The sequence below is a fragment of the Pontibacillus litoralis JSM 072002 genome, from assembly GCF_000775615.1.
GTDB classification, from domain to species: Bacteria; Bacillota; Bacilli; order Bacillales; family BH030062; genus Pontibacillus; species Pontibacillus litoralis.
This window is the reverse complement of the sequence record NZ_AVPG01000011.1, coordinates 1-57,062: the sequence shown is the minus strand read 5'-3', so window position 1 is coordinate 57,062 and position 57,062 is coordinate 1. Positions and strand designations below refer to the sequence as shown.

Genomic DNA, 57,062 nt, shown 5'->3' with positions numbered 1-57,062 from the left:
TTCTCTCTTGATCTGGACAAACGACATACACATCACCGAACAATTTAAGAACTTCCACCAATACACTAACTCCCTTTGCATGTATACCATCATCATTTGTAACTAGAAATCTCAACAAATCACGTCCTTTTCTATTGAATATTGTTCACGCAAAAAACGCATGTTTTCTTTTAAGATGTTCAATTCAGTTGAGTCATCATATCCCTCAATCACAATCGGATACGTTTCATTTGCTAACTCGTTAAGTATTGGCGTAATAGCTAGCTCACCCTTACCTAAAGGGACATGATACACTTTTGAAGTGGAATCACTAATGTGAACTTTATTGATACGCTCTAATTCCTTGAATTGTTGTAAGATGTTACGACTAAACGGAACATGCGCTATATCAAATGTGGTTTTTAATGAACTAGGCAGATGTTGCAAAAATGCATTCATTTGTTCAGCTGTCGTAAGAAGTTCTTTATCTTTCTCTTCCATTAATTCGAGCGACAACGTTATGTTAAGTTCATCTCCTAACTGCAATAAACGGATAATACTTTGCTGTAATTGATCTAAGTGCCACTTTATCCACTCGGACTTTAACGTTAGTCTACCCGGGTGAAACGTAACGTTATTTGCACCAATTTTTTTAGCAAGGTACATGGATTTCTTTATTTCTGTTACCGATTGTATGCGAGTTCCTTCATTGAGGGAACATAAATTCAAATCCCAACTTGCCGCATGCAACGTTACATCCAATCCCGTTTCCTCCTTGGCAGCTATTATCTTCTCCGTGCAAGTATGATGTAGCCAGACGTGCTCTGCCCAAACTTCTACACCAGCAACGCCCAGCCCACTTGCCAGCCGAATTACTTCGTCAACCGGATATGACCACATAAGTGTCGAAGAAATATATAGGTTCATCTCATTCACTCCCTCTCAGCGCTAGCCCTTTTTCTTCCCATTCTTTCTTAACTGAGGAAGGTATCGAGACACTACCAATAGCATATGGATTTCTAGAGTTAGGACCATGAAAGTCACTACCCCCTGATACCTCTAACTTTAACCGCATTGCTTCGCGCCAAAAAGATATCACTTGATCTTCACTATGCTTAGAATGCCACACTTCAATTCCATCCAACCCATAGCGCACCAATGTTTCAAAGTCAACTTCAGTATTATATATACCTGGATGAGCGATATAAGCTGTACCCCCAATGTCATGAATCAGTTCGATAGCTTGCTTGGCACTAAAAGGTTCACGATCAACATAAGCTTTAGCTCCTTTAACTAACAAACTAGCATACGCTTCGTTCGCAGTTCGGAAATATCCTTTGACCTTTAATTCTTCAGCGATATGAGTACGGACAATTATATCCCCTGTAACATGTGTTAGACACCCTTCTATATCAATGTCATACCCAAGTTTACATAAGTTGTTAATCATTCGCTCTGCCCATTCTCTTCGCTCCTGCTTCCTCCATGAAATGTGCCTTACTAATTGCTCACTATCAGGGTCAAAGCCGTAGCCTAACATGTGCAGTTCTCCATCAGGCCCATCCGTATTCAGTTCTATACCAGCAATAAGTTGAATACCTAGTTCTTGAGCTAGATTTTTCCCTTGCACGTACCCAGTAATCTCATCATGGTCTGTTATCGCCATTGTTCTAACAGAAGATTGATTTGCTTGTCTAATTAACTGCTCCGGTGTCCATTCACCATCCGAAAAAATAGAATGCATATGTAAATCCATCTCCATCCCCCCACAATTGTTTCAAGTTAAGTAAAAGTATAATGTGAAAAGATTGATTCTATTTAAAGCAATGATGTAAAAACGTTTAAGATATTGTGAAGTTATTAATTAACCAAAAGCCCATTTCTTGACCAAACACTAAACACTACGCCGTTTTAAGTATTTTTAATATGAACGAAATGTAAACAACTTTACCGTTTTTTAATAAACTTGTGAAACTTTATAGAAAATAAAAAAAGGTGTTACAGAAGTATTCCTCTACTTCTGTAACACCTTTACATTTTATCGTTACGTCAATTTAGCTTGTTTTTGTTCCAACCATGGCTTTAATTTCATGAATAACGGAATGAATAACAAGCTGACGATTACGCCTTTAATAACATTAAACGGAATAATCCCCGCAGTAATATAGCCTAGCTTCGTTCCCTCTACTTCAAATCCCATTAACCAAGCGTATGCCGGCAAAATAACAAAATAGTTTAACACTGACATACCAATTGCCATAATAATGGTACCAGTCACTAGCCCAGATACAATGCTCTTTACTGTTTTAAAACGATGATAGAACATCGAAACTGGCAGTATAAACATGATACCCGCTAGTAGGTTTGCTAATGAACCAATTGGATCCCCACTTCCCAACATAAAGTGTAGGCCGTTTTTGAACACTTCTACAATGACACCTGCAATTGGTGAGAATAGAAGTGCCGCAAATAGTGCTGGTATGTCACTTAAGTCTACCTTTAGAAATGGTGGTAACATTGGCAATGGGAAATCTAAAAGCATGAGCAATAAAGCAATGGTCCCCATTAACGAAAGTGTAATGAGTTTTACTAATTTGGATGAGCTCCCTTTACTTGGTTGCATCATCGATCTCCTCCTTCATCTCTTCTTACCGATTCACATCCCAGATGAAGGTGAACGTATTTCCCACATATAAACGACCATCATAAAAACCCCTCAAGTAATAAGCATACTTCAGGGGGGAATTAGTCATCAGGAAATAAGGGTACCTATACACCCATTTTTTCGCTCAACATCTTCTCCCATCCAGACTTTAACTGTCGGTCCTAGATTCACACTAGGTCAACCGTTTAACCTATTGGCTAAACGGGTCACGGACTTAGAACACCAAGTGGGTTCATCACCGTCGGTCGGGAATTGCACCCTGCCCCGAAGATGGAATCGTTATTTAGTTGAATACAATTCTCATTATAATAAAAAAAATCACATTTGAACAGAAAAAAGTTTTTCATACATATTATCGTTTAATCTTCTAATGGGTTCAAACTTTCTTCTCCAGTCATTTCCTTAATCATATGTACCAGCAATGCTATTTCTTCTTCTATGTCTTGCATGCTAGCTGTCTCTACAGGCGAGTGCATGTAACGAAGCGGCAAGGAAACTAAACTTACAGGAACACCTTGTCCAGTCAAACGCATTTTATCTGCATCTGTACCAGTCATTCTCGGTGTCAATTCATATTGCACATTCAAATTTAAAGACTTGGCAGCATTTTCAAGTGGTTTATTCATTTTCCGATTGATCGGTGCCCCTTTCGCTAATACTGGCCCTTTCTCTAAACGGACATCACCATGCTTGTTGCTGTCCACTTTCGGATAGTCCGTAGCAAATGTAACGTCCACGGCAATGGCCATCGTTGGTTCTATTCCAGCTGCCGCAAAATACGCCCCTCCCATATTAGTTTCTTCGTTTACTGTACTGGCTGCATATACACCAACGTTTAGGTTATGTTGTGATAATTGGCGCAATACCTCCGCTACAATAAAGGATCCCGTACGATTATCTAATCCTCTTCCAGATAGGTATCGATCCATTAGTATTTCAGGCTCTCGTTTATATACTGCTAGATCACCGATTTGTACATACCGTTCCATTTCTTCTTTGGATTTCGCACCACAGTCAATGAACAAATTCTCTAAGCTAAAGTCTCCCTTTAATCCACCATGGTGTTGGGCATTGACGCCAATCACTCCCGTAACCGTGCCACCATAACCTAGAACAGTAACTTTCATGCCAACAGCTGCCTTGGGATTAATTCCACCCATTTTATCAAAATGAAGAAAGCCTCGTTCGTCCACCCGATTAATGACTAACCCAATTTCATCACAATGACCAGCCAACATAATTTTAAATTCAGCCTCTGGATTTAATACACCGATGACATTGCCAGCATTGTCTGTTCGTATTTCATCAGCATAAGGCCTCACATATTCCAACCACTTTTTTTGAATACCCATTTCTAAACTAGACGGTGAAGGTGTTGTTAATAATTCCATTAAGAAATCCATCTGCTGTTGTTCCACGTTGCATTCCCCTTTCTCTTTTTACTTATCTTATCGTAATCAATGGTAAAACACTAACATGTCTAGAAACAAACACCCTAGCACCGAAAGATAATGCTAGGGCTAGCTGTTATTATTCTATAAAATCTTCTAGGCATTGCTTCGGAAGCCATCCCATCTCACCTGATGAAATTAACTTCCCCCACACCCAGCCATTTAACACTTCAAGCACTTGAAACTTATCACCAATATCTACTTCTAATTCATTAGCGCTATAACTTCTCATCATAACACCTTCATAGTCTTTATATTTATAAATAAGTTGTTCTGGCACCCATCCTTCAAGACCTGAAACTTCATGAAGACAATATACCCAACGCTCATACACTTCTGGACCACTTACTCTTGCTTTAAAAGTGATTTGATCGCCTACAGACAGCTTGAGCGGGTTTTTGTTCGTTTTGTGATGTTCTTTTACTACCTCATATATCATCGATTTGAACCCCTTCATTCGTTGTACACGTTAAACATAGCGTGTAAATTCTATTGTAACGAAAACGAAAACAAAACGGGGACATCTAAACATATTTTTAGAAAACGATTACATAAACTACACATTTTTGTCACATTTTAATATTGTAACCATGCCATTTTATTGATATAAAGAAAGCCGCTTCCTTTTTATCCTTTCATTATGATGCTAGTTTTCCCTCTCTTGCAGGAGTATTCACTTTACGAGGAATTTCATTTAAGCATAAGTTTAATATAAAAGCTGTGAAACTCCCTGCTACAATGCCGTTGTCTGTTAAAATCTTTATTTGTTCTGGGAATTGAGCAAACAACTCTGGAGCGACCGTTACACCTAGCCCCATAGCTACGGAGCAAGCAACAATCAATAAGTTTTCTTGTCGTTTCAAATCTACCGCACTAATCATTTTAATACCATAAGCAACGACCATCCCGAACATCGGAACCATGGCACCACCTAACACAGGCTCAGGAATTATCGTCGTAATCGCACCGATTTTCGGAACTAGCCCAATAGCAATTAAGATTCCACCAGCAATGAAAATAACGTTCCGTTTCTTTACGCCAGATAATTGAATTAACCCGACATTTTGAGAATAAGTCGTATAAGGAAAGGCGTTCATTATTCCTCCCAATATAATCGCCAATCCTTCTGCGCGATACCCTTTCGTAACCTCTTTCTCTGTCAGTTTACGATTGCATATATCACCTAGGGCAAAATATACACCAGCAGATTCCACCAAGCTCACGATAGCAACTAAAATCATCGTAATAATGGGAGCCAATTCAAACGTTGGTGTCCCAAAATAAAATGGCTTTGGTACATGGAACCACGATGAAGTAAGGAAAGGAGTAAAATCAACCATGCCCATAAACGCAGCCACTACTGTACCTGCCACTAACCCAATTAATATAGAAACCGCTCGAATGAATCCTGTAAAAGCACGTTGTAAGAAAAGAATGAAGATAAGTACACCAAATGCAAGGGCTAGATTCGACATTGCACCATAATCATCACTACCTGCACCACCAGCTATATTATCCATCGCCACAGGTATTAATGTGATGCCGATAATCATCACGACAGATCCTGTTACGACTGGAGGAAAATATTTAATTAACTTCCCGAATACAGGAGCAAATAATAAAACAAATAGCCCAGTTGCAATAATTGCTCCGTAAATCGCTGAAACACCATAGCTAGTCCCAATAGAAATCATTGGTGCTACCGCTGTAAATGTACACCCTAGTACAACTGGAAGCCCGATACCAAAGAAACGATTACTAACAGCTTGTAATATCGTCGCAATCCCACACATGAGTAAGTCAATCGACACTAAATAGGTTAGTTCTGTTTCGTTCATTCCTAAAGCCGCTCCGACAATAAGAGGGACAATTACCGCACCTGCATACATCGCTAACACATGCTGAAAGCCAATCGCACCTAGTTTTAATTGCTGCCTCATACGCAGTATTCCTCCTCTTTAAAGGTGACTTTGCCTTCTTCTAGCTTTTCAATTTGCGCCAAGGACTCGACTCGAATTCCTGCTTCACGTAGTTTCTTTCCTCCTGATTGAAACATTTTCTCAATTACAATACCGATGCCCGCTACCTTAACGTTCGCTTGTTTGCATATTGACAGCAATCCATGTGCTGCTTCTCCATTTGCCAAGAAGTCATCAATGATGAACACTTTATCTTCAGGTTGTAAATATTTCGATGCCACACTAATATCATTGCTTTCTTGTTTCGTAAAGGAATATACACGTGCGCGTATCATGTCACTCTTTAACGTTAAAGACTTCTGTTTTCGTGCAAAGACAACAGGAACTCCCATTGCTAAACCGGCCATTACAGAAGGAGCAATGCCCGATGATTCTAATGTTAAAATTTTTGTGACACCCTCTTTATGAAAACGACTTGCGAACTCCTCCCCAATCGCCTTCATCAATACAGGATCAATTTGATGATTTAAAAAAGAATCGACTTTTAACACCTCATGGTTCAGTGCTTTTCCTTCTTTGCGTATTTTGTCTTTCAATAATTCCATCTTCAGTTCTCTCCTTTTTCTTTTTACATACAAAAAAGCTCTATGAACAGCACGAGTACCGCACTGTTCATAGAGCTACTAATAAATATGAACAAAAGCAATACTCATAGTCAGATCATTTACGGTAATCTGGTAGAAACTCGTAGGCCATATCCCCACTATTATATGAGCAACAATATTTTATGAAATTATCCTCATTATAACAACCTCAAACAAAATTTCAATAGAAAAAGAACAAAAAACGAATATTTAATTTGTTATTTCGTTATATCGTTCGTTTTTAAAATGGAATGGTTTGATTATGCTTAATGTGGACAATACTAGTACAAAAAATGAGGAGATTCTTATGAGTTTGCATACGTTTTTTCAATGGTATTTTCGAACACCTATTTTTCTGCGTTTACTGCTTACTGTTGCTACTTTTATGGTTTTCTTTGGTATTGTCATTCACTGGATAGAACCTGAAGCATTTCCAACTGTATTTGAAGGGATATGGTGGGCCGTCATTACAGGCTCAACAGTCGGGTACGGAGATCTTGTTCCTGAAACAGTCACTGGGAAAATAGTAGGCATTTTATTAATCATTGCAGGAGGAGGGTTAGTTACCTTTTATATGGCAACGGTTTCCGCCTCAACGGTAAAATACGAAAAAGATTTAGCCAAAGGGAAAATAGAATATAAAGGCGAGCAGCATATTATATTTATTGGTTGGAATGAACGCACGAAGCAATTAGTAGAGATGGTACAACAATTTGCACCGAAAGAACACGTTGTATTAATAGATCATACGCTAAGGGCTATCCCTTACAAGCAATGGCCTATTCATTTCATCCAAGGTAACGGTTCTGAGGACGATACGTTAATGAAAGCAAATATAGCAAAAGCAAGAGCGGCCATTATTACTTCCGACCCGTCTATGGAAGAACGACAAGCAGATCAAAGTAGCATTTTAGATACTGTAGCGATCCGAGGGTTAAACCCTAACATATTCATCATTACCGAAATATTAACGAAAGAACAAATTGCCAATGCGAAACGAGCTGGGGCCGACACCGTCATTCGTTCCAATGATTTTATGAGTACGCTTTTCTTTCATGCTCTATACCGCAAAGGACAAACAGATCCCTTTTATACATTAGTAGGTCAATTATCCAGTCAGCAATACAAACAAGTTGAAGTTCCCCATCATTTAGTTGGTGAAACGTTTCTCACGTGCTCGCTAGAATTTCTAAAACAAGAGGACTTATTGTTAGGACTAATAAAAGAAGGTGAGTTACACATAAACCCACCCACTCAAACTATTTTGACGAATGCAGACGATTTAATTGTATTATCCCCTTTAAGAAAATAATACTTCCTCTAATTGGAACACGAGTTGCTGACCAATTTCAATGATACGCTCCGGGACTTCTGCATCGGGATTTTCTGGCTCTTGAAATTGGTTAAAGGCCGCTTGAATATTTCCGCTATGCACCTGATCATCTAGTCCACTCTGGTATTGATGAGCTAATAAATAAGGCTGACCGAGCTTCACCCTTACTTCTTTATCATCTAGTTGGCCATTCACCGCAATAAATGGGACACGTAAAAACTGATATCCTTCATCGTCCTCCATTTTATAATCAAAGGAACCATGTTCATAATCCCAATTCCCTCCTATCACATAGCCTATTGGTTTTAACATCTGTTCTAAGTCATACAAGGAAAAGGTGTGTGACTCAACCTTTGATGGAATAGTAATCATAAAGTTCACTACCTCTCTTTTTTCTTTAGCATGTGCGAATATTGCTTATATTACTAAAGAAACCTGACACAATTTCATGTCAGGTTTCTCCACCAGAGGCAGAAGGGTTCATGCCAACGTTATTTGTTTAATCGTTTTTCAAGTTCTGCTTTTTGCGCTTCAAATCCTGGTTTACCTAATAGAGCGAACATATTTTTCTTATAAGCTTCAACACCCGGCTGATCAAATGGATTTACCCCTAGTAAGTACCCACTAATAGCACACGCCTTTTCAAAGAAGTACACCATGTAACCAAATGTGAATGCATCTAATTGTGGCACATGAACAATTAAATTCGGTACTTGACCATCTGTATGCGCAAGCAACGTACCTTCAAATGCTTTCTCATTCACGTAATCAATTGTTTTACCTGCAAGATAGTTTAAACCATCTAAGTTTTGTTCATCTGCTTCAATAGTGACATCACTCTTTGGCTGCTCAACGTGGATAACTGTTTCAAACAAGTCACGGCGACCATCTTGTACATATTGTCCCATTGAATGAAGATCTGTAGAAAAGTTAGCAGACGCAGGGAAAATCCCTTTTTGGTCCTTTCCTTCACTCTCACCGAATAGCTGCTTCCACCATTCAGCAAAATATTGTAAAGCTGGTTCATAATTTACTAGCATTTCAATCGTCTTCCCTTTGTTATAAAGCACGTTACGTACAGCGGCGTACTGATAAGCAGGGTTTTCGTCTAGCTCAGAAGCTGCAAGTTCTTGTTCAGCCGTTTGAGCACCATTCATCATTTCTTGTATATCTATTCCACTGACCGCAATTGGTAATAGCCCAACAGCTGTAAGGACAGAAAAACGCCCACCTACATCATCAGGGATAATAAAACTTTCATATCCTTCTTCTTGCGCTAACGTCTTGAGTGCACCTTTTTGACGATCCGTTGTAGCATAAATACGCTCTCTCGCTTCTTCTTTGCCGTATTTTCTCTCTAAGAAGTCACGGAAAATACGGAAAGCGATAGCTGGTTCTGTTGTTGTACCACTTTTAGAAATGACATTAACAGATACATCTTTTCCTTCTAGCACATCAAATAGATCATTAATGTAAGGGGCACTAATACTATTGCCTACGAAGATTACTTGTGGCGTTTTACGCTGCTCTTTCGTCAATTCATTATAAAATGTATGATTGAGCATTTCTAACGCAGCCCGAGCACCTAAATAAGATCCACCAATCCCGACAACGACTAATACATCTGAATCGGTCTTTATCTTGTCTGCTGATTGTTGAATACGACTAAATTCGTCTTTATCGTATTCGCTAGGCAAATCAAGCCACCCTAGAAAATCATTTCCTGCTCCTGTTTTCTCATGTAAAGAATGATGAGCAAGTTTCACATAATCTTTCATGTTGTCAATTTCTTGTTGATTAAAAAAGGACATTGCTTTCTCATAATCAAAACGAATGTGTGTCATATATGTATCCCTCCAAGTTTACTTGCTAAATTAACTTTATCGAAACGAATATAGCAAATCAAGAACTCCTCACCATGTAAACGAATACAAATAAAAAAAGTTGCACATTCGACAAAGGTAGTGCTCATTTTCATCTTCTTTACTATTCCTCCTTACTAATATCATATGCTTTCGAAATTGTTTAAAAAGGAAAGCTCCATAAGCATTCTTATCAGCAAGTGACGCTCTAGATTTAATAAGAGGTATATTTTATTGGGAATATAGAAAACTATAGCTGTACCATTCATTTGAAGGAGGAATAACAAAATGAGCGTAATACAACGAATCTCATTACTTTTAGTTATTATTGGGGCTATAAACTGGGGACTTATTGGACTGTTTCAATTTGATTTAGTTGCTTCTCTATTTGGTGGTGGAGAACAAAGTGGAGCATTCGCACGCATCATATACACACTTGTAGGTATTAGCGGATTAATTAACTTAGGACTATTGTTCAAGCCAAATGAAGAAATGGCAGATCGAACTCAACCAGAAAGCTAAAAAAATACCGGTCTTATGGACCGGTATTTTTCATTACTTACGGAATGTGTTTTCGCGTTCTTTAGACTGATTAATCCACTCATCAAGCTTGTCTTTTAGTGTGTTAAAACCTGCTGGTGTTTCTTCTTGTTGGAACTGTTGTTGTTGCTTAGGTTTGCGTTGCTGCTTAGGCTTTTGCTCTTGTTTTGGAGCCTCTTGAGTCGCACGAATGGATAAAGAGTACTTCCCTTTTTCTTCGTCGATGTTTAGAATTTTAACGTTCACTTCATCTCCAAGGTTTAAATGCTCATTGATGTCTTTTACGAAACCATGAGTAACCTCAGAAATGTGAACTAACCCCTGAACTTCTTCATCTAATGCAACAAAAGCACCATAAGGCTGAATTCCTGTAATTTTTCCTTGTAACACTTGACCTTCTTCAAACTTTGCCATATTGAAACAACTCCTGATTCATTATTCTCGTTTTCATTTCACGCAATAAATAATTTTATCATATCTTTATCAATCAGGCAAAAATAATTTCCTGAATTTTTTAGGTTTATTTATTCATCAGGTGGGAAATACATGTAACGAAACACTTTATCGTATTCCCCCTGTTTAGCAAAGCGGATTAAATCGCTTTGCTTTTTTAGTTTGCCAACAATCCCCTGACATGATTCCGCTTTTTTTGCGTATAGTAAGGTTTAAGGATTTTCCTCCACTAAATTTTTTAATTCTATCACATTTAATTGTGAACTGCTTTAAAATAATGTTTAGTTTTTGTAAAAGGTGTTCATTTATACTGTATACTCTATACGTATAATGTTATTGATCATTTCACAAGAAACAAAAGATAAATACAACATTAGATACGGAGGCAGAGTAGCAATGAACAAAGAATATTTATGGCTAACTCATAATGGTATTAACGTTTCGTACCAGTATCATTCCACCTCCTCCACACCGAAACCAGCCATTGTATTCGTACATGGATTATTTTCATCGAAATTCTGTTATCGATTTATGATTTCTGAGCTTTTGGATCAATTTACCATCTTTACATTTGACTATCCACCATTTGGAGACACCGATAAAGTGCCATCTTACGAATTCACTTACCGTAATTTCGCCACTATTATAGCTGAATTATTAGACAAGCATAACATTCCAAAAGCAACCATTGCAGGGCATTCAATGGGAGGTCAAGTTGCCCTTTTGTTTAGTCACCTTTATCCTAATCGGGTAGAAAAGCTTATCTTATTCGCCCCTTCAACTTATCAAGGAAAAGCAAGTAGTATCATGCAATTTCTCACAAAGTTGCCCTTTTTCCCACTTTACGTGAAGCGTTATTTATACAAAAAAGGCGCTTATGAATCTTTACTCCAATGCGTTTATGATCCCGCTACCATCAACAAAGAAATGCTCCAAGAATATATGAGACCTTTTCTGAAAAAGAATATGTTCCAATGTTTAAGTAAACTCATTCGCGAACGTGAAGGAGATTTACCCTCACAGCATTTACAGGCAATTGATTCTGAGTGTCTCGTTTTTTGGGGCAAGGAAGATCGAGTTTTACCTATTTCTCTCGGCTACAAACTTGTAGAAGACTTGCCGAAAGCATCCCTTGAAACATTTGAGAATATTGGTCATTTTCTCCCTGAGGAAATACCACTCATTCTAACTGAAAAAATTAAACAGTTTTGCGCTACTTCTAAACAACAAGCGACTTCTTAGTTGCTTGTTGTTTCTTTACAAATCAAAGCCTTCTTCTTTTCAATTGTTTTTATTTTTTTGTATGATAAGTATATTGAAGCATTTTATGAAGGAGGTCATTGGATTGACTAAGTTTGATGAGGTTATTAATCGCAGAAATACAAAATCAGTAAAATGGGACTTAACGGAAAAACTTTTTAAAGAGAAAGATGTTCTTCCTATGTGGGTAGCAGACATGGATTTTGCAACCCCTCAAGCTGTACAGGATGCCATATCAAAAAGAGCTTCACACGGCATTTATGGCTACACGTTTACAGATGAGAGTGTACACGAAGCGATTCAATCATGGTTAGCTAGACGACATCAATGGGAAATCGATTCTAAATGGATTACCTTTAGCCCCGGTGTTGTACCGTCATTACATACCATCATCGAAGCAGTAACACAACCAGAAGATCGCATTTTAATCCAAACACCAGTATATCCCCCATTCTTTGATGTAATTAAAAAGCATCAACGAACGATTGTAGAAAATCCTTTACAGTACAATAATTATCGTTATGAAATTGATTTTGATGACTTTGAACAACAGTTAAAAAACGGGATTAAAGCATTCATTTTATGCAATCCGCACAATCCTGTTGGACGCGTTTGGACGAAGGATGAGTTACAACGCATGGCCGAACTTTGCTTACAAAACAACACGATGATTATTTCTGATGAAATTCATGCAGACTTAATTTATCAAGGGCATACCCATATACCAATCGCATCTCTAGGTGATCAAATCTCGGAACAAACCATTACATGTTTAGCACCATCCAAAACCTTTAACTTAGCAGGTTTACAAGCGTCATACATCGTTACTCCTAGCGAGCATCGTAAAAAGCAAATCGATGATCAATTCACTAAGCAAGGTATGAAGATGCTTAACACGTTTGCCATAACTGCCATGGAAGCAGCGTACAGCGATGGTGAAGCATGGTTAGATGATTTATTAACAGTTCTTCAAAGCCATAAAGCATATGTGAAAGACATGCTTGAAACGCATACGAGCATCCGTGTCGTAGAACCTGAAGGAACGTATTTACTATGGTTAGACTGCCGAAATCTTGAATTATCCCAGGAGCAATTAAAGCATTTCATGCAACAGGAAGCAAAAGTTGGTTTAAACGATGGTGCATCCTTCGGTTCATTAGGTACTGGGTTTATGCGGATGAATATCGCATGTCCACGTCCTCTATTAGAAGAAGGGATTAACAGGTTAATCCAAGCAACACAAAAGTAAATCGTTGATGGTTGTTCTAAGTCCAACAGTTGCACTTTAGGACAACCTCAACATTTATTATTCTTTCATCTTCTGCTCGCCATCTTCTGTTGGGTCAGAAGGCGCGTCTTGTTTTTGAGCCTCATCTACTTGTATTTTTCCACACGCGATTCTCTCCCCAGCATTTCCAGCAGGTTGACTTACTCCATCATCTTGTCCTTGATGTATAATTAATGAAGTACCATTATCACGTAGCAGAGATGTTTTCCCATCCTTCAACGTTGCACCTGATATTGTAACATCTGCTTCTACTGCTCCACTGCTATCTGCTTCAATATTCGGTAAGTCACCTAAATGAGAGCCATCAGGATTCAGTAGTCCATGATTTTTACCATCTGGGTTCAAGTGACTGCCAGCCGACTTAAAATCGGGACCCTCACATTTCGGAAATTCGTGGACATGAATGCCGTGCAATCCTGGTTCTAAACCTGTTAATGATAGCTTAACATCCACTGCATCAGCACCTTCTGTCAATGTAGCAGTGCCTAAAGAATCCCCTTCTGAATTATACATGTCAATCTTAAGTACCGAACGATTCATATCACAACCACTTAAGAACAAACCTACACATACAGTCATTACGCCAAACCATTTACTCATATATTTCTCCTTTCTACATCGTTCTACCATTAGTTTCACCAAAAGGCGTATTACCTAATCGCACGCAGAAAAAAAACAATTGAAAAGCATATATAGCATTCGTCCACCATATATTTGAATAATTAAGAAGGCATGTCTATGTAGAGGAGGAATTCAGATGGGGTCTAGATGGATTAAAGCGGCCGTTCTGTATTTTCTGTTGGGGGTTGGGTTTGGAATTTATATGCATGCAACCGTACAACTACAGTGGGGAGCTACACACGCTCACATTAATGTAGTTGGTTGGTTAACAACAGCTATCATTGGCGTGATCTACTCGATTTATCCAAAGGCGGGTAATCATCCGTTAGGAGTTGCTCATTTTTGGCTCTATCAAATTAGTTTGCCAGTTTTATTATTCGGTATGTTCGCCATTTATGCAAAAGTCCCTATGATGCTTATCCAAATTTGTGTGTGGTTCGGCGGTAGTATGTTAGCGATTTCTATCATTCTTTTCATCATCAATGTGTATAAAAATGTCCACAGTGGCAGCCAAGAATAATCAAAAAAACAGGGACACTTCAAAACGGTGTCCCTCTTTACCTTTAGAGAGCTATTACTTCTTATTTGTTGACGTTTGCGAATATGTTTCATGATGAACGTTCATCTGCTCACCAAATTGTTCATGGGCTTGTTGCTCTTGTTTTCTAGATGCATTTATAATAATTCGCATTACAATGACTGCTCCAATAGCAAAAATAATTAACGTAATGACAGCCGGAATATATGCTGTCTTATCCTCTGGAAAATACAAAAACTCCATCATACATCATCACGCCCCTTCTTATCCATTAAGACTCTTTTATGACTATTATAGCAAACACAAGATACTGTTCCTACCCAAACAAATTTGATACGATACAAGTACATACATACAGGAGGTTATTCTATGGCGACATTTCTTCTAGGAGATTACGTAACTGCTCATTATAAAACAGGAAAGTACATAGGTGAAATTGCTGAAGATCGGGGTCACGTATATGTAGTCAAAGTGTTAGCTGTCCTTAAACACCCTCAGCAAGGAGATCTTCACAATCCAGGCCAAACGGAAAATGTCTTCTTCCATCAACGAAAAGCGCTCAGTTTTTCCGAGAAGGCAAACGTATCTAAATCTGTTGTAAAACCATTTAACGGAGATATACCTGACTACCAGCAATCGTTAAAACAAGCAGTTGACCAATTAAAAAACAAACTCCAAAAAGATAATGCATTTAACCAAAAAGCAACTAGACAGCTCGAACAACTAGAACAGCAATATTTCGGTTAGATTATTTTCTTCAAAAATGCCTTACGCTAGATATGTAGCATAAGGCATTTTTCTAATCATGAACTTCCGGGTACCTTCAAGTTCTTCTTCTTTTTCTGTGGTTTCCCATAAACTAAATTCGTCAGTTGTGGAGCTCGTTCAAATAACATCATGCCTATAAATGCGGCAATGACGATGTACATTCCACTAAATACTTTAATTAATCCACTTGCCATGGCGGCAATAACAACAGAAAATTCTCCTCTAGCGCATATAGACAAGCCTGCTCGAAAGGATACTCGCTTCGATAATCCAAACATCCTGCCTCCAATCATACCAACAAGTAGCTTGGCAAGCAGTGACCAACCTAGCAAAGCAATTAATAACCCCGCATATGGAATACCTTGATCAAATTCTATTGATGTACCAAAATACACGAAGAACATTGGTAGCATTAAGTCTTTTATAGGATGAACCGTTTGCTCAACGCGTTCAATCTTACCAATCTCAGCTAGCATCATACCAGCTAAAAAGGCACCTAACACTTCTGATAAACCGAGAAGTAACGCTAATCCACCGTAAGATAACGCAATACCTACTAACAAAGCTATCTTGAAATCTTCGTCTTCGATTTTGTTTAACAATTTCTCAAAATGTTTAAAGACCGTCTTTCCTAATATAATTGCACCTAAGGCTAATACAATAATTTTACTAAGCAACAAGAGAAGATCTGTCGTTTGAAAACTTTCCCCACTACTCATCCCCATAATGATTGCTACAACAATAGGTGCTACCAAATCTTCAAAAATCAATAAAGCTAATATAAATTCTGTCTCCGAGTTAGCCATGCGCCCTGTATCGTCTAGCAATTTAGCCGTTATGGACGAACTAGTTGCATATGTAACCCCACCGATTAAAAATGATGTAAATAAGTCCATGCCGAAAGCTAAGCACAATAGCATAGAAACACCAAGACTTAAAGCTACATCCATTAACCCTGCAGGCCATATCTTCTTCGCTATGCCACCGAGCCGGTTAACATTAAATTCTAATCCTAATAAGAAAAATAGCAATACAATACCTACTTCACTAGAAAAATGCAATATTTCATTTTCATGCAATGCATCTGCTAGTAAAATCCCTAATAGGATATATAGGATGACACTCGGAATTTTTATTTTTAGACTTAACAATCCTAACCAAAAAATTAATAGTAATACGAGTCCTGCACCGAGTAACGTTGGCAATTCAACATCCACGTATCATCATTCCTCTCCTTTACATAGAGAAGTTAATGTTGCGATTTGATCTTTTTTTCCAATCGCCATAATTACATCGCCTGCCTGAAGCTTTGTATGTGCTTCTGGAATAGCGGTAATGTCTTCTCCTTTTACAATACCAATAATGGTTGCTCCCGTCTTATTTCTCACTTCAGATTCTTCTATCGTTTTATTTACAAGAGAGGATGCTTCTTTTATTCCAACCCAATCAATCACAATTTGGTTGTTAAACATCTTCAATTTATCTGCATCAACTGGTTGGTATGTTGCACCTAATAGCTGAGCACCTAGTTCTCGCGTCTCATCAGCGGTAAGGTCCATGCCAAAGTCCGCTTCATCACTTCCAGCCTCTTCAAAAAAATACAATTCTCGCTTACCAGTATGATGAACAATCAACACGAGTTGACTATCCTCTCCTGTTGTAAAACTTATTTTTTGTCCAATACCAGGAAGTTTGGAAATGGAAATATTCATTATACTATTACTCCTCCTTATCATGTTCGGTATTACCTAATTGTACTGCAACATGCTATAACCTGTGCATACTTAACCGACAATATATCCCTTTATTTTTGAAACATACTGCTATTTTATCAAGTTATACAGTGAAAACCTAGCATGGATATTAATCAGAATTGAAATCGATAACATTTGTTTTTCACTTATCATTATGATAGTTTAACAATATATGAACAACAAGGAGGTCATCCATAATGACTGTACATATCGGTGCTAAAAAAGGAGATATAGCTGACAAAATATTGCTTCCTGGCGATCCCCTTCGAGCAAAATATATTGCTGAGAACTTTCTTGAGGATGTGGCCTGTTACAATGAAGTACGGGGCATGTATGGGTACACAGGGACTTATAAAGGACAGCGTATTTCTGTCCAAGGAACAGGTATGGGAATCCCATCTATATCCATTTATGTGAACGAATTAATTCAAGGATACGACGTTCAAAAATTAATACGGGTCGGTTCCTGTGGTGCACTTCAAGAAGACGTAAAGGTTCGGGATGTCATTTTAGCTTCTACTTCCTCTACGGATTCCCAAATGAATCGCATGACATTCGGTGGTATTGATTACGCACCAACTGCTGATTTTGATTTATTAAAAGCAGCTTATGAAGCAGGAGAACAAAAAGGCATCACACCTCGGGTTGGAAATGTATTTACGAGCGATAGCTTTTATCGCGATAATGCTAAAGAGCTTTTCGACCAATTAGCTCACTACAACGTGTTAGCAGTAGAAATGGAAACAACGGCATTATACACACTAGCAGCTAAATACGACCGTCAAGCTTTAGCTATCCTTACGGTGAGTGATCACGTTATCACAGGAGAAGAGACAACTGCTGAGGAGCGCCAAACGACATTTAACGAAATGATTGAAATAGCTCTAGAAGCAGCTATACAACAATAATCTAAAGAAGTCAGTTCTATGCCATAAACATAGAATTGACTTTTTTTAGATCTCTTTACTCTACAACCTTGAAGTAGCACAGAAATAACAGATAATCATATAGTGAAAAGCAGGAGGTGATCTACCCGTGTATTTACCTTTTTACTATGATGTATGCTATCGATCTTCACCGATTTTCCCCAACGTTCTCCACATGCGTAATCACTCATTCCCACAAATCAACACAAAACCATTGATCCAATCAGCAACAGCATTCCAATCGTTATTAAACGATGCCCGTTTAGTCACCCATACGTTCATGCAATCCCATACTTACGCTTGTCAATTAATGAATGCAGCACAACAATCCAAACAAGATGAAGTAAAACAATTGATAAAAAGTGCAGGCGTAAAGCATCCATTTGATATTCAATACAACCCTGATTATTTACATGTAACATTTAAAACGGAACAAAATAAATGTTGCAAACTAACTATGACACTACAATGGTAACGACCAAAACGTTTTTTTGAGACTATTTTGGTCGTTTTGTAGTATTTTTCCTAGTTATTTTCGTAATACATATGAGGCAAGTGTTCGAACCATTACTCCTGTAGGACCCTTTGGACCAAGATCATAAGACACCTCTGATTCTGATGTTCCTGCTATATCTAAGTGTACCCACGATGTGTCATCAGCAAACTCAGCTAAAAAGGCTCCAGCCATAATGGCATGTGCTTTTCTTCCTGGGGAGTTGTTTAAATCGGCAATAGAGCTAGAACGAACTTGCTCTTGATACAAGTCATTATATGGTAGTTGCCATATATGCTCCCCTGCTTGCTTAGAAGCGCTCTCTATCGCTTGATACAATGTTTCATCATTCGTCATTGCACCAGTTACTTGATCTCCTAAAGCAACGACAACGCCACCTGTTAACGTCGCAACATCGATAATGCTACTCACTTGATATTGCTTTTTGGCATATGTGATGGCATCTGCTAACACTAATCGACCTTCCGCATCTGTATTTAATACTTCTATTGTCTTTCCACTCATCGATGTAATCACATCATCTGGCTTAAAAGCGGATCCACTAACCATGTTATCTGTTGACGGGATTACAGCTACTACGTTTTGTTTCGGTTTTAAGCGCCCTATGACATCCATTGCACCTAGAACAGCCGCAGCTCCTCCCATATCCCCTTTCATGCCGACTATGCCATCTTTCGGCTTTAATGAATAGCCACCTGTATCAAACGTAATTCCCTTTCCTACCAATCCAGTAACATCATCCCACACTTCTCTTCCTTGATACTTTAATACAATCATTTTAGGTGGCTCTACAGACCCTTGATTAACAGCTAATAATGCTCCCATTCCTAGCTGCTCCATCTCTTGCTTATTTAAAAATTCTACTTCAAAACCGTACTCTACCGCCATCGTTTTCGCATATTCAGCTATATCCGTTGCGGTAAGTAAATTACCAGGGATTTGAACTAGCTGACGGGCTGTGTTCACCCCATACCCCATCGCTCTCCCTTTCTGTATAGCATGATTAATCGGTAAGGAAGCTTGATCACTAAGCAATGTAATACTCTCTAACATAATTGCCGGTTTGTTATTCCCTGATTGATATGTATCAAATTGGAAAGGTGCTACAACCATTGCTTCTGCCATCACTTCCGCTACTACTTCAGCGGAAATCTCATCCGTTACAAAACTATCAAGAACGATAGACGTCTCTGTTATTTTGTCTTTTTGTAACTGTTTAAACAATGCTCCTAGAGCAGATTTCAAACGTTGATTGGTTAGTTTTTCTTTCTTTCCTAATCCTAGAATATAAATACGTTTTGTTTTTATTTTGTTTAACGTAAACACTTTAGAGACAGCTTTATAGTGATTCGATACATCTCCATCTTGTATGTATTGATCTAACGCACCATCTAAAGCATCATTACATTGACTATAAAAAGGTTGCTGCTGTTTATTCTCTTCATAGATTGCTAATATGACAGCTTCCTTTTGAGTAAACATTTCACTTGTTGGTTTAATTTCAAACATTGTATGAAACACCTCCTAATTCTATTATACAGATATTCCATGTATAAATGGAGTGAAAAGGCTTTATCTACCAACTATTAGGAACATCTTATTCCACTTATGGTATAATAAACGCAAGTACATTAACGTAATCCCTTCATTATTAACACAATCTTCATAATAATTTTACGTTTCACAGACGTTAACATTAACCGAATGAATTACTATCATGTTAAAATAATAAGCGTACAAAAAATGACGCTACGATTTAGAAAGGATGACGAACGAGCATGGGACTCTTCACCAATTTTCCTCTTCTGGCGGCACTTACTGCTATTGTATTTGCCCAAGTAGTAAAAATCCCCATTCACCTTATAGCAACAAAACAATTAAACACACAACTGGTTTTTTCTACTGGTGGTATGCCAAGTAGTCATTCCGCTGCCGTAACCGCTCTTGCAACAAGCATTGGATTAGAAAACGGATTTCATTCTAATCTATTTGCCATGTCATGTGTATTTGCAATTATTGTTATGTTTGATGCAACCGGAGTTAGAAGGCAAGCCGGGGAGCAAGCTATCGTGTTAAATCAACTTGCTAAGGATTTTACTCATTTGGTCGAAGAGGCTAAAGTATGGAATAAGAAAGAACAATACGAAAAAAGGGAAGAGTTGAAGGAACTATTAGGGCACCAACCTATTGAAGTATTCTTTGGTGGCGTGACAGGTATATTGATTAGCGTCATCTTATTCACTACTCTTTATTAAAACAACAATAACACGGGATGTCACCATAGTATGAATGGGACATCCCGTGTTTTATTATTCTTTATTCAAAATCCGCTGTCTAAATACTTGTAGTGCGTTCTCTTCATTTAATTGTTGTAACGTTTCTTCTGTTAAAGTTCCGGCACCTTTTTTCACAACGTACACTTCTACATCTTTTTTTCCCCATTCCGTATACACATCGTCAACGGTTTCATAATATAGATCAATTTTATTACCGGTAATGGCTGAACCTTTATCTGCAACAACTCCATAACCATATTCCGGAATAAACAGTATTGTGCCGATTGGAAAAACATCCAAATCCGCTGCAATGGTCGAATATAAATCTCGTTTCACTTTCACACCAGAATACGTAATTCCATACAAAGGATGACCTGGCTTCTTTCCTGTTGACTCTATCCCTGCTGTGTATCCAGTTGCTGTTACTTGAACAGAACGGTACGATGACAAATCAATCGCCTCTTCTAAACTAGCGGGCCCCTGTACCGTCTGACTAGATATATATCTCATATCTGTAACCGCATGCTTTAATCCTTTATTCTTTAATGCTACTTCCCGTTCCCCCTGCTCATCAAAGGACAAAAATGTTTCTTCCTTCGCCTGATTCAACCAATCACGTAATTCAAATGCAGATACATTGGTAACAAACATAAACGAAGATATCATTGCGCCCATCCATAACATAGTCATCATCATTCTCTTTGTAACGAGCTTAACATTTTTCATTGGATAACACCTCACTGAATGTCATCCTGTCCAACCTCCTACATTTTTATACATAACCCCTTCTAATTTTCAGACAAATAAAAAAACCCTAGCCTTCTAAAGAGACTAAGATTTCTTCGTAACTTAGAACATTTGATAACCACGAGCGCGTAACGTTTTAATGACAATTCCAGAAGTAATGGCTCCGACTAATCCAGATGTTAATATAATATAATCAATAACATATAAATTTGTAAGATGACTTATAGCCGTATTTATTGATTCATTAAACGAAATAAAGTAATCTGCAATTGATATTTCATCAACGATAAAAACAACAATTAGCGGATACACGAAAGCTACTAACCATGTTTGTCTTAATAACATATTTACTAAAAAAGAAATACCAAAGAATAAGACAAAAAATAATACAACGGATACGACCACTTGGATAATATTCAATGAAGCTTCCTCCCTCTACTCATACACTAGCACGTCTTATACGAATCCCCATCATATTTTATAATGACTTTCCTTCTAATACAAGATTCTTGCCTTTACACCCGACAAAAAAAGCAAAGGTGTAAGTAAGCTGCCACCTTTGCTTTTTGTTTGATTATCCCTTATTTAAAGATGTTGAATTTACCTTTTTTCAGTAGTAAACCTAGACCACCTAATTTCAGCAAGTAACGGTTATCAATGATTTTCTTCATAATAACTGCTGACATTCCGAATAATTTCTTGCCGCCGAATACAACTCCGATTGCTTGTCCATGTCCAAGAGAAGCAACAGAACCTTTCAGATCTGGCTTAAATGCTTCTAATTTATCTCCACCTTGTACAAGTGTCTTCAAGTTATGAGCAGTTACTTCCGCCTCTTGCATTGCAATTTGTGCTGTAGGTGGGTATGGACGACCTGTTTCTTTGTTCATGACTAACGCACAATCTCCAATAATAAATACATCATCGTAACCAGGTGCACGTAAATCCTCCCCTACTGTAATACGTCCACGAGCAGATTCAAATCCTGCTTCTTCCACTAGAGAGTTACCGCGTACACCAGCTGCCCATACTACGTTTTGGGAAGGGATTTCCTCTTGTACGCCGTCTTTTTCAACAAGTACGCCATCTGCAGATACTTGCTTCAACATTGTACCTAGCTTAAATTCTACCCCTTTACTTTCAAGGTAGTTCATTGTATATTCAATTAACTCTTCATCAAAACCAGGCAAGCAAGTTGGGGCTGCTTCCACATTAATAATACGTACCTTCTCACGAGGAATATCGTATTCTTTACAAAGCTCTGGTACTTTGTTTACTAACTCACCTACATACTCAATACCAGTAAATCCAGCACCGCCTACTACGATGTTCAATAATTCTGGGCGCTCTTCCTTCTCATTATTATATCGCGCAAAATTATATTCAATGTGTTGACGAATAAGACGAGCACTATTAATGTTGCCAATAGTAAAGGCATGCTCTAACAATCCGGGAATACCAAATGTTGCCGCTTCAAATCCAAGAGATACAACCAGATAATCGTATGTAAGCTCTCCATTTTCCAGCTTAATCTTTTTCTCGTCTTGTTCAATTGCAACTACTGTATCTTGAACTAGGTTCACTCTATTAAGATTGACAACATCAGCAATCTTAATGCGTGTACGATCGTGGTGTAACGTACCAGCAGCGTTTTCATGAAGCCAAGTAGTTTGATAATGATAGTCATGCTTGTTCACTAGAGTAATTTCCGCATCATTTGTTCCAAGCATTTTCTGCAATTTCACAGTAGTAATCATACCACCATAACCAGCACCTAGAATGACGATTTTCTTTCTGTTCATACGTATCACTTCCATTTAATTATTTTTGAATGCGCTTTCTTGTGACAAAATTCACGTTTAAAAGCATAAAAAAAAGCACTACTACAACTACACTCTAAATTGTCATAAATTCGTAAAATAATTTCTAAGCATAATATTAGTCGTTTTTTATAAAATTTTCAACCCTTTCGTTACATTTTGTCTACTTTCAGATATTTCAAATAGTTTCACTAATATTAGATTTTTTGATATGATGAACCTTGTATATAAGCTTATTATGATAGAATACTCTTTAATATATATTGAAATGGAGGAATCAATTGTGTCTGACCAAGTATATGATATAACGATTATCGGTGCAGGTCCTGTTGGGCTGTTTACCGCATTTTATGGTGGTATGCGCCAAGCAAGTGTGAAAATAATCGAAAGTCTTCCTCATTTAGGTGGACAACTTTCTGCGCTTTACCCCGAGAAATATATTTATGATGTTGCCGGCTTCCCAAAAGTGCGTGCACAAGAGCTTGTGGACAATCTTGCCGAGCAAGCAAATCAATTCAACCCTGCCATTTCATTAGAAGAAACAGTGGAACAAGTTGAACGTTTAGAGGACAATACATTTAAGCTTACGACGAATCGTAGCGTTCATTATTCGAAAACCATTATAATAACTGCAGGAAATGGAGCCTTCGCACCACGCAAACTTAAAATAGAAGAGTGCGAACGCTTTGAAGGAAAGAACCTGTATTACCATGTAGATGATATGAAGAAATTTGCCGGCAAAAATGTTGTCATTTGTGGTGGTGGAGATTCTGCGGTGGATTGGTCATTAATGTTGGAGCCGATTGCGAATCAAGTAACGCTAGTACACCGTCGTGATAAATTCCGCGCTCATGAACACAGCGTTGAGCAGCTTCACAATTCAAGCGTGAACATCAAGACACCATACACTCCAGAACAAATTATTGGGGAAGATAGCATTGAACAACTTGTATTGAAAGAAGCGAAAGGGGACGCTACCGAAACAGTAGATGTGGACGCATTAATTGTCAACTACGGATTCGTTTCTTCTTTAGGTCCAATTAAAGAATGGGACTTAGAAATTGAGAAGAATAACATTGTCGTTAATACAAAAAATGAAACGAACATTCCAGGCATATACGCTGCAGGAGATATTTGTACCTATCCTGGTAAAGTAAAACTGATTGCTTCTGGATTTGGGGAAGGCCCAACCGCTGTAAACAATGCAAAAGCGTATATTGATCCAAAAGCGAAAGTACAACCAATGCACTCCACAAGTCTATTTGCCCAATAAATGACCTAACAAAACCGCCTAACGCTTTAGAGCATTAGGCGGTTTCCTATTAACAACTTTCATCAGGCGTACCCGCGTTTTTGGCTGTTTTAAAGGAAGATCCACAACCACAGTTAGCAATCGCATTCGGATTGTCGATGGTGAATCCTCCTCCCATCATGTTCTGTTTAAAGTCAATTGTTGTACCTTGGACGATTGGTATATCTTGAGCGTTCATAACGACCGGAATACCGTTCACTTCAAATGTTTTATCTAGTTCCTCATTTAATTCAGTATCAAATCCCATTACATAAGAGAGTCCTGTACATCCCCCACCTTTAACACCGAAACGTAGACGAGTTTGGTCTGATTCTTCTTCTTTCATCATTTCTTTAATTTGCAAGCTTGCATTTTCAGAAATATGAATCGACATATGCGTCCCTCCTTACGTCTTTCTTACTTGTAAGTATACTAACAATTTAGCTAGCTCGCAATTTTATTACCTGTTCGAGCAAATGGATTGCAGAAATGGATGTAATCATTTAGCTACTACTATAAAAAGAGGCCCTCCTATTCATGAGAACCTCTTCAACCAATGGATTAGAATTTTAATGTATCCAGCTTCGTTTCCGTACTTTCTTCATACCCTTTCATATATTTAATACGGCGCTGGAGAGACGTTTCATTAACTTGTTCATCCGCATGATAGGAGGAGCGAACTAATGGACCAGCTTGACAATGTTTGAACCCTTTTTCCATAGCAATTTGTCGCAACTCTTCAAATTCGTCTGGATGATAATAACGTTCTACTTTTAAATGTTTCTTTGTCGGTTGTAAATACTGACCAATTGTCATAATATCAACATCATGTGCTAACAAATCATCCATCGCTTGAACGATTTCTTCCCTCGTCTCACCTAGTCCAACCATTAGACTTGATTTCGTCGGTGTATTTGGGGATATTTCTTTTACACGCTTTAATAGTTGTAAAGAACGATCGTAAGTAGCTTTAGAACGAACTCTCGGTGTTAGACGACGAACCGTTTCTATATTATGGTTAAATATGTCTGGTCCTGCGTTCATTAACATGGATAAGCTTTCATAATCTCCCTTCATATCAGAAGGTAAGACTTCTACTGTACAGCCTGGTTGACGACGATGAATAGCTTTTACAGTTTCGGCAAAAATGTAAGCTCCCCCATCCTTCAAGTCATCCCGAGCAACTGCTGTAACTACCGCATGCTTTAAATCCATGAGTTCTACAGACTCGGCTACTTTTTCCGGTTCTTGCATATCCAGTTCATTTGGCAATCCCGTTTTTACGGCACAGAATCGGCAACCACGTGTACAAGTATCCCCTAAAATCATGAAGGTTGCTGTCTTTCTTTCACTCCAGCATTCATGAATGTTCGGACACTTTGCTTCCTCACACACCGTATGTAAATTACGCTCACGCATAATTTTCTTTAAGCGATTGTATGATTTGTTCGTTTTAATATCAATTTTTAGCCAATCTGGTTTTCTAACATGCTCTTCTTTCTTAGACATCGTGTCACTTCCCTTTCTTTAGTTGCATTTTTTAACGAGCATATGTCCATTCATCATTTAAATAACGCGTTTCCATTAACTGATACACTTCTTGCATTTGCTGATCTGTTAAGGTGTAAGGTTGTAATTGAATATTCAATCCTCGCTCAAACCCGCGCTTAAAAGCAGTCTTCACTTCTTCATAAGATAGTTTCCGCTCGGCTACCTCATTTATTGCTACTGCCTTGGTTCCAAACGCCTTGCGAGCTCTTTCTTTCACGCGTTCATTCGGATAAATAAACATATCAAATAAAGTAACTTCATCTACTTCAATTGGAATAGAGCCATGCTGCAAAATGACTCCCTTCTGTCTCGTTTGTGCACTTCCCGCCGCCTTTCTTCCTTCCACAATTAACTCATACCAGGAAGGCTGATCAAAACATACTGCTGATCCTGTTTGTTTCAGTTTCCCTTCAGGTATCGAAAATTCTGCTTTAATATGCAACATCCTGAAACCTTCTAATAAACCTTGCGAAATAACTCTGTATGCTTCTGTTACAGATGCCGGCATTGATTCGTAATTTTCAGACACAATTACACTATACGTAAGCTCCTGGTCGTGTAAAACAGCTCTCCCACCTGTTGGACGACGAACTACTTCAAAGCCATGTTGATGTACTGCATCTACGTCAATTTTCCCTTTACTCTTTTGGAAATAGCCTAATGATAATGCGGCAGGTTCCCAACCGTAAAAACGAATAACCGGAGGAATATCTCCTTGGCTATGCCAATTCAATAACACCTCATCTAACGCCATGTTAAAAGCAGGTGAAGCATGGCCAGAGTCGATAAAATACCATGTATGTTTCATCCTTTATACCTCTTTCTTGTCTTTGATATGTTCACCTTAAAGCGTTAATACATATTCTAACAAGAAATTACCCTTTATGTAAATATTACAAGATTACACGATGAAACGATCATTTGTTATACGATTTAGAATAACAAACAACGCAAGCGATATTACACCGCTTGCGTTGTTAGAACAGGGGATTCTCTTCTATGTGTTGATATACATTCTCTACTAATTGTTCAGGTGTTTCTGCTGTTACTCGATCCCCATTTACAAGCGCAAAAAGGGATTGGGTGCATAAGCCACAATGACTTAAACATCCATATTCTATTACATCAAGATCTAGATCCTTTTCTAGCTCTTCTTTAGCTCTTTGAGATCCGCTTGCTAAATTACTAATACAAAATTCAATAATTGGATTCATCTTGTTCACCTCATTTTACGATGAATCCCCTACTCAACGCTATATCATAACACATCCTATATTGAAAAGAAAGAAGTAATAACTCTCTATTCTTTCGGTAATACACCGCTGCTTTCTAACTTTTGATAAATGACTTTTAGCCTTGGATTACCTTCACCTATCACTTCCCCATTTAACACAACTAATGGATAAAAGTACTCTTCTTGTTCAATTTTCTCAATAAAATGTTGATGTTCTTTATCTGTTTGTCGTTGTTCAATATCTACATAGACATATTGGATTTCATGCGTTTCATACTTTCTATTAATAGCTGCTTGCAACCACTCATATGTGTCATAAGCTCCTGGTGCATTGACACAACTTGCACATTTCGTTTTTGCCCCATAAACCGTTAGTACTACTTTGTCCACTCCTATCCCCTCCGTTAAAAAATACCCTACCACTCTATTTTACAAAAGGTCATCCAAAAGTTAAAATGAAAATAGTTCTTATAAAATTCGCATAAAGAATAACCGTTGCCTTTTGCTCGTAATTTTGGTACTATTCGATAGATTTTTCAATTAGAACACTATATAATAAAGCTATAGAAAGGAGTAGATGGATGATGAACGAACAAGTACAAGAAGTATTAAATAAACTTCGTCCATTCTTACTACGCGATGGTGGGGACGTTGAGCTTGTGGATGTGGAAGATGGGATTGTCCGCCTTCGATTAATGGGAGCATGTGGAAGTTGTCCTAGTTCAACTATTACGCTTAAAGCTGGTATTGAACGTGCACTTGTAGAGGAAGTACCTGGTGTGAGAGAAGTAGAACAAGTATTTTAATCCAAATGAACTATACAAACTTGTAGAATCGTTTCTACAAGTTTTTTTATTGTTAATAAACGACTCCATCCCCTTTTTAGTAATGAGACAATGGAGTCGTTTGCCTATTATATTTATAATGTTATGCTGATGGTATTTCCTCTTCTCTTCCTCGTTCTGAACGAGCAATAATGAACGCAGCTGCCGCATCTCCTGTTACGTTTACAGATGTTCTACACATATCTAGAATACGATCAACACCTAACACGAGCGAAATAGCTTCAACAGGTAGCCCTACTGTAGTAAGAACCATGGAGAGCATGATAAGCCCTACACCTGGTGCACCCGCAGTACCAATACTAGCTAATGTCGCAGTTAATACGACGGTTAACATTTCTGTAAAACTAAGATTTACTCCATACATTTGTGCAATAAACATTGTAGCTACCCCTTGCATGATAGCGGTTCCATCCATGTTGATTGTTGCACCTAATGGTTGCACAAATCCACTTACACTTTTTGGTACATTAAGATTTTCTTGAGCTACTCTCATGGAAACAGGTAATGTTCCTGAACTACTAGATGTACTAAATGCAACAATCATGGCTGGAGAGAATTTCTTAATAAAGATAATTGGATTTATTTTTCCTAGAACAGCTAAAGCAGAACCATAAGTGACAAATAAATGGACAAGCAACGTTAATAAAACAACGAACATATATTTAACCATGCTTAGTAGCGCACCAGCTCCTTGACTAGCAACAGCATCTGCGATTAACGCAAACGCACCATATGGAGCAAATTTCATCACAACTTGAACTAAGTACATTAATAATTCATTGGCTTGTTCAAATAAAGCATAAATTCGGTCACCTTTATGGCCAATTTGAGAGAGACCGAACCCGATGAAAATAGAAAACGCTATAATTTGCAACATCTCCCCTTTAGCCATTGCATCAATTGGATTTGTCGGAATAATATTGATAAACGTCTCTACTATCGTAGGAGCTTCTTCTGCTTCGAAGCTTCCCACCTCCATTGGCTTCACTCCAGCTCCAGGTTGAAATACAGCACCTAATGCTAATGCTAATGTTAAAGCGATGGCTGTCGTTATGATAAAAAAGCTAATCGTTTTAAAACCAATTCTACCTAACTTCTTTGGATCACTTATTCCAGCTGTTCCTAAGACTAAAGAAACAACTACAATAGGCACCACCAACATTTTAATTAAACTTATAAATATTTGACCTAAAGGATATAATACATATTTTTGGGAGACATCATATATATCGCCTCCAATAGTGTTGAGAGACAATCCAACGATGGCACCAAGTACCATTGCAACTATTATCTTCTTGGTTAATGACATCAACAACTACCTCCAATCATATCGATTCCACAACTAAAAAAAGTACTCACAATTATGAATTATATATGAACTTTATCCCTTTACACAATACTTTTTTACAATAATTGCTTTAATAGCCAATGTTTCCAATAAAAAAAGGCGCCTGAAGTAATCTCAGAACACCTTGTTTTTCTTTTCATTTATTCACTTACTAAATAGTCTACTCCTTTATTATCTTGCTGGAGAAGAACACATTGATGCGATAGAAAGGTGCGTGTTACTTGATCCTGGATTTCTGTCGCACATGTTGTTGGAACCATGGAAAGCACCGTCGGACCAGCTCCACTTAAAAATGTACCATAGGCTCCTTGTTTTTTCATAAAGGATTGTAATTCATCAAAGCGTGGAATAAGTGATTTGCGATAAGGTTGATGGAAATAGTCCTTCTCCATCATCTTTCCGGCTAACTCCCAGTTGTGCTGAGCAAGGGCGGCAACTAGTACATTAGCAACAGAACTCGCTGACACAGCTTCTTGATAAAGCAATTGGTTTGGCAATACTCGTCTTGCCTCGCTTGTTTTTAGTTGTTGATTGGGAATAAGAGCGAGGAAAGAACAACCTTCTACCGACAATGATTGTACAAGTACTTCTTCCTCTTCTACATGAGCAATGACACAACCGCCAATAATAGATGGGACGACGTTATCAGGATGCCCTTCCATTTTAGTAGCAATGGATATTTTTTCATGAGTTGATAAATGCAACTCATATAAGTAATCGGCAATTTCAATTCCTGCTACAATCGCTGCTGCACTACTCCCTAGCCCTCTTGCCAAAGGTATATCGTTACTCACTTTAATAGTAGCTGGAGGTAATGGGCCTTTATTGTATTGCGCTCCAACTTGTTGCGCAGTTCGCACGATTAAATGATCATCTTGATCGACAACGCCTACTAGATTAGGTGTTAATGCTTCAAAATGAAGGGAATCAGCAGGATAAATTGTAATGTGTAAATACAGATTTAATGCAATACCAATGGAATCAAAGCCAGGACCTAAGTTAGATGTACTTCCAGGGATGCGAAATGATCTACTATTCATTAGGCGTGCACTCGTCCTTTTATAGCTGACATCACAATATCTTGATTATTCGGAAGTACTTCTGGCTTTAGGCTACTCGTATCTATTGCTGTTTGTGGGTCTTTTAATCCGTTCCCTGTTAACACACAGACTACCGATTCACCTTGCTTGATTTTCCCTTGACGTAGCGCCTCCCACAATCCTGCTATAGAAGCACATGAAGCAGGCTCTGCAAATATCCCTTCTTGCTTAGCTAGCCATTGATAAGCTGTCACTATTTGCTCGTCTGTCACTTCATCGATTATTCCATTCGACGCCTCTGCTGCCTGCACAGCTTGACGCCAACTAGCAGGATTTCCGATTCGAATAGCTGTAGCAATCGTTTCTGGCTGCTCAATAACTTGATTATGAACAATAGCAGCCGCTCCACTCGCTTCAAACCCCATCATTTTTGGCAACTCTGTTTGATGGTGCTCATCATACTCCACAAAGCCCTTCCAGTATGCTGTAATATTCCCTGCATTACCTACTGGGATACAGACGTAGTTGGGAGCCTTTCCTAATTGCTCACATATCTCAAAGGCTGCTGTTTTCTGTCCTTCAATGCGAAATGGATTAATCGAATTCACTAATGTAAAATCATCCGTTTCACTAAGCTGCTTCACAATATGAAGTGCATCATCGAAGTTTCCTTTAATGGCAAATATATCTGCTCCATACATAACTGCTTGCGCTAACTTACCTTGAGCAATTTTCCCCTCTGGAATAACGATGACACAACGCAATCCTGCTCTTGCAGCATAAGCAGCAGCTGAAGCAGATGTGTTACCAGTGGAAGCACATATAACTGCTTTGGCTCCCTCCTCTTTTGCTTTAGCCATCGCCATAACCATTCCTCGATCTTTAAAGGAACCAGTAGGATTGGCTCCTTCTATTTTGGCATACGCTTGAATTCCAAATTGTTCAGACAGCTTTTGTAAAGGGATTAATGGTGTATTCCCTTCTTGTAAAGAAAGCAAAGGTGTTTCACTTGTTATCGGTAAATAGGATGAATATTGTTGTAATAGTCCCTTCCATGTCATTAAGCTTCTCCCTCACCTTCCACACGATAATAGCTATGAATGCCATTAATCACTTGTAAGCTCTCTAGTTTGTGCAATACGTTATCAATTTGCTCTTTACTTGCTTCATGTGTAATCAAAACAATTTCTGCAGTTGCCCGACCTTGTTTAGGCATTTGCAATATTTTATCAAGACTTACCTTCTCTTCCGCAAATACGGACGTAATCGCTAAGAAAGTCCCTGTTTCGTCGTCTGCTTCTAAGCGAAAGAAAAATTTAGAATAGATTTCACTGCTATGTTTTAATTTCGTTTCAAATTGTGGTTGAACAGATGTCTTTCCTGTCACCCCTAAGCGAATGTTCTTCACAACATCCATTAAGTCTGAAACAACAGCAGTAGCAGTAGGTAATTGTCCCGCTCCTGGGCCGTAAAACATCGTTTCGCCTACCGCTTCTCCATATACATACACCGCATTATATTCATCTTTAATGGATGCCAATGGATGATGATGTGGAACTAGTGTTGGCTGCACACTCATCTCAATCTTTCCTTCATCACGGGAAGCGATGCCTAGCAACTTCATTGTATAGCCTAACTGTTCAGCATAAAATAAATCATCATACGACATGTCACGTATTCCTCGAACGTCTACATCTTGTAATTGCACAGACATCGAAAATGCTAGCGTTGATAATAAGCTCACTTTTCTAGCTGCATCTAACCCGTCGATATCAGATGAAGGATCTGCCTCTGCATATCCTAACTGTTGTGCTTCAAGCAGAACATCTTCAAAGGAGCGATTTTGTTCAATCATTTTCGTTAAAATATAATTCGTCGTACCGTTCACAATCCCCATAATTTTATGAATGCGATCGGAGGCTAAACCATCTGTTAAAGAACGAATAATCGGAATCCCCCCCGCAACACTTGCTTCATAACGAACATCACACTCATTTTCACTTGCAAATTGCAATAAAGAGGAACCATAAATCGCCATCATATCTTTATTCGCTGTGACGATATGCTTTTTATTCTGTATTGCTTTTTCTAACACTTCATACGTTTCTTCAATTCCACCCATTACTTCCACGATCACATCAATATCTGGATGCTCCACCAACTCCTCCACTTTATCTGTAAGTAATGACAGCGGAATATTTCCTTCTCTTTTTTTGTCCATATTATTCACTAATATTTTCTTTACTTCAATTGGATAACCAATTTGATGAACAATTTCATTTTGATGTTTTTGCAAAATTTTAACAACACCAGTACCTACTGTTCCTAGTCCGCACAAACCGATATTAAATGTTTTCTGCATTGTTACCCCTCCGTTTGTTCTCTCCAAAAATACAATCGTTTATATATAAAGGACATTATAACGGGGATTACTAGTAAATACAATAGGTTTTTTGAATATTTATTTTCTTTAAATAATTGAGTGTGATCTTACACAGACAAAAAAACCTGCACTCGACTGTTAGGAGTACAGGTTTTTTACAACTTTAAGATTACTTCACTTCTGTTTTCGGTTGTTGTCCACTTAACACAAGATTAATATTCTCTAAACATAGATGCATCATAGCTTGACGGGTTTCAACGCTCGCTGATCCGATATGAGGGAGGGCAACGACTTGTTTTAACGTCAATAAGGGATGGTCATTGGCAATCGGTTCTTTTGTAAATACGTCTAACCCAGCTCCGGCAATGTCTCCAGCTACTAGTGCTTCATATAAATCTTCTTCGACGACATTCGCTCCTCTTGAAGCATTAATAAACATAGCGGATGATTTCATTGTTTGAAACGCTTTAGCATTAAACATTCCTGCAGTTTCTTCGGTGAACGGAGCTAGGCAAACAACAAAGTCGGACTGTTGAAGAAGTTCCTCAAATGATACGTATGTAGCACCTAATGCAGACTCTGCTTCAGTATCTCGACTACGGTTGTGATATAACACGTTCATATGGAAACCTTGTGCACGGTGAGCAACTGCTCGGCCAATACGTCCCATACCAACAATACCGATTGTTTTATGGTGAATGTCTAGACCGGCTAACAATAAAGGAGCCCAATTCTCCCAATTGCCATTTCTAATATGATCCGATGCCTCGATAAATCTTCTAGCAGTAGCCATTAACAAGCCAAACGTTAAGTCTGCCGTTGTTTCCGTAAGCACATCTGGTGTATTCGTAACGATAATTCCTTTTTTCTGCGCTGCTTTCACATCAATATTGTCAAAACCAACAGCTAGATTAGCGATTACTTTCAGCTGCGCGCCTTGCTCTAATAATTGCTCGTCAATGCGATCACTTAGCATCGTAATCAGCGCATCTGCTTTAGCTGTTTCTTGTATTAAAATAGTTCGATCTACTGGTTTCTCTTCAGAATCCCACATTTGAATATCCCAATTAGCACGAAATGGTGCAATAATTTCTTCAGGTAAAGTCCGAGTGATAAAAATATACGGTTTCTTCATATTAGATATCCTCCTAGCGTAAAAACATACTCTCACAGCAATGATAGCATAGAGACTATCAATTAGCACATTTCTCACACAATCCAATCAATTGTCGGGATTTTCAATTCATTCACATCTATCTGCATTGATTCGAAGAACCGGCCCAACTTCTCTTCATACTGCACTTGCTTTTGTAACATTTCCTCCCATTGTTCCTCTTCCCCATTTTCCATCGTATCTTGCTCATGAAACCATTCGTTTAAACGATCAAATAAGTGAATAGGAAACAATAGGCGCGCATAAACTAACCTCCAGCTAAATACAGATAGAGGACGGATAGATGCGTAATCATGCATAAAAGCTGCAATTTCCTTATATCCATCTGAATAACTGTCATGTAAATAGTATCGAATCCATTCCGCAATATCTCGAGCCGGATGATCAAACATGACTTGCTGATGCGGTGCTACTTGTAGAAACGTAGCTTCATTTATTCGTTGAAACGTACACGTTCCCTGGTCAAACTCTCCATATCGGAAATCTTGCTCACTTTCCTGTAAGTATTGCAACGCATTTTCCGCAATTCCTTCTACATATGGATACGTTTCTACAAACAACCTTTGAAACGCAGTAGCTGGATGACTATCCCACTGCTTTTTGTAAACGTTCGTCCATGCATCTACTTTTTCTGCCCATAGCGTTCTCCATTGACCGTAGCAGGAGATATGTTGTGGTTGATATGGATAGTTGGTACCAATGTTATGAAACATAGCTAGGCTAGTTCCTGGAGATTGAGAAATAGGCGGCAGTGCCAAAGCACCAAGCGAAGATAATACATACTCAGCTTGATCAATCGTTACCTTTAGTCCGCCTTCCGTTGTAAATATTGGCATTGTGATATATGGCCAATCATTCCTGTGGAGAAACTCACATATAGTACGCTGTTCTATCAATTCTTCATCCGTAATATGATTAGCAAGAGACAATCCGACCGGTCCCTCACCGCTTTCATAACAGTGCATACCAAATTGCTCCCACTTACGCCCAAACGTAAACGGGTATTTCTCTTGCCACTTCTCTTTCATACTATTCACCTGCCATTTTTTTATCCTATTTGTAATATATTTATGTATCGTGGGGAAAAGAAGAACAAAAGGAGAAACACTACACACATTCATACGTTTGATTTCATAAAATAAGGTTATACAGTATAAGACAGACTAAAAAGAGGAATAGGTGATCATTATGGAACAAGCTCGCATGACAAAACAAGAGAAAGTTGCCCGCGAATGGCTCAAAGAGCGTGGGGTTAGCATAGAGGATATAGGTGAACTCGTCTATTATTTACAAGAAAAATACCATGATCAACTTGAAATGAAAGATTGTATATACAATGTAGAACGGGTCGTTGCAAAAAGAGAGGTTCAGAATGCTATTTTAACCGGTATCCAGCTTGATAAGTTAACGGAACAAGGCATGCTAGATGAACCGCTACAACAAATCATCGAAACAGATGAAGGGTTGTACGGTATCGATGAAATCATTGCTTTATCGATCGTCAACATTTATGGCTCCATTGGCTTTACGAACTATGGGTACATTGACAAACAAAAACCCGGCATATTAAAGCAATTAGACGATAAATCAAAAGGTTGCCATACGTTTTTAGATGATATTGTCGGAGCCATTGCAGCAGCGGCTTCTAGTAGGTTAGCTCATAGCATGGATAACGGAGACAGCTTATAAAAAACATGCCGCCAGGGTGGAGTGTACAACCTTGGCGGCATTAAAATCTTTATTACATATTGCTAATCCATTCTTGTAGCGTAGCAATTGTATAAGTGGGCTGTTCCTCCATTTGGGATAACTGCTCTTTTGAAGTTACACCTGTTTGAACGTGCAACGTGTCAAGACCTGCATTCATACCAGCTAGAATATCGGTATCATAATTGTCACCGACCATTATGACTTCCTCTTTTGCAAGTCCAATCACTTCTATGGCTTGTTCCATAATAATGGATTCTGGTTTCCCAATAAACGTTGGCTCTACTTGTGTAGAAGTGCTCACAAGCGCCGTCAAAGATCCATTTCCTGGTAACATCCCTCTTTCTGTCGGAATTGCAATGTCACTATTCGTTGATAAGAAAGTTGCACCTTCCCGAATAAGTAAACACGCTTTGGCAAACTTTTCGTAAGTGATATTCCGATCAAGACCGATAACAACGAAATCACACCGCTCCTCTACAATCTCATGACCTGATTGCTCTAATGCTTTGACTAACCCTTCTTCCCCTATGACATATACGCGAGCGTTCTCTTTTTGTTCCTTTATGTAGCTTGCTGTTGCCATGCTAGACGTGTATATTTGTTCAGCAGTTGCGGGAATATCGAATGAATTCAATTTATCCGCTACTTGCTGCTGCTCTCGGGTAGAATTATTCGTAACAAATAAATGAGGAACTTTTTTTTCGTTTAACACCTTCACAAAATCTGATGCGGCTTCTATTTGTTCTTCCCCTTTATACATCGTTCCATCTAAATCAATTAAATATCCTTTATATGATTTCATCGTTTATCTCCTTGTGCGAATAATTATTGTGCTGAATCATTTGTAAATGCAGAAACAGGACCTAATTCATTATGTAAATAACGGCGAATATACGTACTAAACTGCGCTAATATTTTTGCGTTCTTTTTCATGATTTCAAGCATGTTTCTATGATTAATGGTCGTGTACTCTCTCACTAAAGATTTTCGTAATGCAATGATTTCTTTATAAGCTACTTCTTCTTCTGATGGAATGACTTGCTCATCTATTAAAATGTCAATAATATCCTCATAACTACCAGGGTCTCGCATAATAAAGCCATCAATCATCATATTCCCTACATCAATTATACTTTCAATGCTCATTTGCACGATTCGTTCCAATGCTAAACGCTGCACAGACGTATCATACGTTTCTTCCTGCAACATATGTACTAATTGATCCATATACTGTAAGGTTGACTCTATTTTAGAACGTTCGACGAAATACATGCATCATCACTCCTATTCTTTAGTTTCATTAAGGCTTATCATATCATATTCTAATGATTTATTTGTGAAAGGGTATTTAAGTTTTTACGACTTTTCTGCTATAGTATATAAGGAAATTACAGAAGCGGGGGAAAAGAATCATGGAACGTGAATTAGCCTTAGAATTAGTACGTGTAACAGAAGCAGCGGCAGTACGCTCTGCTCAATGGATGGGAAGAGGGAAGAAAAACGAAGCAGATGATGCAGCTACAACAGCCATGAGAACGATGTTTGACTCTATTTCCATGGATGGAACAGTCGTCATTGGCGAAGGCGAACTCGATGAAGCACCCATGTTGTACATCGGCGAGAAGCTTGGAAATGGGAACGGCCCCGCAGTTGATATTGCTGTCGATCCATTAGAAGGAACGAATATCGTAGCGAAAGGCCACAACAACGCCATGACCGTTATTGCTGTCGCTAAGCGCGGGGCATTGTTACATGCACCAGACATGTATATGGAGAAAATAGCAGTAGGAAAGCACGCAAAAGGGAAAATCAATATAGATGACCCAATTGAAAAAACAATTGATATAGTAGCAGAAGCAAATAATAAACGAATTCAGGATTTAACCGTGATTGTACAAGAACGTCCTCGTCACGAACAATTAATTGATCGCATTCGCGCGAAAGGTGCACGCGTTAAACTATTTGGGGATGGAGATGTCGGCGCATCAATTGTCACATGCTTACCGCATACAGGGATTGACTTATTCGTCGGAACTGGTGGTGCACCGGAAGGCGTTATCTCTGCTGCTGCAGTGAAGTGCTTAGATGGGGATATGCAAGCACGGTTAGTACCTCAAGATGCCACGGAAATACAACGTTGTATGGATATGGGCCTTGAAAATCCTACTCAATTGCTTACAATGGACGATTTAGTAAAGAGTGAAGATGCATTCTTTGCAGCTACTGGTGTTACAGAAGGAGAACTACTGCAAGGCGTGAAATTTTTAGGTGGTGACCTTGTAGAAACAGATTCAATCGTCATGCGTGCGAAAACAAAAACGGTCCGATTTATTAAAGCTAATCACCACATTAATAACAAACCTTACTTAACTTCAACCGAACTTACCTAAGGGGGAATCTATTCAATGGCGAAGGAAAGAATAGTATTACAAGATGAACAGGAACAAGTATCAACACGGTTCGTAAGCTTTATGGCTTCATCCCATCGATATGAATTAGCTATTTTGACCTGTGACCGCTTTAATGGAAAAACAATGGTCATAGATTTAAATAGCGACCATTACGGCATGTTGAACAAAGAAGATGTACAAAGAAACGGTGTGATTGAGCACACATTCCATTTATCTGAAATGGAAGCTGAAGAGCTAAAGTCCTTTTTATCAGATACCTTGTAGCCTTCCATTGAATCGTATTTTTTCAAGTTATAAAGAACCCTCCTTTGCTTACACTAAGCTTAAGGAGGGTTTTATCATGCCGAATAAAGATCATGAACAATACTCAGACTTCGCTAATGTGGAAGCGATGCGAAACTACCTTGTCCCTGAACAAATGCCAGAAGGCCCATATGGTGCACCACGGAATAAACACCAGCCAGTGGAAAATAAAAGCACACCATGGCGAGACAATCAGCGATACTATAGTGCTTTTAACTATGAATATAAAGGGCTTCATGAAGATTTGCCAAGGCAAGACCCAGGTTCACATCCAACCCATGATTCCCCAGATAAAGATGTCAAACCAACAGAAGAATAAATAGAAGGAGTTGGATTATTCCCAACTCCTTCTATTTATCCACTTTCTTCATTACGAAATAAGCACAGCCAAAATTACAGTATTCATACAAATAATCATCTAACGTGCTAATTTTTGTATCAAAATTTGCTTTTGGATTTTGATCATCAAAAAAACCACGCAAACGCAATTGACCATATCCCCAATCGCCAACAATAAAATCATACTTACTTAAAATATCACTAAACCGTTCTTCTACTTTATCTTGTTGAAAGCCTTCCTTCTCTTCATGAATAACTTTATATACTTTCCCTTTAATCTCAATCACATGAATCACCTCTTATATAGTCTTTAGTGTATCATATTTTGGATATATTGACTTTCTACTTTCATTTTTGGGCAACAATTTCTAGCATGAAATCATTTGTTTTACAGAAGCTATGCAAGAAGGGAGAGCTAATTTTAAAAATAAAGGAGTGTGGCCATTGAATTATAAATCATGGTTTATAACCTCTGCATTAGCAACCACTTTTCTTGTAACGGGTTGTGGAGCCGATGAAGCGATGGACATTGATAAAGCAGATCAATTCAATGCAGCAGGTTATTATGATAGTGAAAAAAAACAAGAAATGACAAATGAGCGAAACGGCTTACATGACAACAATTATTTAAATACGACGGAAAATTATAATTACATGTCTGTTAAGGATGACACAAACGAGGAAACAGATCGCTTAGGCTATACTCGTCACAAAGAAGAACAAGTAGAAAACGACATACGCTACGGTGTGATGCAACGTGAGCATGTGTCCGATTTAATTACACGAATGATTCTTCAAGGTGAAGGAATAGAGGATGCTGCCACTCTCGTTACTGCTTCAGAAGCCTTAATTGCTTATACACCGAACGGCGAATTATCAAGGGAAAAAGCCGCCGATTTAGCAAAGAAAACAGCGCTGTCTGTACTGCCACGTTATTATGAAGTATATGTAACCGATGAGCCCAACTTTCATCAAGACCTCGCTACGTTAAGTAAATTATCAACCAAAAGTGATAATTATAATAGTTCATTGGAATCCACGATTGAACAAATGCGTCAGTCTCCTCAAGGTGAATCCATGTACAATGATGAAACGAAATCACACAAAGATAAAAGAAATATGTAACGAAAAGCCAGCTTAAATGCTGGTTTTTTCATAAATATTTACCAATAATGTTTTTTGCCTTTTACCACACACTATACGTAGACAACTCATAAATGGAGGTGAATTCACCTTGATTAAAACAAGTGTAATCACCATTATATTACTTCTTCTCCCAACCTATACATTCGCTCAATCTAATGATGATCCTTATGACCAACGTATGGCACTATATCAAAAGTATGAAGCCATTACAAATATACCATGGTATTACTTGGCAGCTATAGACCAATACGAAAGAAACATTCAAAAAGAGCCAATATCTGAAGGCGTAATCTCCATTACCATCCCGATTGAAAAATGGAATGGTCACGGAAATCCAAATGATCATGATACACTCTCAGCTGAAGAAGCCATTTTATTTGATGGAATAGGACAAGATGGAGACGGTGATGGATTAGCAGATCGATCAAATGATGAAGATATTCTTTATACGATGGCCAATTGGATTTATCAATTTGGAACAACTAAGCAAGATGTTAAAATTGCCTTGTGGAACTATTACGAACGAGATCTCTCTGTGCAATCCATTATGTTTACAGCTAAAGTGTATGAAACTTTTCGCTCTATTTCTCTAGAAGACCGCATTTTCCCTGTTCCTTTACAGCATAATTATAGTTATCGTAGTACATGGGGCGATCCACGAGGATTTGGTGGCAGGAGAATTCATGAAGGCACTGATATTTTTGCAAATTACGGCGTACCAGTACGTTCTACTACGTATGGAGTCATCGAAATGAAAGGGTGGAATCGATATGGTGGTTGGAGAATTGGCATAAGAGATATTAACAACACGTACCACTACCTTGCGCATTTAAATGGTTTTGAAAAAGGGGTATCTGTCGGCCAAGTTGTGAAACCAGGGGATGTTATTGGGTATGTCGGAGCAACAGGGTACGGCCCTCCAGGAACATCAGGTAAATTTCCTCCCCACTTACACTACGGGTTATATAAAGATAACGGTTATAGCCAGTATTCCTTTGATCCGTATCCAGCTTTACGAAAATGGGAGCGACTTACTCAACAACAAATTGACAAGTAAATAGGGTTACCTCTTCTAACGAGGTAACCCTTATTTACTTATTTTACTTTTTTCACTGCATTCATTATACTTGCAGCTAACCCGCCCCATATCACTATCATACCTAAAATCATCATTACTATCGCACTACTTGTCATGTGTGATTCCTCCTTGCTTCGTTTCATACGTAGTTTGAGTTGGCCATTTTCGAATAGATAAAATCACTCCTACAACAATAACACCAACAACTACTAACCAACCGTATGTGAATAAGAAATCGGTAGGATAGCCTTCATAATTACTCGCTAATTCTGTTCGTATATTTTGCACCATCATAAATCCAAGTACAATCGGTGTTATGATACTAATCGAATAGCGCCACCAGGCACCAATCTTAATATCAGAAACCGAATTCGCATGATTTTGAATATCTTTCAGCCCACGATAGAGCCATGCAATAGCTACAACTTCTACTAAACCAGCTAGCGCAACACCATAGCTGTTAATAAAATGGTCTACCGTATCTAATAATGCAAGGCCGCCTTGCGTTGCATAAGCTAAAGAAATCAACGCTGCTAAACCTCCCCCAAATACAACCGATGCACCTCTAGATATATTAAACTTCTCCGATACAGCAGATACATACGTTTCTGAAATCGATATAAGAGAGGAGAAACCGGCTAAAACTAGTGACAAGAAGAACAATACACCAAAGAAAGCTGAAAAAGGCATTTGACTTATAATTTCAGGAAAGACGACAAATGCTAATATAATACCACCATTCACGACTTCTGTTACTTCTACATTCGCTTGCGCAGCCATAAACCCTAACGCAGCAAACACACCTATTCCTGCCAACAATTCAAAAGAGGAGTTCGCAAAACCAGTAATAAAAGCATTGTTCGTAATATCAGATTTTCTAGGTAAATAAGAGGAATACGTAATCATAATTGCAAAAGCAATTGATAAACTAAAGAATATTTGACCATATGCCGCAATCCATACGCTTCCATCTGTAATACTACTCCAATCTGGTTTAAAAAAGGCATCTAACCCAGCACCAGCACCCTCGAGTGTAACAGCTCGTATAACGATAAGAAGAAATAATACCACAAGCGTCGGAATAAAAATTTTGTTCGCTACTTCTATACCTTTCTTAACGCCTCTAGAAAGCACTCCTAGAACGATAAGCCAAATGACGATAAGTGGCAGAACAACTTTAGGTACAATGTTGCCAAATACCCCTGGATCCGTCATATTCAAAAAATCATTTAAGAAAAACGTTTGTGTATCACTTCCCCAATCTAATCCAATAGAATACCAAGCAAACATACTGGCCCAAGCAATAATAACCGCATAATACGTAGAAATAACAAAGGAAATACCTACTTGCCACCAACCAATCCATTCCATCTTCTTATCCATCTTGTTAAAAGAATTCGGCGCCGATCCACGTAGTTTATGACCAATCGTGAATTCCATAATTAGAATAGGAATACCAGCTGTAAGTAAGGCAAATAAATAAGGTAAGAAGAACGCACCTCCACCATTTTCATAAGCTGTGGCAGGGAAACGCCAAATATTCCCTAATCCAATTGCTGAACCCATTGCAGCTAATAAAAACCCAGCTCTAGTACCCCATTGTCCACGATTATCCATTCGTTAACCCTCCCTTTCATTCCATTCTTTCCTTAGTGCCATGCTATTCTAACCAAAAGAAAAGAGAATAATTTTCCGATTTTTCTGTTTTTTTATCGGTTGATTGTATTATAACCAACGCCTATTCGGTTGTAAAGTTAATATCTGATTATTCTGATATTTTACATATAAAAAGTAGCCAGCCTATACGTTCTAGCTGGCTACTCCGCGTTATGCTTGAGATAGTTTAGCTCTACATAATAAAGCAACAACAAGTACAATAACTAATGTTGTCGTCAAAGCAAGCATCGTACTTGTTGTAATACCAAATACGATATAACCAACCCCTGTTGCGACGGCACTAATTAATGCATAAGGTAACTGCGTCATAACGTGATCAATATGATTCGATCCTGCTCCTGTTGAAGATAATATCGACGTATCAGAGATAGGAGAACAATGATCGCCAAACACGCTACCTGCTAACACAGCCGCAAGAGACGGTAATAGAAATTGAATATCGGTTTGTACAGCAATTTCCCCTGCAATAGGAAGCATAACACCGAAAGTTCCCCATGATGTGCCAGTTGCAAAAGCCATTAAACCTGACACAACAAAAATTAACAATGGTAAGTACGAAGGGGAAATGGAAGCTGCTTCCACTGTATTGGCTAAATAAGTTCCTGTTTGAAGGGATTCAATAATAGAACCAATCATCCAAGCAAAAATTAAAATATAAATGGCCGGCAACATCGATTTAGTTCCTTCGTTCATTACCTTCCAAACGTTCGTTTTCGGTTGAGGTTGTTTAATATATAACACCACTGATGTCATAACAGCTACTAAACCGCCAATAAACAGTGATAACGTTACATTCGTAGCTGCAAAGATAGACAACAAATGAACCTGTCCCTCTACAGCTTGCATACCAGTTAGGATCATGGCTGCAACGGTCGAAATAAATAAGGCAACAATTGGGGCAATAAGATGTATGACTTTTCCATTATGATGTTCGACGAAAGCATTATCCAAATCTCCAGGGATGACTTTTCCCTTTGTAACAAGCTCCCCTGTTTGCTGAGCACGATCTTCATGCTTCTTCATCGCCCCTAAATCTACCTTCATAAAAATGCTAAGGAAAACGAGTAAAATAGCAGCAAAAACATATAAATTAAGTGGCACCATCTTAACAAATGCTTCCAATTCACTTATATCGGTTATACCATGAGTAGCTAGTATTCCACCAAGCGTACCAATAATGAAAGCACCCCAGCTCGAAATTGGAGAAATAACCGTTACAGGAGCAGAAGTTGAATCAATTAAATAAGCAAGTTTCGCTCTAGACACTTTATATCGATCTGTTACTGGACGAGCAACTTGACCTATAGCCAGACTGTTAAAATAATCATCAATAAAAATAATAATCCCTAATACAGCAGGCATTAATTGCGCCCCTTTACGCGTCTTAATGCGTTTAATTGCCCATTCCCCAAACGCCTGACTACCTCCAGATGCCGTCATGAAAGCGGTGGTAATGCCTAATAGTGCTAAAAAGAAGAATAAATAAATATTCCCCCATTGGATAGTACCATCCATATAAAAAATCATCATAAAACTATTCCATATTTCTTTTACAGAATCTCCAAGTACAAAATCATGGAGCATAAATCCACCGACGACAATACCTGCCCCTAAAGACACGAGCACGTTTCTCGTTAACAATACAAGAATGAGCATAATAAGTGGTGGTATAAGTGAGTAAATCGTACCTTCCATCTAATTCCCCTCCAATTAATAGTTTGCCTTCATCTGATGTTGAAGGAAAGGAATGATAGACATAACGATGCAGTTACTGATGGCATGCACAAAATGAATACATTCTATGCATTGAATAGAGAAGAAATGCGAGGAAATAAAAAAAACAAGCCATGATAGAGCCAATAACCTATCATTACTTGTTCTACTATAAACAAATAATAGTGTTATCCTCCATCTCGATCAGTAGCGCATCATGCAATCCATCTATCCGGTTCGCATGACAGTATATTTCTTATTCAGAAACATACCAGCATAATAAGCATGACGTTCTTATTACACTTCGGCAAACAGTCCTTTCATCAATTGTCGTTGTTGTCATCCTCCAATTGACTACTCATACTAGAATGCGCCTCTACCTCATCGATATGATAAGGTCACGCAAATTCAATTGTATATAAATATCATCATAACAATTAATTACGGAGAAGACAAGGGACTTGATGGAATTTCAATGGAGGGATTCATTCCTTCTCCTCCTTGACTTTCATTATAAAACTCTGGTACCTCTCCATTAAACGCATTTTGCGCAACAAGTATATTAGTTTCCACTTCCGTTGTATCCGTGGAGAACGGCAATACAATTCGAAGACGCACTTTAACATTCACACTTACTTCAAACTCTGCACTGTTAATACCATAATCATATCGTTCTTTACTAACGGTCGTCTCTACATCACCGATTGTTTGAAAATGAACAGGAATTTTTGGACCTAAGTTTGCAAGTAACGCATTATTCGTTGCTTGCCCTAGAGGAATTTGGGTTAACGTTGGTCGCTCCAGCAATTCTTCCCTAGAGGTTTCTGGCTCATCATCTAAATCAATATCTAGAGCAGAATCGAGACTTTCCCCTTTTTCTAACCGTTCTAAATATTGCTGTACGCGGAAGTACGTATCCCGTTGCACCCGATTAATCATTGCTGTGTTCCATCCTACTGAAGAGATATAGCCATCTTTATTTTTTTCCACAATGACTATGTCATCAGGCTCTAAATTATCTACTACCTTTTTGTTTACTGCTTCAATGATGGCATCACGAGCGAGTTGATCTGTTCTAAATTGAGCAATTTCCATAATCTTTGGTTCAATACTTTCATTAATAATCCACAAACTACCGATTACACTACTCACAAATACAATAAACGTGATAAGAACCATTTTTCCTCGTGGAGGTGGAGTTATACGTCTCGGTCTTCGATAGTACCTCTTCCTAATCATCCAAAAAATCCCCCTCTCCTTAAAACATATGCAAGTTAAGGACAGGGATTGACTGCTTTTCAAGTTAAATCATTGTTGTATCGCATTTTACAATGACAATATTCAAGGATTCCATTAAATTGATTTCATATGGTTCGACAAGCTCCTCACCATTTTCTTCTAATATTCGAATAAATGGACGATCACTAACATCTTTATTTTGACGGGCAACGATACCAATGCGGCCATCACTTAATTCAACTGTAAGACCATTAGGATAAACAGCTATACCTCTACGAAACGCTTCAATCATATGCTTTTCAAATAAACTACCCGCTCCAGCATAAAGAATTTCTAATCCTTCATGGGGAAGCATCGCTTTACGATAAACACGATTGCTCGTTACCGCATCAAAAACATCGGCAATTCCGATAATTTTTGAGAACAAGTGGATATCATCTTTCCCTAACCCTCTTGGGTAACCAGATCCATCTAGACGTTCATGGTGTTGAAACGCACAATGAGCGACAACTAAAGGTACCGTTTCCACATTCCTTAATAAGTTAAAACCTTCTTCACAATGTCGCTTCACATGTTCAAATTCACCACTTGTCAATTTATCAGCCTTCATTAAAATATCTCTAGGCACAGTTATCTTTCCGACATCGTGCAACATCGCTCCAAACCCTAATAATTGCAACTCATTTCTTGATAACTTTAACTGCATGCCCAAAGTGAGAGAATAGATTGTTACGTTTAAAGAATGTTTGAATATATAATCATCGAATACAAATACATCAGATAATAAATTGACGACTTCCTTATTCTTTTGTATCTCAGCAAGCATATTTTGAACAACTTTATTGATTTGCTCACTTGTCTTACTTGAAATAAAACGTTTACTTGACTCCCTTTCATCTTCCACTATGCTAAATGTATCTTGAATCGTATGTATCGCTTCTTTACGCGCACGCTCTGAAATTGGGAAAGTCGTTTCAATTCCATATGTTGCTTCGTCCTCTATATAAACGTAAGGAATACCTAATTCCTGCAAACGATTGATCATTCTTTGCGTTAAAGCAATTCCTGATTGTACTAATATTTGATCATTTTCATTATATATTCGTTTCGCTAGCTCATCTCCAGGCCTTAATGAAAACGTTGATTTTAGACGCATGTCATCCTCCCTCTGTAAATACATAACATCATTTCACTATTGCTAGCGCATTTATTCCGTTAAAACAATGAATAGAGAACCTATAATTAGGAACAGGTCCTCCATCTATATCTTATAAAGAACAGTAAAAGTATACTATTTTCAACTTTATTCTACAAGTTTCAACAACGCTTCTTCCCCTGACATGCCTATCGTCCAACCAACATGATGAGCCCCAACTGTAACCGATTCGAGGGGGGCTTTTAGCAATTCTTCTATCGTTCGAACCCCGACCGCTCTGCCTGCTACGATATTTCGATTCCCTAACTTTTCATTTAATAACGCAATATCCAATGCTCCGCACATAATGTAGCCCACCTTATTCGTTACAACTAAAAGATTGGTTTTAGGTAGTTGAACAGATATTGCCGTAAAAGGGTGACCCTCTAGCATGATAGGTTCAACCGTCATCATCATTCTTCACTCCTTTCTTATACACATTATGACTAGTACAAGAAAAGAGTGTTATTTCTTTCCGATTTCATTGACAGCAGCTTCACTTCATGATTAGATTAAACATATGTTAACCAATAATTTAACGGTTAACTAAAGGGAGGAAATGTTATGCAAACGCAAACAAGTATGTCCTATTGGGAACAGTTAGCAGACCAAGCTTTAAATGGAGAAATCCTGACCCTTGAACAAGCTTTACATGTGTTAACAGCTAAGGATGAAGAACTATTACCATTAATGCAAGCAGCCTACCGCGTTCGAAACCATTATTATGGAAACAAAGTGAAACTAAACATGATTATTAACGCGAAAAGTGGACTTTGTCCTGAGAATTGCGGATACTGCGCCCAGTCGATTGTTTCCAATGCTCCAATTGATAAATATACGTTGTTAAACAAAGAGACGCTCATAAAAGGGGCCCATGAAGCAATGGAACGACATGCAGGTACCTACTGCATTGTTGCAAGTGGACGAGGTGCCACCAACAAAGAGATTGATCAAGTCATAGAAGCTGTTACTGAGATTAAAGCAACGACACCATTAACGATTTGTGCTTGTCTCGGAATCGTATCAGAGGAAAAAGCACAGAAACTGAAAGAAGCTGGTGTTGATCGATACAACCACAATGTCAATACAAGTGCAGATCACCACCATAACATCACTACGACACATACATACGAGCATCGTGTAGAAACTGTAGAAAACGCTAAACACGCCGGCTTATCTCCTTGTTCTGGTTGCATTATCGGCATGGGAGAATCACTTGAGGATGTGTACCAAATTGCCTTAGAGCTTCGTCATTTAAATGCCGATTCCATCCCAGTAAACTTCTTAATTCCAGTACAAGGGACTCCACTTGAGCACATGGATCAATTAAACCCACGTTACTGCTTAAAAGTGTTAGCCCTCTTCCGCTTTATGAATCCGACGAAAGAGATCCGCATATCAGGAGGTAGAGAAGTCAACCTTCGTTCTTTACAAGTGATGGGACTTTATGCGGCGAATTCTATTTTTGTCGGGGATTATTTGACATCAAATGGGCAGGCATATACAGCTGATCATCAAATGATCGAAGACTTAGGATTTGAAATTGAAGCGTAACTACACGAAAGGACCAACGCCTGAATCATGGGAGCGCTGGTCCTTCCGTGTAATCGTTATGAAATTCGAATTAACGTATGTGCCAGTAAATCTCGTAACAACTCTGGCATGTAAAACTGCTTGTATGCACTATTGGATATTCCAGGTAGAAACTTACCGAATGTAAACGTATCTGCTGTAGCTACTTCATAGGTACGATCCATTTGGAGTGGCTCTCCAGCAACATGCACATTTTTTACATATTCATTTCCATCCCTATCACGACTTACTGTCACTTCCATCCCAGAGAACACCATACGACCAATGATTTCCCCTCTGAATCCAAATCCTTTCAACTTCAATTCCATAAATCGTTTCGTATGAGCATGACGGACTACTTCAAGTAATTCATCACCTTGTAATTTCACTTTACACGGATTCATTGGATGAGGACATATGCGATGAATATCCCCTCGTGTCACAGCTCCATCAGAAAAACCATCCATTAACACACCCGCATTTAACATAGCACATTCCGCATCTGTCCATGAGCGTAATGTATGAACGAATTCTTTGATTATCTGAGTCTCTTTAAACCAATGAACAGGCAAAGGTTGAGATAAATAAGTGATTGGTTCATTTAACACATCACTCGCTTTTGCTTGGTACTCTTCCAGCAATTGTTTCACAGAGGCCGCTTCTTCTTGCTCGTTAAGATGATAGGCATATGCTTGCTTTTGCTTTAACATGTTTGCTTCCGCATCCCATGTTAGAATCACTTCTCCAACATATACACCATGCTTACCAGCAGCTGTTAGCAATGTGTTGTTCACCCATTCGCCTTCTTTAAATAAATGATGCGTATGTCCACCAATAATGACATCAATATCCTCATAGCGACGAGCAATCTCTTGATCATCATTAATCCCTAAATGAGACAAAAACACGACTATATCCGCTTGGTTTCTCACTTCCTGTATCGTTTGATCTAACCATTCAAACGGGGAAGATATGTCCCATCCAAGCAATCGATAAAACGTTTTAAACGGTGCGGTCAGTCCTAGCATCGCAATTTTTGTACCTTTTTCCGTTGTTTTAATCGTATACGGTTTTAACCATTCTGGATTTGGCCCTTCTCGATTAGATAAGTTACCACATACAACATCAAAGGCAGCCTCCTCATATAACGAGTATAAATCATCATGTGGCAGCGTAATCCCTTCATTATTGCCAATCGTCACCACATCATAACCCGCCTTGTTCAAAAGCTCTACATTCGCTTTCCCTTTAAGCGCTTCTGTTATCGGATGAAACCGATCAACATGATCACCAATATCAACCGTAAACATCGCTTCATTTCGTTGCCTGTGATAACTCCGCTGTTTATTCCAATACGCTACAATCTTCGGCCAATTTTCAAAATGACTATGTATATCGTTTGTGTAGTATAGAAATATATTCTCTTCCATACGAATCGTCTCCTTATGCTAAACCTTCCCAAATTAATCGAACATTTGCCGTGCAAGCAACTAGGGATTAAAATGGTCCCCTACCAATGCCAGCAAAAAAAACAATCACAACCATAAAAATAGATACCAACGTATAGAATCTCTCTTTACATTTATATGTTTATATTAATATCTTATCACTTTTCCGATTTGATTTGCATTCATCCACCTCGTCATTAAACGCAAAAAAGCGCACGAAATTGTACGCTTTTCCTGTTAATTATCACTATATTGTATTTTATTGCTACAAAAAGGCTCTATGCACACGCCATCACTCTACTTCAATTAATTGAATAGTTTCGGCTTTTTCATCGTTGCAAAAAGCGAAATATATCTCAAATTCATTGTCACTTTATCGCTATATAAATATCTACTTGTGCTTCTTCAGGGTTAGCGCACCTTTCGTCATACCTTTCGAAATCCCCTGTATATGCTCTTTCCACTTCAGAGCTTGCAAACCGAGCCCATATGTCTTGCCAAGCTTTGATGACAACTTCTACGATAGGCCCTTTCTCCGTAGTAAACACCATGTATTTAGCAGACGGAATCGTTTTTACAACCACTTCTTCTGGTGGCTCTATGCTCGATAACGCCTCCATACCAAGTGTAATTGAATACTCTCCGTTCACATCGCTTGCATAATCGGAATATAAGCCGTAAGTGACTGTCGGTTTTACCAACTTAGCCATTGGCTCAACTACATTTTGCTCATAAAACGCAGACCATAGTGTTGGAATTTTTTGTTTGAGCTGTTAATTCATCCGCATTACTTGTCCGAGCGGTTATCCCCATGATTTGAAAAGCTTCCTTCTCAATGATAACAGGCTCGAGCATTCCTCCTTTTCTCCATCTCTTTAAGCTCGGTAAAAAGGACGTTAACAGATGACGTGCCTCTTCTGCCGCTACACCATCTTTCTGTAAATAAGATACACACATATCGACCATTTCTTGAAACGTTACATGCGGTTGCTTAAACTCTCCCGCCTCGTAACAATACAAACAATAGTCAGTGCTGCACTCCCCTCCTATTTCTGTTCCCAATAACGATTGATCTTCTAATGGCATACCACAACTTTGGCAATGCGTATACGAAAACTCCACACACATTTAGCTTATCGTTCAACGCCTTTAAAATATTATGCGAAAAGAGCAACAGCCGGCCATCATAATCGAAGCTATCGTTTTACTTTACTTCCAAACACTTTTAGATTAGACTTTAAAAGTGGACAATAGATATCCACGTTAAACTATAGAATGAATGCAAAGGATGTATAAAAAAATGAAAATGAAAGCCGGAGTAGAACAATCCGTATATACATTAGTATTGCTAAGCATGTTACCAGAAAAAGCAGTATTACCAGGGGATGCAATTAGTCAACAATTAGGAACCTCACGCACCTATACGTTGAAACTACTAAGAAAATTAGTAAATGCAGATTTAATTTCTTCTACAGCCGGTATAAAAGGCGGATATAAATTAAATAAAAAGCCAGAGGATATTTCTATTTATGATGTTTATCTTGCAACGACAGATAATCAATCACTATATTCACCAAATGGCATTCTTAAGGACATGCTTAATTTAAATGAAGATGATCAGTGCTGCATGTTAATGGAGTTAATGGATGAGGCAGAAATTGCATGGAAAAACGTATTAATTCGTGAAACCATTGCCTCTTTGTATGAAAGAATTACAATTCCAAAATTCCAAGAAAAAATAGAGGCTGTACAACAGATGATTAATGAGAAAAGCATCATAAATTAATTATATGAACGGAGGACTATATTGGAAAACTTTCAAAACCACAATGGATATAGACTTGCTTTTCAAAAAAATAAATTAACGCTTGGATTTCTATTGCCTTTAGAATCTTATACGGGTAGCTTCCCCAAAATGGATATAGAGGAGCAATTAAACCTAATTAAACAGGTTGATCAAATGGGGTTTGCTTCATTATTTGTAAGAGATGCTCCGATTTATGATCCGAAATTCGGAGATGTGGGATTTCTTTACGACCCATTTCTTTTTTTAACCTATGTAGCAGCACATACCGAACATATAGCATTAGGTACTTCAAGCATTGTTACAACCTTACGAAATCCTCTTCATTTAGCGAAGACAGCTGCTTCATTAGACCGTTTATCCAAGCAGCGCTTTATATTCGGAGTAGCTACAGGAGATCGAGCCATTGAATTTCCTACCTTTAAAGTGGATCCAGCTAAGAAAGGGGATTTATTCCAAGAATCTATTACAGTCATGAGAAAAGCATGGCAACAATCATTCCCTCAAATTCAAACAGAGTATATAAACTTGACAGAAGGGGATATTGTACCAAAACCATTACTAGGAAACATACCTACCTTTGGAACGGGATACTCGCGCCAAACAATTGATTGGCTAGCAGAAAACACGGATGGGTGGTTATTTTATCCACAGAATATAAAAGATCAGAAAACACTTATTAAGAAGTGGTCAGAACGAACGAATACGTTCAAACCATTTGTGCAACCTGTAGCTATTGATTTATCTGAAAAAGCAAATGAGTTTCCAAAACCAATAACAGGCGGGTTCAGAGCAGGTTATAAATTTTTAATTGAATACCTAAATGCTTATCAAGAAGCTGGTGTTAACCATGTAGCTTTTGTTTTAAAACCAGGGAAACGTCCAGCAAATGAAGTAGTTCAAGAGTTAGGGGAAGAAGTTTTACCATATTTCCCATCCCTTCACTCACAGCACCATACTTGAACATTAAAATAAAGGAAGTGAACAAATGATAAAAGAGTTAGATCGTATCAATGAACTAGCAAAAATACAACGCGAAAAAGGATTAACAGAAGATGAAAAAATAGAACAAAAGCAACTTCGTGAAGCATATTTAAAACAAATCCGTGGGCAAGTGATTCACAGCATTTCAAACCTTACTGTAATCGATCCACTTGGAAATGACGTAACACCAGAAAAACTAATTCAAAATAGGAAAGAAGGGAATAAATCATGAAATTAAGTATACTAGATCAAGCACGTATAACAAGCGGAAATACAGCCGTGCAAGCACTTAAAAATGCAGAAGAACTTGCTATGTTAGCTGATGAATTAGGTTATCATCGAATGTGGATGGCTGAGCATCATGGAATGGATGTGGTTGCAAGTTCAGCTCCCGAAATTACAATCGCTCATTTAGCAGCTAAGACAAAAAATCTTCGCGTTGGAACAGGCGGAACGATGGTCATGCACTACTCACCATTAAAGCTAGCAGAAGTATTCAAAACGCTAAGTGCTTATGCGCCTAACCGTATTGATTTCGGTGTAGGACGTGCACCTGGTGGAGATGGTAATGCCATTTATGCCATGTCAGAAGGAAAAGAGCCACAGATGCACAATATGTATGAAAAAATAGAACAAGCATTGCAATACATGAAAGATGAAGTGCCAGCTAAAAGTCCTTACAATAAAACGATTGCTATGCCTTCGCAAATTGCATTACCTGAAGCATGGCTTTTGGGTTCATCTGGAAACAGCGCCATTCAAGCAGGACGTATGGGAATTGGCTATTCATTCGCTCAATTCTTTAATGGAAGTATGACGCACGATATTTTAGATTCCTATAGAAATAACTTCAAGCCTTCTGCATTTTTAGAGAAACCGAACATCCTTGTAACGTATATGGTTACTGTTGCGGAAACAAAAGAAGAAGCTGAATTTGAAGGATTACCGTACGACATCTCCCAGTTATGGTTAATGCGAGGAATGATTAAACCTTCACTAACACCCGAAGAAGCACAAACCTACCCACTATCCGAAATAGAGCGTATGCAGATTAGAGAATTTCGTAAACGCCAATTACATTTCGTCGGGGACGTACAAGAAGTTTCCGCACAATTGCGAAAAGAACAAGCCATATATGGGTTTGATGAAGCAATGCTCATGACCGTTCCTCATTCTCAAGAAAAACGCTTAAATAGCTATCGCTTATTAGCTAAAGAATTATTAGATAAATAGGCTCCTATTTTAATACTAGTTCATTTACGGAAGAATACACATGCACCAGCCTCGAACCTTAGTCAAAATGAAGCGCCATAATCGGTGCTTCATTTTTTTATGCTAATTAAAATAAATTTCATACCAATACTACTTATTAATAGCTTCCTAGAAAAGAAACCTCTTCTTAATGCAAGACAGACATTTAACACAAAATAGATGTTGACTCTGGAATGACTCCATAGTTCATACTTATTCATATTACTAATAAATGAGGTGGATTCAGTTGAAAAACTATGATGTTGCTATTATTGGTGCAGGTGCTGGCGGGTTAAACGCTTCATTTGAAGCAATCAACCTTGGAAAAAAAGTCGTTCTCATAGATAAATTCAAACCTGGTGGAGAATGTACGTGGTCTGGTTGTATACCAAGTAAAGCACTAATTCAAATAGCAAAAGAAGTAAAAACAGCACAAAGTTTTGCTCCTATCTCCATTGATTCAAAACAAATTATGAAAAAAGTTCGCGCACTAATCGAAACTGCCCACCAAGGGGAATCGGTTGACGTATTAAACGAAGCAGGTATTGATTATGTGAATGGGTATGCAACATTTAAAGATGCCAATACATTACATGTAGAAGGACTAGAAATAAAGGCGGATAAAATTATCATTGCTACTGGATCTTCTGCTGCAGTCCCACCAATTAAAGGGTTAAATCACGTAAATTACTTAACAAACAGCTCTATCTTCTTACAAGAAGAATTGCCGAAAGAAATCATCATACTTGGTGGTGGAGCTATCGGTGTTGAACTTTCACAGGCAATGCAACGACTAGGCGTTCAAGTACAACTTGTTGAAATGGAAGAAACCATTCTATATCGTGAAGAACAAGAAATGGCATGCATGCTTCAAACAACATTGGAGCAGGAAGGAATCAATTTCTACACCTCCCATAAAGCAGTTGAAGTAAAAGAAGACGATACTGGCATCACAGTAGTCATTGAACAAGATGGAAATAAAAAAACCATTACAGCAAATGCAATCTTATTGGCATCAGGACGCAAACCTAACGTGGAAGGCTTAAACTTAGAGGAAATTGGCGTAACGTACCATTCGCGCGGTATTGAAGTAAATGAATTCTATGAAACGTCTATACCTAACATTTACGCAGTTGGCGATGTCGTTGGGCCGTACTTATTTTCACATACGGGTGGATTACAAGGGAAACAAGCCATACAAAATGCTTTCGCAGATAAGAAAGAAGGAATCAATTTTCAACATGTTGCTTGGTGTACCTTTACAGATCCAGAGTTAGCACGAACAGGCATGACAGAAAAACAAGCAAGAGAGCAATACGATAATCGCATTCAAGTTTATACATTAGATTATAGTGACCTAGACCGTGCTATCGTAGATGAAAAAACAAAAGGAAAAGCAAAAGTGATTTGTGATGAAAAAGGACTCATTCTCGGTGCTAGTATTTTGGGAGAAAGAGCATGTGAAATGTTATGTGAGTTACAAATATTAAAATCGCACAACATCCCATTCTACTCCTTACAAAAAGCCATTCACCCATACCCTGGTTATAGCGAGCTATTGCTTATGATGAGTCATGAAGCCTATAATAATCAATAAGTAGCACATAAAAGGCTTGTCCATTTACAAGCCTTTTATGCTGAACAAAATAACACGAAAAAGGTGCACAGTACATGAATAATAAATACTTTAGAACGGGAGCTATCGCTAAATTCAATAACGTTTCTGCAGATACAGTGAGATATTATGATAAAGAGAAACTTGTAACACCTTCCATTGTACATAACAATAATTATCGATACTATACACTGGACGATGCCTTAAAATTCAATAGTGTAACATTATTAAGAGAGTTAAACATCCCGCTTCAAGATATAAGAGAATGGCTCACATATACGAACATGGAAGAAGCCATTACTTTTAATACTGAATATATAGAAGTGCTTAAGCAACAACGTTTACTCTTAGACCAAAAAATACACTTTTTACAACAATTTAATAAAAGGATGGAGAGTTTTCATCACAATCCTAATCAATTGGAATATGTAGAAAATGACTTTATTTACCTATGTCAAGCGTTAAGCTTTACCGTTGATCAAGAGGGATTCAACATTGATGAGCCTATTCAAGATAATCAAGTGGACGACCCTTTTTGGACAAAAACATCTATGCTAGGGTTTACGAATCACTCCGAATACATACATTCACCTGAAAATGGACGTGTTTGCTGCTCCAATATCATCCCAAGTGAATGCGATGAAATTGAGGAAATTCACTTTGACCAAGCACTACGATTTAATTACATCGGCAATCCTTTTTCAGACTTAACCTACCTAGAAGCTATTCAAGAACAAGTACACGCATATTGTAATCAGCACCGGTTAAAACCCGCTTCCCATTATTATGAACTGTATTATTTATATCAACATGTAAATGATACTCCATCCTATTATGTGCATATCTATTTCCCTTTACAATAACCTAGCTGATTAGAAAATAACGGTACTCACTATGTAATTCAACCTTTTAAGAAAAATACCCACCATTACATACAATATTGGAGCTATTCCTTATTAGTATGCGCCCTTTTCATATAGGGCCTAATATGCTGCATAACCTATTGTTTCCTCCTCATACACCGGAAAACATGCCTTATTATACCGCGTTCCTTTAATCTTTCTCTCACCTTAATCTTCAATAATACAGACAGGCGCTAATCATATTCGAGAAAAGCGCCTGTTTGCTTAATAAAGTCCCCATCCATATTTCTTTGATTCGCTCCGCCAATTCTAAAATAATCCCTTCTGGCCCACGAATATAGCATCATTTATAGGCATTTTCATAGTTTTGCACCTCACCAAAAAGTTCCGCCCAATACTACTTATTATCGAAACTGGCCACCAAGGAGAATCAGTTGACGTAGTAAACGAAGCAGGTATTGTGAATGGGTATGCAACATTTAAAGATGCC

At 38.2% G+C, this 57,062-nt stretch carries 66 protein-coding genes, 1 pseudogene and 3 riboswitches (1 of these 70 running past the window's edge); of the genes and pseudogenes, 24 read left to right on the top strand and 43 right to left on the bottom strand.

Annotation, left to right across the window (positions count from 1 at the left end; translation table 11 throughout):
• The 8 genes from surE to N784_RS08665 form a co-directional block, all read right to left on the bottom strand.
• A protein-coding gene (gene surE, locus N784_RS08700) for a 5'/3'-nucleotidase SurE (RefSeq protein ID WP_052127215.1) crosses the window boundary here: on the bottom strand, window positions 1-115 show its start. It extends 701 nt beyond the left edge of the window; 115 of the gene's 816 nt are visible here — the first part of the coding sequence; its start codon is at window positions 113-115; its stop codon lies off the left edge, out of view.
• Complete coding sequence (locus N784_RS08695; RefSeq protein ID WP_036834181.1) at window positions 112-906, bottom strand: sugar phosphate isomerase/epimerase family protein; 795 nt, start codon at window positions 904-906, stop codon at window positions 112-114. The genes surE and N784_RS08695 overlap by 4 nt, the downstream gene beginning before the upstream one ends.
• Before the next feature lies 1 nt (window position 907).
• Window positions 908-1,735 (bottom strand): PHP domain-containing protein, encoded by an 828-nt coding sequence (locus tag N784_RS08690; RefSeq protein WP_036834180.1) that lies wholly within the window; start codon window positions 1,733-1,735, stop codon window positions 908-910.
• A 288-nt stretch (window positions 1,736-2,023) separates the two neighbouring features.
• Window positions 2,024-2,602 carry an ECF transporter S component gene (locus N784_RS08685; protein ID WP_036834239.1) on the bottom strand — a complete coding sequence of 193 codons (579 nt, stop codon included), beginning with the start codon at window positions 2,600-2,602 and terminating at the stop codon, window positions 2,024-2,026.
• Window positions 2,603-2,769: 167 nt separating this feature from the next.
• Window positions 2,770-2,920, bottom strand: a riboswitch (FMN riboswitch).
• Window positions 2,921-3,003: 83 nt separating this feature from the next.
• Entirely contained in the window at window positions 3,004-4,047 is a 1,044-nt protein-coding gene (locus N784_RS08680) for a M20/M25/M40 family metallo-hydrolase (RefSeq protein ID WP_084600204.1), read from the bottom strand.
• Window positions 4,048-4,174: 127 nt separating this feature from the next.
• A complete protein-coding gene (locus N784_RS08675) occupies window positions 4,175-4,534 on the bottom strand; it encodes an SH3 domain-containing protein (protein ID WP_036834176.1) in 360 nt (119 codons plus the stop codon).
• Between the two features lie 199 nt (window positions 4,535-4,733).
• A complete protein-coding gene (locus tag N784_RS08670; RefSeq protein ID WP_036834175.1) occupies window positions 4,734-6,035 on the bottom strand; it encodes a nucleobase:cation symporter-2 family protein in 1,302 nt (433 codons plus the stop codon).
• Window positions 6,032-6,619: a xanthine phosphoribosyltransferase gene (locus N784_RS08665; protein ID WP_036834174.1), complete on the bottom strand. Its 588-nt coding sequence runs from the start codon at window positions 6,617-6,619 to the stop codon at window positions 6,032-6,034. The genes N784_RS08670 and N784_RS08665 overlap by 4 nt, the downstream gene beginning before the upstream one ends.
• Before the next feature lie 87 nt (window positions 6,620-6,706).
• Window positions 6,707-6,808: riboswitch (purine riboswitch) on the bottom strand.
• A 157-nt stretch (window positions 6,809-6,965) separates the two neighbouring features.
• Here N784_RS08665 and N784_RS08660 point away from each other — a divergent pair.
• Window positions 6,966-7,970, top strand: coding sequence for a potassium channel family protein (locus tag N784_RS08660; RefSeq protein ID WP_036834172.1), 1,005 nt, complete (start codon window positions 6,966-6,968; stop codon window positions 7,968-7,970).
• Here N784_RS08660 and N784_RS08655 read toward each other — a convergent pair.
• Together N784_RS08655 and N784_RS08650 are read right to left on the bottom strand one after the other, a co-directional pair.
• Entirely contained in the window at window positions 7,959-8,363 is a 405-nt protein-coding gene (locus tag N784_RS08655; RefSeq protein WP_036834170.1) for a YugN-like family protein, read from the bottom strand. The genes N784_RS08660 and N784_RS08655 overlap by 12 nt on opposite strands.
• Window positions 8,364-8,482: 119 nt before the next feature.
• Window positions 8,483-9,835 carry a glucose-6-phosphate isomerase gene (locus N784_RS08650; RefSeq protein ID WP_036834168.1) on the bottom strand — a complete coding sequence of 451 codons (1,353 nt, stop codon included), beginning with the start codon at window positions 9,833-9,835 and terminating at the stop codon, window positions 8,483-8,485.
• A gap of 306 nt (window positions 9,836-10,141) precedes the next feature.
• Between N784_RS08650 and N784_RS08645 the strand changes: the two genes are divergently transcribed.
• Window positions 10,142-10,375 carry a DUF378 domain-containing protein gene (locus N784_RS08645; protein WP_036834167.1) on the top strand — a complete coding sequence of 78 codons (234 nt, stop codon included), beginning with the start codon at window positions 10,142-10,144 and terminating at the stop codon, window positions 10,373-10,375.
• A gap of 33 nt (window positions 10,376-10,408) precedes the next feature.
• On the opposite strand, the gene yugI is transcribed toward N784_RS08645, so the two are convergent.
• On the bottom strand, window positions 10,409-10,807 hold the full coding sequence (yugI, locus tag N784_RS08640; protein ID WP_036834166.1) for a S1 domain-containing post-transcriptional regulator GSP13: 399 nt from the start codon (window positions 10,805-10,807) through the stop codon (window positions 10,409-10,411).
• A gap of 435 nt (window positions 10,808-11,242) precedes the next feature.
• Here yugI and N784_RS08635 point away from each other — a divergent pair, with 435 nt between their 5' ends.
• Together N784_RS08635 and N784_RS08630 are read left to right on the top strand one after the other, a co-directional pair.
• Window positions 11,243-12,088, top strand: a complete 846-nt coding sequence (locus tag N784_RS08635; RefSeq protein ID WP_036834165.1) for an alpha/beta fold hydrolase — start codon at window positions 11,243-11,245, stop codon at window positions 12,086-12,088.
• Window positions 12,089-12,191: 103 nt separating this feature from the next.
• Window positions 12,192-13,355 carry a MalY/PatB family protein gene (locus N784_RS08630; RefSeq protein WP_036834163.1) on the top strand — a complete coding sequence of 388 codons (1,164 nt, stop codon included), beginning with the start codon at window positions 12,192-12,194 and terminating at the stop codon, window positions 13,353-13,355.
• A gap of 57 nt (window positions 13,356-13,412) precedes the next feature.
• Here N784_RS08630 and N784_RS08625 read toward each other — a convergent pair whose 3' ends face one another.
• Window positions 13,413-13,994, bottom strand: coding sequence for a superoxide dismutase family protein (locus tag N784_RS08625; protein ID WP_036834161.1), 582 nt, complete (start codon window positions 13,992-13,994; stop codon window positions 13,413-13,415).
• Between the two features lie 157 nt (window positions 13,995-14,151).
• Here N784_RS08625 and N784_RS08620 point away from each other — a divergent pair, with 157 nt between their 5' ends.
• Complete coding sequence (locus N784_RS08620; RefSeq protein ID WP_036834159.1) at window positions 14,152-14,535, top strand: hypothetical protein; 384 nt, start codon at window positions 14,152-14,154, stop codon at window positions 14,533-14,535.
• A gap of 54 nt (window positions 14,536-14,589) precedes the next feature.
• Here N784_RS08620 and N784_RS08615 read toward each other — a convergent pair whose 3' ends face one another.
• Window positions 14,590-14,799 (bottom strand): hypothetical protein, encoded by a 210-nt coding sequence (locus N784_RS08615; RefSeq protein WP_036834158.1) that lies wholly within the window; start codon window positions 14,797-14,799, stop codon window positions 14,590-14,592.
• Window positions 14,800-14,922: 123 nt separating this feature from the next.
• Between N784_RS08615 and N784_RS08610 the strand changes: the two genes are divergently transcribed.
• On the top strand, window positions 14,923-15,300 hold the full coding sequence (locus N784_RS08610; RefSeq protein WP_036834155.1) for a kinase-associated lipoprotein B: 378 nt from the start codon (window positions 14,923-14,925) through the stop codon (window positions 15,298-15,300).
• Between the two features lie 56 nt (window positions 15,301-15,356).
• Here the strand turns inward: N784_RS08610 and N784_RS08605 are convergent, their stop codons facing one another.
• Together N784_RS08605 and N784_RS08600 are read right to left on the bottom strand one after the other, a co-directional pair.
• Window positions 15,357-16,538, bottom strand: coding sequence for a cation:proton antiporter (locus N784_RS08605; protein ID WP_036834153.1), 1,182 nt, complete (start codon window positions 16,536-16,538; stop codon window positions 15,357-15,359).
• Window positions 16,539-16,544: 6 nt separating this feature from the next.
• Window positions 16,545-17,033, bottom strand: a complete 489-nt coding sequence (locus N784_RS08600; RefSeq protein WP_036834152.1) for a cation:proton antiporter regulatory subunit — start codon at window positions 17,031-17,033, stop codon at window positions 16,545-16,547.
• 239 nt (window positions 17,034-17,272) lie between these two features.
• Between N784_RS08600 and deoD the strand changes: the two genes are divergently transcribed.
• Window positions 17,273-17,983 carry a purine-nucleoside phosphorylase gene (gene deoD / locus N784_RS08595; protein WP_036834151.1) on the top strand — a complete coding sequence of 237 codons (711 nt, stop codon included), beginning with the start codon at window positions 17,273-17,275 and terminating at the stop codon, window positions 17,981-17,983.
• A 127-nt stretch (window positions 17,984-18,110) separates the two neighbouring features.
• The gene (locus N784_RS08590; RefSeq protein WP_052127214.1) at window positions 18,111-18,476 is read left to right on the top strand and encodes a hypothetical protein; all 366 of its coding nucleotides are present in this window, start codon (window positions 18,111-18,113) and stop codon (window positions 18,474-18,476) included.
• Window positions 18,477-18,530: 54 nt separating this feature from the next.
• Here N784_RS08590 and N784_RS08585 read toward each other — a convergent pair whose 3' ends face one another.
• Window positions 18,531-20,024 (bottom strand): leucyl aminopeptidase, encoded by a 1,494-nt coding sequence (locus N784_RS08585; RefSeq protein ID WP_036834149.1) that lies wholly within the window; start codon window positions 20,022-20,024, stop codon window positions 18,531-18,533.
• Window positions 20,025-20,293: 269 nt separating this feature from the next.
• Between N784_RS08585 and N784_RS08580 the strand changes: the two genes are divergently transcribed.
• Entirely contained in the window at window positions 20,294-20,770 is a 477-nt protein-coding gene (locus N784_RS08580) for a divergent PAP2 family protein (RefSeq protein ID WP_036834148.1), read from the top strand.
• Window positions 20,771-20,824: 54 nt separating this feature from the next.
• Here N784_RS08580 and N784_RS08575 read toward each other — a convergent pair whose 3' ends face one another.
• The 3 genes from N784_RS08575 to N784_RS08565 all read right to left on the bottom strand — a co-directional run bounded on the left by N784_RS08575 (window position 20,825) and on the right by N784_RS08565 (window position 23,340).
• Window positions 20,825-21,517, bottom strand: a complete 693-nt coding sequence (locus N784_RS08575) for a 3D domain-containing protein (protein ID WP_036834147.1) — start codon at window positions 21,515-21,517, stop codon at window positions 20,825-20,827.
• Between the two features lie 123 nt (window positions 21,518-21,640).
• Window positions 21,641-21,952, bottom strand: coding sequence for a YuiB family protein (locus N784_RS08570; protein ID WP_084600203.1), 312 nt, complete (start codon window positions 21,950-21,952; stop codon window positions 21,641-21,643).
• 167 nt (window positions 21,953-22,119) lie between these two features.
• On the bottom strand, window positions 22,120-23,340 hold the full coding sequence (locus N784_RS08565) for an NAD(P)/FAD-dependent oxidoreductase (protein WP_036834145.1): 1,221 nt from the start codon (window positions 23,338-23,340) through the stop codon (window positions 22,120-22,122).
• Window positions 23,341-23,641: 301 nt separating this feature from the next.
• On the opposite strand from N784_RS08565, the gene N784_RS08560 reads away from it, so the two are divergent.
• Window positions 23,642-24,631, top strand: a complete 990-nt coding sequence (locus N784_RS08560) for an NAD(P)/FAD-dependent oxidoreductase (RefSeq protein ID WP_332307848.1) — start codon at window positions 23,642-23,644, stop codon at window positions 24,629-24,631.
• Between the two features lie 49 nt (window positions 24,632-24,680).
• Here N784_RS08560 and N784_RS08555 read toward each other — a convergent pair whose 3' ends face one another.
• The 5 genes from N784_RS08555 to N784_RS08535 form a co-directional block, all read right to left on the bottom strand.
• Entirely contained in the window at window positions 24,681-25,043 is a 363-nt protein-coding gene (locus N784_RS08555; RefSeq protein WP_036834144.1) for a HesB/IscA family protein, read from the bottom strand.
• 167 nt (window positions 25,044-25,210) lie between these two features.
• Window positions 25,211-26,158 (bottom strand): lipoyl synthase, encoded by a 948-nt coding sequence (gene lipA, locus N784_RS08550; protein WP_036834142.1) that lies wholly within the window; start codon window positions 26,156-26,158, stop codon window positions 25,211-25,213.
• A 31-nt stretch (window positions 26,159-26,189) separates the two neighbouring features.
• Window positions 26,190-27,008 (bottom strand): lipoate--protein ligase family protein, encoded by an 819-nt coding sequence (locus N784_RS08545; RefSeq protein WP_036834141.1) that lies wholly within the window; start codon window positions 27,006-27,008, stop codon window positions 26,190-26,192.
• 169 nt (window positions 27,009-27,177) lie between these two features.
• On the bottom strand, window positions 27,178-27,414 hold the full coding sequence (locus N784_RS08540) for a YuzB family protein (protein WP_036834140.1): 237 nt from the start codon (window positions 27,412-27,414) through the stop codon (window positions 27,178-27,180).
• 86 nt (window positions 27,415-27,500) lie between these two features.
• Window positions 27,501-27,824 (bottom strand): YuzD family protein, encoded by a 324-nt coding sequence (locus tag N784_RS08535; protein ID WP_036834138.1) that lies wholly within the window; start codon window positions 27,822-27,824, stop codon window positions 27,501-27,503.
• Window positions 27,825-27,961: 137 nt separating this feature from the next.
• On the opposite strand from N784_RS08535, the gene N784_RS08530 reads away from it, so the two are divergent.
• A complete protein-coding gene (locus N784_RS08530) occupies window positions 27,962-28,240 on the top strand; it encodes a NifU family protein (RefSeq protein ID WP_408633514.1) in 279 nt (92 codons plus the stop codon).
• 121 nt (window positions 28,241-28,361) lie between these two features.
• On the opposite strand, the gene N784_RS08525 is transcribed toward N784_RS08530, so the two are convergent.
• From N784_RS08525 to N784_RS08500, 6 genes are all read right to left on the bottom strand, one after another.
• The gene (locus N784_RS08525; protein WP_036834136.1) at window positions 28,362-29,588 is read right to left on the bottom strand and encodes a dicarboxylate/amino acid:cation symporter; all 1,227 of its coding nucleotides are present in this window, start codon (window positions 29,586-29,588) and stop codon (window positions 28,362-28,364) included.
• 179 nt (window positions 29,589-29,767) lie between these two features.
• Window positions 29,768-30,667: a homoserine kinase gene (thrB, locus tag N784_RS08520; protein WP_036834135.1), complete on the bottom strand. Its 900-nt coding sequence runs from the start codon at window positions 30,665-30,667 to the stop codon at window positions 29,768-29,770.
• The gene (thrC, locus tag N784_RS08515; RefSeq protein WP_036834133.1) at window positions 30,667-31,728 is read right to left on the bottom strand and encodes a threonine synthase; all 1,062 of its coding nucleotides are present in this window, start codon (window positions 31,726-31,728) and stop codon (window positions 30,667-30,669) included. The genes thrB and thrC overlap by 1 nt, the downstream gene beginning before the upstream one ends.
• Window positions 31,728-33,029, bottom strand: a complete 1,302-nt coding sequence (locus tag N784_RS08510) for a homoserine dehydrogenase (protein WP_036834131.1) — start codon at window positions 33,027-33,029, stop codon at window positions 31,728-31,730. Before N784_RS08510 ends, thrC begins: the two co-directional genes overlap by 1 nt.
• A gap of 190 nt (window positions 33,030-33,219) precedes the next feature.
• Window positions 33,220-34,185, bottom strand: a complete 966-nt coding sequence (locus tag N784_RS08505; RefSeq protein WP_036834129.1) for a 2-hydroxyacid dehydrogenase — start codon at window positions 34,183-34,185, stop codon at window positions 33,220-33,222.
• Window positions 34,186-34,259: 74 nt separating this feature from the next.
• The gene (locus N784_RS08500) at window positions 34,260-35,252 is read right to left on the bottom strand and encodes a protein kinase family protein (protein ID WP_052127213.1); all 993 of its coding nucleotides are present in this window, start codon (window positions 35,250-35,252) and stop codon (window positions 34,260-34,262) included.
• Between the two features lie 160 nt (window positions 35,253-35,412).
• Here N784_RS08500 and N784_RS08495 point away from each other — a divergent pair, with 160 nt between their 5' ends.
• Entirely contained in the window at window positions 35,413-35,913 is a 501-nt protein-coding gene (locus tag N784_RS08495; protein WP_036834231.1) for a phosphatidylglycerophosphatase A family protein, read from the top strand.
• 52 nt (window positions 35,914-35,965) lie between these two features.
• Here N784_RS08495 and N784_RS08490 read toward each other — a convergent pair whose 3' ends face one another.
• Window positions 35,966-36,736, bottom strand: a complete 771-nt coding sequence (locus tag N784_RS08490; protein WP_036834128.1) for a TIGR01457 family HAD-type hydrolase — start codon at window positions 36,734-36,736, stop codon at window positions 35,966-35,968.
• 23 nt (window positions 36,737-36,759) lie between these two features.
• Window positions 36,760-37,206: a DUF86 domain-containing protein gene (locus tag N784_RS08485; protein ID WP_036834127.1), complete on the bottom strand. Its 447-nt coding sequence runs from the start codon at window positions 37,204-37,206 to the stop codon at window positions 36,760-36,762.
• A 140-nt stretch (window positions 37,207-37,346) separates the two neighbouring features.
• Between N784_RS08485 and glpX the strand changes: the two genes are divergently transcribed.
• The 3 genes from glpX (at window position 37,347) to N784_RS08470 (ending at window position 38,967) form a co-directional block, all read left to right on the top strand.
• Window positions 37,347-38,324, top strand: a complete 978-nt coding sequence (gene glpX, locus N784_RS08480) for a class II fructose-bisphosphatase (protein WP_036834125.1) — start codon at window positions 37,347-37,349, stop codon at window positions 38,322-38,324.
• Window positions 38,325-38,339: 15 nt separating this feature from the next.
• On the top strand, window positions 38,340-38,609 hold the full coding sequence (locus N784_RS08475) for a DUF3055 domain-containing protein (protein WP_036834123.1): 270 nt from the start codon (window positions 38,340-38,342) through the stop codon (window positions 38,607-38,609).
• 76 nt (window positions 38,610-38,685) lie between these two features.
• Window positions 38,686-38,967: a hypothetical protein gene (locus N784_RS08470; RefSeq protein WP_036834121.1), complete on the top strand. Its 282-nt coding sequence runs from the start codon at window positions 38,686-38,688 to the stop codon at window positions 38,965-38,967.
• 31 nt (window positions 38,968-38,998) lie between these two features.
• Here the strand turns inward: N784_RS08470 and N784_RS08465 are convergent, their stop codons facing one another.
• Window positions 38,999-39,274, bottom strand: coding sequence for a YutD family protein (locus N784_RS08465; RefSeq protein WP_036834120.1), 276 nt, complete (start codon window positions 39,272-39,274; stop codon window positions 38,999-39,001).
• A gap of 157 nt (window positions 39,275-39,431) precedes the next feature.
• On the opposite strand from N784_RS08465, the gene N784_RS15970 reads away from it, so the two are divergent.
• Window positions 39,432-40,112, top strand: a complete 681-nt coding sequence (locus N784_RS15970) for a YhcN/YlaJ family sporulation lipoprotein (protein ID WP_052127212.1) — start codon at window positions 39,432-39,434, stop codon at window positions 40,110-40,112.
• 112 nt (window positions 40,113-40,224) lie between these two features.
• Window positions 40,225-41,190 (top strand): M23 family metallopeptidase, encoded by a 966-nt coding sequence (locus N784_RS08455; protein WP_052127222.1) that lies wholly within the window; start codon window positions 40,225-40,227, stop codon window positions 41,188-41,190.
• 38 nt (window positions 41,191-41,228) lie between these two features.
• Here the strand turns inward: N784_RS08455 and N784_RS16300 are convergent, their stop codons facing one another.
• The 6 genes from N784_RS16300 to N784_RS08430 form a co-directional block, all read right to left on the bottom strand.
• A complete protein-coding gene (locus tag N784_RS16300; protein WP_084600196.1) occupies window positions 41,229-41,327 on the bottom strand; it encodes a methionine/alanine import family NSS transporter small subunit in 99 nt (32 codons plus the stop codon).
• Window positions 41,317-42,828 carry a sodium-dependent transporter gene (locus N784_RS08450; protein ID WP_036834117.1) on the bottom strand — a complete coding sequence of 504 codons (1,512 nt, stop codon included), beginning with the start codon at window positions 42,826-42,828 and terminating at the stop codon, window positions 41,317-41,319. Before N784_RS08450 ends, N784_RS16300 begins: the two co-directional genes overlap by 11 nt.
• 210 nt (window positions 42,829-43,038) lie before the next feature.
• Window positions 43,039-44,583 carry a Na+/H+ antiporter NhaC family protein gene (locus tag N784_RS08445; protein ID WP_036834116.1) on the bottom strand — a complete coding sequence of 515 codons (1,545 nt, stop codon included), beginning with the start codon at window positions 44,581-44,583 and terminating at the stop codon, window positions 43,039-43,041.
• A gap of 218 nt (window positions 44,584-44,801) precedes the next feature.
• A riboswitch (Lysine riboswitch) is annotated at window positions 44,802-44,988 on the bottom strand.
• Window positions 44,989-45,042: 54 nt separating this feature from the next.
• A complete protein-coding gene (gene yunB / locus N784_RS08440) occupies window positions 45,043-45,840 on the bottom strand; it encodes a sporulation protein YunB (protein WP_036834114.1) in 798 nt (265 codons plus the stop codon).
• A 64-nt stretch (window positions 45,841-45,904) separates the two neighbouring features.
• Window positions 45,905-46,996 (bottom strand): HD-GYP domain-containing protein, encoded by a 1,092-nt coding sequence (locus N784_RS08435; protein WP_036834113.1) that lies wholly within the window; start codon window positions 46,994-46,996, stop codon window positions 45,905-45,907.
• Window positions 46,997-47,143: 147 nt separating this feature from the next.
• A complete protein-coding gene (locus N784_RS08430) occupies window positions 47,144-47,449 on the bottom strand; it encodes a YunC family protein (protein WP_036834111.1) in 306 nt (101 codons plus the stop codon).
• A 168-nt stretch (window positions 47,450-47,617) separates the two neighbouring features.
• On the opposite strand from N784_RS08430, the gene bioB reads away from it, so the two are divergent.
• Entirely contained in the window at window positions 47,618-48,589 is a 972-nt protein-coding gene (bioB, locus tag N784_RS08425; protein ID WP_084600201.1) for a biotin synthase BioB, read from the top strand.
• Between the two features lie 56 nt (window positions 48,590-48,645).
• Here bioB and N784_RS08420 read toward each other — a convergent pair whose 3' ends face one another.
• From N784_RS08420 to N784_RS16910, 3 genes are all read right to left on the bottom strand, one after another.
• Entirely contained in the window at window positions 48,646-50,037 is a 1,392-nt protein-coding gene (locus N784_RS08420; protein ID WP_036834109.1) for a bifunctional metallophosphatase/5'-nucleotidase, read from the bottom strand.
• 386 nt (window positions 50,038-50,423) lie between these two features.
• The gene (locus tag N784_RS16915) at window positions 50,424-50,765 is read right to left on the bottom strand and encodes a GyrI-like domain-containing protein (RefSeq protein WP_232305996.1); all 342 of its coding nucleotides are present in this window, start codon (window positions 50,763-50,765) and stop codon (window positions 50,424-50,426) included.
• Window positions 50,766-50,784: 19 nt separating this feature from the next.
• Window positions 50,785-51,141, bottom strand: a complete 357-nt coding sequence (locus tag N784_RS16910; protein WP_232305995.1) for a zinc ribbon domain-containing protein — start codon at window positions 51,139-51,141, stop codon at window positions 50,785-50,787.
• 214 nt (window positions 51,142-51,355) lie between these two features.
• On the opposite strand from N784_RS16910, the gene N784_RS08405 reads away from it, so the two are divergent.
• The 6 genes from N784_RS08405 to N784_RS08380 all read left to right on the top strand — a co-directional run bounded on the left by N784_RS08405 (window position 51,356) and on the right by N784_RS08380 (window position 56,572).
• On the top strand, window positions 51,356-51,841 hold the full coding sequence (locus N784_RS08405) for an RrF2 family transcriptional regulator (RefSeq protein WP_036834107.1): 486 nt from the start codon (window positions 51,356-51,358) through the stop codon (window positions 51,839-51,841).
• A 21-nt stretch (window positions 51,842-51,862) separates the two neighbouring features.
• Window positions 51,863-52,822, top strand: coding sequence for an LLM class oxidoreductase (locus N784_RS08400; protein WP_036834105.1), 960 nt, complete (start codon window positions 51,863-51,865; stop codon window positions 52,820-52,822).
• 25 nt (window positions 52,823-52,847) lie between these two features.
• Complete coding sequence (locus tag N784_RS08395) at window positions 52,848-53,075, top strand: DUF896 domain-containing protein (protein WP_036834104.1); 228 nt, start codon at window positions 52,848-52,850, stop codon at window positions 53,073-53,075.
• Entirely contained in the window at window positions 53,072-54,076 is a 1,005-nt protein-coding gene (locus tag N784_RS08390; protein ID WP_036834103.1) for an LLM class flavin-dependent oxidoreductase, read from the top strand. The genes N784_RS08395 and N784_RS08390 overlap by 4 nt, the downstream gene beginning before the upstream one ends.
• A gap of 265 nt (window positions 54,077-54,341) precedes the next feature.
• Complete coding sequence (locus tag N784_RS08385) at window positions 54,342-55,691, top strand: dihydrolipoyl dehydrogenase family protein (RefSeq protein ID WP_198134412.1); 1,350 nt, start codon at window positions 54,342-54,344, stop codon at window positions 55,689-55,691.
• Between the two features lie 74 nt (window positions 55,692-55,765).
• On the top strand, window positions 55,766-56,572 hold the full coding sequence (locus tag N784_RS08380) for a MerR family transcriptional regulator (RefSeq protein WP_036834102.1): 807 nt from the start codon (window positions 55,766-55,768) through the stop codon (window positions 56,570-56,572).
• 289 nt (window positions 56,573-56,861) lie between these two features.
• Here the strand turns inward: N784_RS08380 and N784_RS17240 are convergent.
• Window positions 56,862-56,939: pseudogene (locus tag N784_RS17240) on the bottom strand (VOC family protein); the annotation flags it as partial.
• Window positions 56,940-57,062 lie beyond the last annotated feature (123 nt).

Excerpts from the sequence above, each read along its gene's own strand:
- N784_RS08695 (WP_036834181.1), bottom strand. The coding sequence starts at position 906 with ATGAACCTATATATTTCTTCGACACTTATGTGGTCATATCCGGTTGAC.
- N784_RS08690 (WP_036834180.1), bottom strand. The coding sequence starts at position 1,735 with ATGGATTTACATATGCATTCTATTTTTTCGGATGGTGAATGGACACCG.
- N784_RS08685 (WP_036834239.1), bottom strand. The coding sequence starts at position 2,602 with ATGCAACCAAGTAAAGGGAGCTCATCCAAATTAGTAAAACTCATTACA.
- N784_RS08680 (WP_084600204.1), bottom strand. The coding sequence starts at position 4,047 with ATGGATTTCTTAATGGAATTATTAACAACACCTTCACCGTCTAGTTTA.
- N784_RS08675 (WP_036834176.1), bottom strand. The coding sequence starts at position 4,534 with ATGATATATGAGGTAGTAAAAGAACATCACAAAACGAACAAAAACCCG.
- N784_RS08670 (WP_036834175.1), bottom strand. The coding sequence starts at position 6,035 with ATGAGGCAGCAATTAAAACTAGGTGCGATTGGCTTTCAGCATGTGTTA.
- N784_RS08665 (WP_036834174.1), bottom strand. The coding sequence starts at position 6,619 with ATGGAATTATTGAAAGACAAAATACGCAAAGAAGGAAAAGCACTGAAC.
- N784_RS08660 (WP_036834172.1), top strand. The coding sequence starts at position 6,966 with ATGAGTTTGCATACGTTTTTTCAATGGTATTTTCGAACACCTATTTTT.
- N784_RS08655 (WP_036834170.1), bottom strand. The coding sequence starts at position 8,363 with ATGATTACTATTCCATCAAAGGTTGAGTCACACACCTTTTCCTTGTAT.
- N784_RS08650 (WP_036834168.1), bottom strand. The coding sequence starts at position 9,835 with ATGACACACATTCGTTTTGATTATGAGAAAGCAATGTCCTTTTTTAAT.
- N784_RS08645 (WP_036834167.1), top strand. The coding sequence starts at position 10,142 with ATGAGCGTAATACAACGAATCTCATTACTTTTAGTTATTATTGGGGCT.
- yugI (WP_036834166.1), bottom strand. The coding sequence starts at position 10,807 with ATGGCAAAGTTTGAAGAAGGTCAAGTGTTACAAGGAAAAATTACAGGA.
- N784_RS08635 (WP_036834165.1), top strand. The coding sequence starts at position 11,243 with ATGAACAAAGAATATTTATGGCTAACTCATAATGGTATTAACGTTTCG.
- N784_RS08625 (WP_036834161.1), bottom strand. The coding sequence starts at position 13,994 with ATGAGTAAATGGTTTGGCGTAATGACTGTATGTGTAGGTTTGTTCTTA.
- N784_RS08620 (WP_036834159.1), top strand. The coding sequence starts at position 14,152 with ATGGGGTCTAGATGGATTAAAGCGGCCGTTCTGTATTTTCTGTTGGGG.
- N784_RS08615 (WP_036834158.1), bottom strand. The coding sequence starts at position 14,799 with ATGATGGAGTTTTTGTATTTTCCAGAGGATAAGACAGCATATATTCCG.
- N784_RS08610 (WP_036834155.1), top strand. The coding sequence starts at position 14,923 with ATGGCGACATTTCTTCTAGGAGATTACGTAACTGCTCATTATAAAACA.
- N784_RS08600 (WP_036834152.1), bottom strand. The coding sequence starts at position 17,033 with ATGAATATTTCCATTTCCAAACTTCCTGGTATTGGACAAAAAATAAGT.
- deoD (WP_036834151.1), top strand. The coding sequence starts at position 17,273 with ATGACTGTACATATCGGTGCTAAAAAAGGAGATATAGCTGACAAAATA.
- N784_RS08585 (WP_036834149.1), bottom strand. The coding sequence starts at position 20,024 with ATGTTTGAAATTAAACCAACAAGTGAAATGTTTACTCAAAAGGAAGCT.
- N784_RS08580 (WP_036834148.1), top strand. The coding sequence starts at position 20,294 with ATGGGACTCTTCACCAATTTTCCTCTTCTGGCGGCACTTACTGCTATT.
- N784_RS08575 (WP_036834147.1), bottom strand. The coding sequence starts at position 21,517 with ATGAAAAATGTTAAGCTCGTTACAAAGAGAATGATGATGACTATGTTA.
- N784_RS08565 (WP_036834145.1), bottom strand. The coding sequence starts at position 23,340 with ATGAACAGAAAGAAAATCGTCATTCTAGGTGCTGGTTATGGTGGTATG.
- N784_RS08555 (WP_036834144.1), bottom strand. The coding sequence starts at position 25,043 with ATGTCGATTCATATTTCTGAAAATGCAAGCTTGCAAATTAAAGAAATG.
- lipA (WP_036834142.1), bottom strand. The coding sequence starts at position 26,158 with ATGTCTAAGAAAGAAGAGCATGTTAGAAAACCAGATTGGCTAAAAATT.
- N784_RS08545 (WP_036834141.1), bottom strand. The coding sequence starts at position 27,008 with ATGAAACATACATGGTATTTTATCGACTCTGGCCATGCTTCACCTGCT.
- N784_RS08540 (WP_036834140.1), bottom strand. The coding sequence starts at position 27,414 with ATGAATCCAATTATTGAATTTTGTATTAGTAATTTAGCAAGCGGATCT.
- N784_RS08525 (WP_036834136.1), bottom strand. The coding sequence starts at position 29,588 with ATGTCATTAACCAAGAAGATAATAGTTGCAATGGTACTTGGTGCCATC.
- thrB (WP_036834135.1), bottom strand. The coding sequence starts at position 30,667 with ATGAATAGTAGATCATTTCGCATCCCTGGAAGTACATCTAACTTAGGT.
- thrC (WP_036834133.1), bottom strand. The coding sequence starts at position 31,728 with ATGACATGGAAGGGACTATTACAACAATATTCATCCTATTTACCGATA.
- N784_RS08510 (WP_036834131.1), bottom strand. The coding sequence starts at position 33,029 with ATGCAGAAAACATTTAATATCGGTTTGTGCGGACTAGGAACAGTAGGT.
- N784_RS08505 (WP_036834129.1), bottom strand. The coding sequence starts at position 34,185 with ATGAAGAAACCGTATATTTTTATCACTCGGACTTTACCTGAAGAAATT.
- N784_RS08500 (WP_052127213.1), bottom strand. The coding sequence starts at position 35,252 with ATGAAAGAGAAGTGGCAAGAGAAATACCCGTTTACGTTTGGGCGTAAG.
- N784_RS08495 (WP_036834231.1), top strand. The coding sequence starts at position 35,413 with ATGGAACAAGCTCGCATGACAAAACAAGAGAAAGTTGCCCGCGAATGG.
- N784_RS08490 (WP_036834128.1), bottom strand. The coding sequence starts at position 36,736 with ATGAAATCATATAAAGGATATTTAATTGATTTAGATGGAACGATGTAT.
- N784_RS08485 (WP_036834127.1), bottom strand. The coding sequence starts at position 37,206 with ATGTATTTCGTCGAACGTTCTAAAATAGAGTCAACCTTACAGTATATG.
- glpX (WP_036834125.1), top strand. The coding sequence starts at position 37,347 with ATGGAACGTGAATTAGCCTTAGAATTAGTACGTGTAACAGAAGCAGCG.
- N784_RS08475 (WP_036834123.1), top strand. The coding sequence starts at position 38,340 with ATGGCGAAGGAAAGAATAGTATTACAAGATGAACAGGAACAAGTATCA.
- N784_RS08470 (WP_036834121.1), top strand. The coding sequence starts at position 38,686 with ATGCCGAATAAAGATCATGAACAATACTCAGACTTCGCTAATGTGGAA.
- N784_RS16300 (WP_084600196.1), bottom strand. The coding sequence starts at position 41,327 with ATGACAAGTAGTGCGATAGTAATGATGATTTTAGGTATGATAGTGATA.
- N784_RS08450 (WP_036834117.1), bottom strand. The coding sequence starts at position 42,828 with ATGGATAATCGTGGACAATGGGGTACTAGAGCTGGGTTTTTATTAGCT.
- N784_RS08445 (WP_036834116.1), bottom strand. The coding sequence starts at position 44,583 with ATGGAAGGTACGATTTACTCACTTATACCACCACTTATTATGCTCATT.
- yunB (WP_036834114.1), bottom strand. The coding sequence starts at position 45,840 with ATGATTAGGAAGAGGTACTATCGAAGACCGAGACGTATAACTCCACCT.
- N784_RS08435 (WP_036834113.1), bottom strand. The coding sequence starts at position 46,996 with ATGCGTCTAAAATCAACGTTTTCATTAAGGCCTGGAGATGAGCTAGCG.
- N784_RS08430 (WP_036834111.1), bottom strand. The coding sequence starts at position 47,449 with ATGATGACGGTTGAACCTATCATGCTAGAGGGTCACCCTTTTACGGCA.
- bioB (WP_084600201.1), top strand. The coding sequence starts at position 47,618 with ATGTCCTATTGGGAACAGTTAGCAGACCAAGCTTTAAATGGAGAAATC.
- N784_RS08420 (WP_036834109.1), bottom strand. The coding sequence starts at position 50,037 with ATGGAAGAGAATATATTTCTATACTACACAAACGATATACATAGTCAT.
- N784_RS16915 (WP_232305996.1), bottom strand. The coding sequence starts at position 50,765 with ATGGCTAAGTTGGTAAAACCGACAGTCACTTACGGCTTATATTCCGAT.
- N784_RS16910 (WP_232305995.1), bottom strand. The coding sequence starts at position 51,141 with ATGCCATTAGAAGATCAATCGTTATTGGGAACAGAAATAGGAGGGGAG.
- N784_RS08405 (WP_036834107.1), top strand. The coding sequence starts at position 51,356 with ATGAAAATGAAAGCCGGAGTAGAACAATCCGTATATACATTAGTATTG.
- N784_RS08395 (WP_036834104.1), top strand. The coding sequence starts at position 52,848 with ATGATAAAAGAGTTAGATCGTATCAATGAACTAGCAAAAATACAACGC.
- N784_RS08390 (WP_036834103.1), top strand. The coding sequence starts at position 53,072 with ATGAAATTAAGTATACTAGATCAAGCACGTATAACAAGCGGAAATACA.
- N784_RS08380 (WP_036834102.1), top strand. The coding sequence starts at position 55,766 with ATGAATAATAAATACTTTAGAACGGGAGCTATCGCTAAATTCAATAAC.